The sequence below is a fragment of the Chryseotalea sp. WA131a genome (assembly GCA_025370075.1).
In the GTDB taxonomy this organism is placed as follows: Bacteria; Bacteroidota; Bacteroidia; order Cytophagales; family Cyclobacteriaceae; genus ELB16-189.
In genome coordinates, this window is the sequence record CP073016.1 from 4670535 (window position 1) to 4720360 (window position 49826).

General features: G+C 42.6%; 44 protein-coding genes and 1 pseudogene (1 of these 45 only partly in view). 14 read left to right on the top strand and 31 right to left on the bottom strand.

Features of this window, described 5'->3' with window-relative positions:
* Both KA713_21570 and KA713_21575 read right to left on the bottom strand, forming a co-directional pair.
* On the bottom strand, positions 1 to 2174 hold the 5' portion of the coding sequence (locus KA713_21570; GenBank protein UXE66984.1) for a fibronectin type III domain-containing protein. It extends 13 nt beyond the left edge of the window; the window shows 2174 of its 2187 coding nt (coding positions 1-2174); the start codon lies at positions 2172 to 2174; its stop codon lies off the left edge, out of view.
* A gap of 52 nt (positions 2175 to 2226) precedes the next feature.
* Positions 2227 to 6015 carry a hypothetical protein gene (locus tag KA713_21575; GenBank protein UXE66985.1) on the bottom strand — a complete coding sequence of 1263 codons (3789 nt, stop codon included), beginning with the start codon at positions 6013 to 6015 and terminating at the stop codon, positions 2227 to 2229.
* A 75-nt stretch (positions 6016 to 6090) separates the two neighbouring features.
* Here KA713_21575 and KA713_21580 point away from each other — a divergent pair, with 75 nt between their 5' ends.
* Both KA713_21580 and KA713_21585 read left to right on the top strand, forming a co-directional pair.
* Positions 6091 to 6270, top strand: a complete 180-nt coding sequence (locus KA713_21580) for a hypothetical protein (protein ID UXE66986.1) — start codon at positions 6091 to 6093, stop codon at positions 6268 to 6270.
* Positions 6260 to 6631: a PIN domain-containing protein gene (locus KA713_21585; GenBank protein ID UXE66987.1), complete on the top strand. Its 372-nt coding sequence runs from the start codon at positions 6260 to 6262 to the stop codon at positions 6629 to 6631. Before KA713_21580 ends, KA713_21585 begins: the two co-directional genes overlap by 11 nt.
* 8 nt (positions 6632 to 6639) lie before the next feature.
* Here the strand turns inward: KA713_21585 and KA713_21590 are convergent, their stop codons facing one another.
* Positions 6640 to 7725: a hypothetical protein gene (locus KA713_21590; protein UXE66988.1), complete on the bottom strand. Its 1086-nt coding sequence runs from the start codon at positions 7723 to 7725 to the stop codon at positions 6640 to 6642.
* 155 nt (positions 7726 to 7880) lie between these two features.
* Between KA713_21590 and KA713_21595 the strand changes: the two genes are divergently transcribed.
* From KA713_21595 to KA713_21610, 4 genes are all read left to right on the top strand, one after another.
* Positions 7881 to 8111 (top strand): hypothetical protein, encoded by a 231-nt coding sequence (locus tag KA713_21595; protein ID UXE66989.1) that lies wholly within the window; start codon positions 7881 to 7883, stop codon positions 8109 to 8111.
* On the top strand, positions 8098 to 8511 hold the full coding sequence (locus KA713_21600) for a putative toxin-antitoxin system toxin component, PIN family (GenBank protein UXE66990.1): 414 nt from the start codon (positions 8098 to 8100) through the stop codon (positions 8509 to 8511). Before KA713_21595 ends, KA713_21600 begins: the two co-directional genes overlap by 14 nt.
* A 226-nt stretch (positions 8512 to 8737) precedes the next feature.
* Positions 8738 to 8962, top strand: coding sequence for a hypothetical protein (locus tag KA713_21605; protein UXE66991.1), 225 nt, complete (start codon positions 8738 to 8740; stop codon positions 8960 to 8962).
* Positions 8952 to 9362 carry a PIN domain-containing protein gene (locus tag KA713_21610; GenBank protein UXE66992.1) on the top strand — a complete coding sequence of 137 codons (411 nt, stop codon included), beginning with the start codon at positions 8952 to 8954 and terminating at the stop codon, positions 9360 to 9362. Before KA713_21605 ends, KA713_21610 begins: the two co-directional genes overlap by 11 nt.
* Here KA713_21610 and KA713_21615 read toward each other — a convergent pair whose 3' ends face one another.
* From KA713_21615 to KA713_21680, 14 genes are all read right to left on the bottom strand, one after another.
* Positions 9363 to 10157 (bottom strand): hypothetical protein, encoded by a 795-nt coding sequence (locus KA713_21615; GenBank protein UXE66993.1) that lies wholly within the window; start codon positions 10155 to 10157, stop codon positions 9363 to 9365.
* Positions 10158 to 10721: 564 nt separating this feature from the next.
* Entirely contained in the window at positions 10722 to 11498 is a 777-nt protein-coding gene (locus KA713_21620) for a PAS domain-containing protein (GenBank protein UXE66994.1), read from the bottom strand.
* 375 nt (positions 11499 to 11873) lie between these two features.
* Positions 11874 to 12269 carry a CPBP family intramembrane metalloprotease gene (locus tag KA713_21625; protein UXE69221.1) on the bottom strand — a complete coding sequence of 132 codons (396 nt, stop codon included), beginning with the start codon at positions 12267 to 12269 and terminating at the stop codon, positions 11874 to 11876.
* 29 nt (positions 12270 to 12298) lie between these two features.
* Entirely contained in the window at positions 12299 to 12700 is a 402-nt protein-coding gene (locus KA713_21630; GenBank protein UXE66995.1) for a hypothetical protein, read from the bottom strand.
* A 131-nt stretch (positions 12701 to 12831) separates the two neighbouring features.
* Complete coding sequence (locus KA713_21635) at positions 12832 to 13950, bottom strand: ABC transporter permease (GenBank protein ID UXE66996.1); 1119 nt, start codon at positions 13948 to 13950, stop codon at positions 12832 to 12834.
* A gap of 34 nt (positions 13951 to 13984) precedes the next feature.
* The gene (locus tag KA713_21640; protein UXE66997.1) at positions 13985 to 15091 is read right to left on the bottom strand and encodes an ABC transporter permease; all 1107 of its coding nucleotides are present in this window, start codon (positions 15089 to 15091) and stop codon (positions 13985 to 13987) included.
* Positions 15092 to 15170: 79 nt separating this feature from the next.
* On the bottom strand, positions 15171 to 15908 hold the full coding sequence (locus KA713_21645; GenBank protein UXE66998.1) for an ABC transporter ATP-binding protein: 738 nt from the start codon (positions 15906 to 15908) through the stop codon (positions 15171 to 15173).
* A 4-nt stretch (positions 15909 to 15912) separates the two neighbouring features.
* Positions 15913 to 16833 carry an ABC transporter ATP-binding protein gene (locus tag KA713_21650; GenBank protein UXE66999.1) on the bottom strand — a complete coding sequence of 307 codons (921 nt, stop codon included), beginning with the start codon at positions 16831 to 16833 and terminating at the stop codon, positions 15913 to 15915.
* A gap of 60 nt (positions 16834 to 16893) precedes the next feature.
* A complete protein-coding gene (locus tag KA713_21655; GenBank protein ID UXE67000.1) occupies positions 16894 to 17802 on the bottom strand; it encodes an efflux RND transporter periplasmic adaptor subunit in 909 nt (302 codons plus the stop codon).
* A 13-nt stretch (positions 17803 to 17815) separates the two neighbouring features.
* The gene (locus KA713_21660) at positions 17816 to 19075 is read right to left on the bottom strand and encodes a TolC family protein (protein ID UXE67001.1); all 1260 of its coding nucleotides are present in this window, start codon (positions 19073 to 19075) and stop codon (positions 17816 to 17818) included.
* Positions 19072 to 19704, bottom strand: coding sequence for a TetR/AcrR family transcriptional regulator (locus KA713_21665; GenBank protein ID UXE67002.1), 633 nt, complete (start codon positions 19702 to 19704; stop codon positions 19072 to 19074). The genes KA713_21660 and KA713_21665 overlap by 4 nt, the downstream gene beginning before the upstream one ends.
* Positions 19705 to 20998: 1294 nt before the next feature.
* Entirely contained in the window at positions 20999 to 21724 is a 726-nt protein-coding gene (rnc, locus tag KA713_21670) for a ribonuclease III (protein ID UXE67003.1), read from the bottom strand.
* A 5-nt stretch (positions 21725 to 21729) separates the two neighbouring features.
* On the bottom strand, positions 21730 to 22980 hold the full coding sequence (fabF, locus tag KA713_21675) for a beta-ketoacyl-ACP synthase II (protein UXE67004.1): 1251 nt from the start codon (positions 22978 to 22980) through the stop codon (positions 21730 to 21732).
* Positions 22981 to 23159: 179 nt separating this feature from the next.
* Complete coding sequence (locus KA713_21680; GenBank protein ID UXE67005.1) at positions 23160 to 23399, bottom strand: acyl carrier protein; 240 nt, start codon at positions 23397 to 23399, stop codon at positions 23160 to 23162.
* 109 nt (positions 23400 to 23508) lie between these two features.
* Here KA713_21680 and KA713_21685 point away from each other — a divergent pair, with 109 nt between their 5' ends.
* Positions 23509 to 23931 carry an IPExxxVDY family protein gene (locus tag KA713_21685; protein UXE67006.1) on the top strand — a complete coding sequence of 141 codons (423 nt, stop codon included), beginning with the start codon at positions 23509 to 23511 and terminating at the stop codon, positions 23929 to 23931.
* 5 nt (positions 23932 to 23936) lie between these two features.
* Complete coding sequence (gene pyk, locus KA713_21690; GenBank protein ID UXE67007.1) at positions 23937 to 25364, top strand: pyruvate kinase; 1428 nt, start codon at positions 23937 to 23939, stop codon at positions 25362 to 25364.
* Positions 25365 to 25515: 151 nt separating this feature from the next.
* Here the strand turns inward: pyk and KA713_21695 are convergent.
* The 3 genes and pseudogenes from KA713_21695 to KA713_21705 all read right to left on the bottom strand — a co-directional run bounded on the left by KA713_21695 (position 25516) and on the right by KA713_21705 (position 30834).
* A pseudogene (locus KA713_21695) lies at positions 25516 to 26376 on the bottom strand (EamA family transporter).
* 97 nt (positions 26377 to 26473) lie between these two features.
* Entirely contained in the window at positions 26474 to 28582 is a 2109-nt protein-coding gene (metG, locus tag KA713_21700) for a methionine--tRNA ligase (GenBank protein UXE67008.1), read from the bottom strand.
* 68 nt (positions 28583 to 28650) lie between these two features.
* Entirely contained in the window at positions 28651 to 30834 is a 2184-nt protein-coding gene (locus tag KA713_21705) for a tetratricopeptide repeat-containing sensor histidine kinase (protein UXE67009.1), read from the bottom strand.
* Positions 30835 to 31823: 989 nt separating this feature from the next.
* Here KA713_21705 and KA713_21710 point away from each other — a divergent pair.
* Complete coding sequence (locus KA713_21710) at positions 31824 to 31970, top strand: hypothetical protein (GenBank protein ID UXE67010.1); 147 nt, start codon at positions 31824 to 31826, stop codon at positions 31968 to 31970.
* A 578-nt stretch (positions 31971 to 32548) separates the two neighbouring features.
* Here the strand turns inward: KA713_21710 and KA713_21715 are convergent.
* Positions 32549 to 32737, bottom strand: a complete 189-nt coding sequence (locus KA713_21715) for a hypothetical protein (GenBank protein UXE69222.1) — start codon at positions 32735 to 32737, stop codon at positions 32549 to 32551.
* Between the two features lie 56 nt (positions 32738 to 32793).
* Between KA713_21715 and KA713_21720 the strand changes: the two genes are divergently transcribed.
* Together KA713_21720 and KA713_21725 are read left to right on the top strand one after the other, a co-directional pair.
* Entirely contained in the window at positions 32794 to 33321 is a 528-nt protein-coding gene (locus KA713_21720; protein ID UXE67011.1) for a hypothetical protein, read from the top strand.
* Between the two features lies 1 nt (position 33322).
* Positions 33323 to 33496 (top strand): hypothetical protein, encoded by a 174-nt coding sequence (locus KA713_21725; GenBank protein UXE67012.1) that lies wholly within the window; start codon positions 33323 to 33325, stop codon positions 33494 to 33496.
* Positions 33497 to 33521: 25 nt separating this feature from the next.
* Here KA713_21725 and bioB read toward each other — a convergent pair whose 3' ends face one another.
* Both bioB and sppA read right to left on the bottom strand, forming a co-directional pair.
* Entirely contained in the window at positions 33522 to 34505 is a 984-nt protein-coding gene (gene bioB / locus KA713_21730; protein UXE67013.1) for a biotin synthase BioB, read from the bottom strand.
* A gap of 104 nt (positions 34506 to 34609) precedes the next feature.
* Positions 34610 to 36388 (bottom strand): signal peptide peptidase SppA, encoded by a 1779-nt coding sequence (gene sppA, locus KA713_21735; GenBank protein UXE67014.1) that lies wholly within the window; start codon positions 36386 to 36388, stop codon positions 34610 to 34612.
* An 82-nt stretch (positions 36389 to 36470) separates the two neighbouring features.
* On the opposite strand from sppA, the gene folK reads away from it, so the two are divergent.
* A complete protein-coding gene (gene folK, locus KA713_21740; protein ID UXE67015.1) occupies positions 36471 to 36956 on the top strand; it encodes a 2-amino-4-hydroxy-6-hydroxymethyldihydropteridine diphosphokinase in 486 nt (161 codons plus the stop codon).
* Between the two features lie 38 nt (positions 36957 to 36994).
* Here folK and KA713_21745 read toward each other — a convergent pair whose 3' ends face one another.
* The 4 genes from KA713_21745 to KA713_21760 all read right to left on the bottom strand — a co-directional run bounded on the left by KA713_21745 (position 36995) and on the right by KA713_21760 (position 39673).
* A complete protein-coding gene (locus tag KA713_21745) occupies positions 36995 to 37729 on the bottom strand; it encodes a 1-acyl-sn-glycerol-3-phosphate acyltransferase (protein UXE67016.1) in 735 nt (244 codons plus the stop codon).
* A gap of 14 nt (positions 37730 to 37743) precedes the next feature.
* On the bottom strand, positions 37744 to 38151 hold the full coding sequence (locus tag KA713_21750) for a putative toxin-antitoxin system toxin component, PIN family (GenBank protein UXE67017.1): 408 nt from the start codon (positions 38149 to 38151) through the stop codon (positions 37744 to 37746).
* Position 38152: 1 nt separating this feature from the next.
* Positions 38153 to 38359, bottom strand: a complete 207-nt coding sequence (locus KA713_21755; GenBank protein UXE67018.1) for a hypothetical protein — start codon at positions 38357 to 38359, stop codon at positions 38153 to 38155.
* Positions 38360 to 38476: 117 nt separating this feature from the next.
* Positions 38477 to 39673, bottom strand: a complete 1197-nt coding sequence (locus KA713_21760; GenBank protein ID UXE67019.1) for a methyltransferase domain-containing protein — start codon at positions 39671 to 39673, stop codon at positions 38477 to 38479.
* A gap of 151 nt (positions 39674 to 39824) precedes the next feature.
* Between KA713_21760 and KA713_21765 the strand changes: the two genes are divergently transcribed.
* Entirely contained in the window at positions 39825 to 40289 is a 465-nt protein-coding gene (locus tag KA713_21765; GenBank protein UXE67020.1) for a hypothetical protein, read from the top strand.
* 4 nt (positions 40290 to 40293) lie between these two features.
* On the opposite strand, the gene KA713_21770 is transcribed toward KA713_21765, so the two are convergent.
* The 3 genes from KA713_21770 to KA713_21780 all read right to left on the bottom strand — a co-directional run bounded on the left by KA713_21770 (position 40294) and on the right by KA713_21780 (position 45412).
* Positions 40294 to 40704 (bottom strand): Rieske (2Fe-2S) protein, encoded by a 411-nt coding sequence (locus KA713_21770; GenBank protein ID UXE67021.1) that lies wholly within the window; start codon positions 40702 to 40704, stop codon positions 40294 to 40296.
* Positions 40705 to 40762: 58 nt separating this feature from the next.
* Positions 40763 to 44962, bottom strand: coding sequence for a CHAT domain-containing protein (locus KA713_21775; protein ID UXE67022.1), 4200 nt, complete (start codon positions 44960 to 44962; stop codon positions 40763 to 40765).
* A 105-nt stretch (positions 44963 to 45067) separates the two neighbouring features.
* Positions 45068 to 45412 carry a helix-turn-helix transcriptional regulator gene (locus KA713_21780; GenBank protein UXE67023.1) on the bottom strand — a complete coding sequence of 115 codons (345 nt, stop codon included), beginning with the start codon at positions 45410 to 45412 and terminating at the stop codon, positions 45068 to 45070.
* A 166-nt stretch (positions 45413 to 45578) separates the two neighbouring features.
* On the opposite strand from KA713_21780, the gene KA713_21785 reads away from it, so the two are divergent.
* The gene (locus KA713_21785; GenBank protein UXE67024.1) at positions 45579 to 46289 is read left to right on the top strand and encodes a hypothetical protein; all 711 of its coding nucleotides are present in this window, start codon (positions 45579 to 45581) and stop codon (positions 46287 to 46289) included.
* Between the two features lie 39 nt (positions 46290 to 46328).
* Here KA713_21785 and scpA read toward each other — a convergent pair whose 3' ends face one another.
* Positions 46329 to 49295 carry a methylmalonyl-CoA mutase gene (gene scpA, locus KA713_21790; GenBank protein UXE69223.1) on the bottom strand — a complete coding sequence of 989 codons (2967 nt, stop codon included), beginning with the start codon at positions 49293 to 49295 and terminating at the stop codon, positions 46329 to 46331.
* Between the last annotated feature and the right edge of the window lie 531 nt (positions 49296 to 49826).

The following is a 49826-nucleotide window of genomic DNA, read 5'->3' on the forward strand; positions in this document are numbered from 1 at the left end:
ACTCTTGAAACCATAGAAAACCCATTGACTTGAAAACGCAACAAATAAACACCATTGGAAACGGGTTGATCGGAGGCATCATCTCCTTTCCAGTTTGTGGAATAAACACCAGACGCATAGTTTCCATTAACAATCGTCTTTATCACCCTCCCAGTTAAATCGAGTACCGAAATTAAGACCGCGCTCTCAGCATCTTTCACTACAAACGAGACGTTGGTTTCTTCAACAAACGGGTTGGGCCATGCTGAGGTGCCCGCAATTATATCGGGAGAAATGCTTCTTTCATCTTTTCCAAAAAATACTTTGAAAGATTGATTGGTAGTAGGTATAAACGAATATTGATCTACCGTCTTCATATCTACTAACACGCGGTTACTTTGGTCGAAAAGAAGAAGTTGCGCATCACTGTCTCCCCAATTTTTGTTGCCCCAACTCAGCTTGGTAGCACCCTGTAGGTTTGATTCAAACTTAAAATCCCAATTGTAAGCAGCGGCCGCTGGCACTACATCCTTTGAAAACCATGGCGCAAAGTAGTCGGTATGGGTGGTATAAAATTCCAGATAGTTTATAAACCGTGGCTCAATTACTTCATCGTATTTATCCTTAGAAAGCGAAGCCTCGCTGTGCATGCCCACACCTGTTGAATAGTTTGTAATTCCTTCTTGCGAAACAGCGATGGGAACAAACCAATTCTGTGAATCCAAACTAGAGGTGAGTATTTCATCTCTCCCTTTTCTACCACCTGCACTATTTTTCAACGTAACCGGAATCTTCAATTCAATTGCTTGGGTGCTTGAATTGAACACAAAGCCCCCCGACCAGCTTTTTAAACTATTCGATTCATCCGTTAAGGTGAATTGGGTGGGATTGAAAACTTTTAGCTTGCCAATCTGATCTTTACTGGCAGACAGATTCACTATATCGTCCCAATCTACATTGAAAGTAAAAGGGTTCCCGATTTGGTTCCAGCCGCTCTCCAACCGTAAAATAAAATCTGTGGACTGGTTATTTTGTGACACCGTGCCGCCAGAGAAATTAATGGAAACATTTTCTTTGCTATTAAACCAATAGCCTTTGCCCAGTTCTATTTTGGTGAGCCCATCGCCATAATCTACATTCTTTCCTCCTTGATAGCGCAGCAACCTATACTTGGCTTTATTGGGCGCACCAAGTTCTTCAAAAATATTGGCGATTGAATTATCGGCTAATTGATAGGGTATTGAAAAAAGTTCATACGATTCCTTTGTGCCGCCTGATTTGGTAAAAGGTATATTTTGGCCTGCTGTTGGTAACGCCAGGTACACAAAATTCTTCGTTGTTTCCCGGGTATCTCCAATCGCATCTGTAATTTTAAAATAGAACTCCAATCCTATCTCATCGAACATTGCAGCCTCTATAGTTGCTTTGTAATTTGTTCCAACAGACGTGATTGTTGTGGGGGTATAACTACTACTGGTTATTTTTCGGAAATAAAAGACCACTGTATATCCGGGGGTACCACCTGATGCATCAACGCTAATGTTCGCTGATGAGCTTGTGAATGTGTTCGGATACGTCACGTTAGAAAGTTGCAGTGGAATGCCAGAAGGTGGGGCAATTGTGGACACGGGAATAGGCACTGAGCTTGGTGAAGCACCAGAGGCATTTACAGCCCTTACTCTATATCGATATTCCGTGCTGGGTGAAAGGTTGCTAACAATGTCTGATGTGCCTAACGGGATAGGCTTATTCGTGTAGTTTGGTAATGAGGGAGAAAAATTTGTAGATGCCAACGAAACATCCAGCAGATAACTGGTGGCGCCTTGCGCTGCTTGCCAGTTTGCTTTGAATGAATTGGATTGTTGATTGGTTGCATCACTGCCAACGGGTGTTGCGGGGAGCAACAGTTGGTTTTGGCTAGTTGAATTGGGTGATGTGCCTCCATCATTTTTTGAGCGTAGTCGATAGAAATAAGTTTTGCCTGCATCCAACCCGGTGATCACTTCTGAACTTACATTAGTCATCTGCTTATTTTGATAGCCTGTTAGAAAAGTGGAGAAATCGTTCACTAGCGAAACGTCAATAAAGTAGTTGGTGGCACCTGTTACCAAGTTCCAATTGGCGGTAAAAGCAAACTGTTCAACGCTTGTTGCCGCGGTCAGCACAGGAGTGGCAGGGATAGTAAACTGTTGCACCTCATCCGAGTTTACTGAAGTGCCAGAGGTATTTACCGCACGTACCTTAAACTTATACGCGGTGCCTGGTTCCTAACCCCGATACCGGTTGAGTAAGTGCATTCACCGCAAGGTTATCAAAGCCACTAACTCGGGTAACAAAGTTATCTTTCGATATATCAAGGCGATAGTTATCAGCACCTGTGGTAGCAATCCAGTTTACTGTCAACTGATTTTGTCCGACCAAACTAGCAGTAGGTGTCTCCGGTTTTCCTGGTACTGTGATTTTCGATCCCGAGTTGGAGGCGTTTACGGTTGTAAGGTAATTAGTTAATATGCCCGCTCCATTGAAAGAGAATACTTGATAGAAATAAGTTGTGCCAGCCAGCAATCCGTTATCGACAAAAGAGGTTGCTGTACCAATATAGGCCACCACTCCATCGCCAATCACATCTAACAAAGCATACGATTGGCCATCACTAGGTAAACCCGTAGCTGCAATGCCTGCTTTTCTAATTATCAAGTAACCTGCTGGGGCTGGACTCGCTGCCGTAAAGTTGATCGCTAATGAATTCATGGTGGGATTTGAAAATACTAACGCACTCGCTTGCGTGGTCGGCTCGGCTGTAAAAGTGAATTTACTTCCCGCCAACGGAGAAATAATATTATAACTTATCTGCGCACCGTTCTGATTATAAGAGAAGACTCGATAGAAATATTCAGTGCTCGCGGCAAGGCCACTGTTACTAATTCCGGAAGTACTCGTGCCAACAGAAACTATCTCTCCACCAGTTTGTGTGCCGATGGAATAGCTCACATTGTTTTGTGGAATAAACGTGGGACTTGCCCCGCTACTTCTAACCACCACATAACCAGAAACGCCTGCTGCGGCAGTGAACCCAACTGTCATAGCCGAAGAGGTTACGGCATTGAATGTGATATTAGTTGGTTGGACAGTAGGTGCTACCAGCAGTGTCAATTGATCTCCCGTTAAAGGCGATGTGCTTCGGTAGTTAATAGTTGCTCCACTTCCATTAAAAGCATAGATGGCATAGTAATAGCGCGTATTGGTGCTTAGCCCTGTTTCTGCAAATAAATTGCCCGCACCGATAAACGAAATGAATTCACTTCCCTGTATGCCTACAGAATAAGTTGTTCCATCAACTGGAACAAATACCGGAGTGACTGACGTAGACCGAACGGCTAGGTAACCCGAAGGTGAACCCGTGGCAGCGGTATATGAAACGGTGAATCCAGTAGCAGCGAGCGAAGAGAAAGTAATAGAAGTTGGTTGGGCAGCTGGCTCTGCTGCTAGCGTAGATCGGCTTCCTTCGAGCGGAGAAATAACATTATAACTGATCTGTGCACCATTCTGATTGTAAGCGTAAACGCGATAGAAATATTCAGTACTCGCGGCAAGGCCACTGTTACTAATTCCTGAAGTGCTCGTCCCAACAGAAACTATCTCTCCACCAGTTTGTGTGCCGATGGTGTAGCTCACATTATTTTGTGGAACAAACGTGGGACTTGCCCCGCTACTTCTAACCACCACATAACCAGAAACGCCTACTGCGGCAGTGAACCCAACGGACATAGCCGAAGAGGTTACTGCATTGAATGTGATATTAGTTGGTTGCACAGTAGGTGCTACGAGCAGTGTCAATTGATCGCCCGTTAAAGGAGATGTGCTTCGGTAGTTAATGGTGGCTCCGCTTCCATTAAAAGCATAGATGGCATAGTAGTAGCGCGTATTGGTGCTTAACCCTGTTTCTGCAAATAAATTGCCCGCACCGATAAACGAAATGAATTCACTTCCCTGTGTGCCTACAGAATAGGTTGTTCCATCAACTGGCACAAATACCGGAGTGACTGACGTAGACCGAACGGCTAGGTAACCTGAAGGTGAATCCGTGGCGGCCGTATATGAAACGGTAAACCCAGTGGCAGCGAGCGAAGAGAAAGTTATAGAAGTTGGTTGGGTAGCTGGCTCTGCTGCCAGCGTAGATCGGCTTCCCTCGAGCGGGGCGACCGACTGATAACTGATCTGCGAACCAAGTTGGTTGTAGGCAAACACATCGTAGAAGTAAGTAGTGTTTGCCAGTAATGAGTTATCAATGAAATTTAATGAAGAGCCAACATATGCAACCGTGCCATCCAAAAGAACTTGTCCTGTGGTGTAGAGGGTATTTGGCTGCGGAGCAAAAGTAGAGCTGAGACTGGGCTTTCTCACTACCAAATAACCCGAAGGAGACCCAGTTGCTGCGGTGAATGCTACCGAAATTGAACTTGCCGTTACGTTACTAAATAGCAACCCTGTAGGTGCCGATGCGGGCGGTGAGATTTGTGTTAGCTGACTTCCTTGCAGGGGAGTAGTCACCCGATAATTTAGTGAAGTACCACTGCCATTGTAGGCATACACGGCATAAAAGTAGGTGGTGTTTTGTGTAAGGCCTGTTTGCGGAAAAGTAGTGGCTGCGCCATTGTAAACAACCGCATCGGTACCAACTGTGGTGGTGTACGCAGTGCCGTCTACTGGTGTAGATGTAGGTGCAGAACCTACCTTGCGAAGCACCAGATAGCCAGTTGGGCTACCCGTTGCTGCTGTATAGCTCACCGTAAAACCAACATCCGTAACAGAAGCAAATTGCAAATTGGTGGGCTGCGCGGTTGGTTCTAGTGCTACTGTTCGCACATTGCTTTGTAGTGGCGAGGTGGTCAAATAAGAAATAGAAGTGCTCACCTGATTGTAGGCAAACACCCTATAAAAATACTGTGTGTCTGGCGTAAGGCCTGTTTCATTGAATAAAAACGTTGTGCCACTGTAGGCCACCACACCATCGCCTATATCTTGACCGAGTGTGTAACTGGTATTGTTGGTTGGGGTAAATGTAGATGCCGAACCAACCTTTCGAACTACCAAATACCCCGTGGGTGCAGTAGAAGGGGCTGTGAAAAAAGCCGTGAGCGAGGTGGATGTAACAGAACTAAACAAGAAGTTAGTTGGCTGTGCCGATGGTGGCGTTGCCAACGTGGTGAGGTTTTCTGTATTTGATTCCACAGAAGTGCAACTGGCAACGGCCCGCACGCGGTATTGATACGTGGTTGCTTGTGCCAGACCTGTGACTACTGAACTCAGTGCGGGTGCTGTAACCACTTTGCTATTGTAGCCACTCACAAACGTGTTAAAATTATCCGCACTTACATCCAATCTATAGCCGATGGAACCAGGCACATCGGCCCAACTGGCCGTAAAGCCAGAGGAAGTTACGCTGGCAGCGGCATTGATGGTGGTGGTAGGATGATTACACTTTGAAAAACTTTTAATGGCCACCACACTCCAATTGTTGTTGGCATCACGAGCGCGGAAGGTGATGGTGTGATTGCCTTCTGCAATAGCTGTTACCGGAACGGGCACACTCAGATCAGGAATCGAAACCCCGGGCGTTATGGCAACATTAGTACCCGCACCATAACCGGGATCAGCATCAATAAAGTATTCCAACTTATTGATGTTGGGCACAGGTGGCAACGGCAGTGAACTTAATTTGTAAAAAGGCCGTGAATAGGCTGCACTCCAATTGTTGTTGGCATCTTTTGCTCGTACAAAAAGCGTGTGAAAGCCATCACTTTGCGCGGCAATATTTATGGGAAAAGTAAAGTTGGTGATAGCCGTGGCGGGCGTAATGGCAACTGAAGTACCGCTTCCATAGCCAGGATCAGTATCAAAAAAGTATTCTACTACCGTTATGTTTTGGGCGGTAACAGTGAAAAAATTTAACATGAGTAGCAATAGCATGATATGCTTCGCAAGCCAGCGATAATCGGCAACCAAATTTTTGTTTATCTTTGAAAATAATTTCATATCAGTACTTTATGACCATTGTATTGAAAAGTGACGCTCCCTACCAAAGATGAATACCAAATAAACTTTAGCCCTATGTCCATTATCCTGAAGGTGAATAGCAAAACAAAATCTGAGGCTATTCAAAAGGCTCATCAAAAAGTGAACACCAAAAAGGCAAAAATCAATAAGACCATCGCTGACTTTTTTGGTGCTTTGCCTACCACATTTGAAGACGGACTGACTTACCAAAAGAAACAACGCAATGAATGGTAGGCAATACCTGGCCGATACGAATGCCTTTGTGTACTTGCTGCAAAAAAAGTCTTTTATATTGCCCTTGCTCGATAGCGAATGGTTCTTTTCATTTATTACCGAAATTGAATTATTGGGCAAGCCTCGCCTACAAGCCGAAGAGTTGAAAACCCTAAAGCAACTCCTTAAAGTGGCAAAAAAGTTGACGCACGTAGAAGAGATAAATGAGAAGGCAATAGCCCTGCGCCAACGATATGCAATTAAAACACCCGATGCCCTTATTGCAGCCACTGCATGGCAATACAAAGTACCCTTGCTAACTGCCGACACGGGCTTCGCCAAAATAAAGGAGATCAACTTGTTCTTATTAGAATTCAAGTAGCTAACCAGTTAATTATTGCTCTTCACACTTATAGTAACACTCAGTGGCACCGTATTACTTCCCGTTGCCGTGTTGTTCATGTTTACAATTGAAGGTATAGCAGGAATACCCGAAACAACATAGGGCGTTGGTCCACCATAGGCACCTACTTCTGTTCCACCACTACCAGCAGTCTTTAAAGGCGAGCCCGCTTTTATTTGGTAGGCTTCATCATCACTTATGCCTGTTCCAGCTCCGATAAGTTGAGCCAATACATTATAATTATTTTGATTTCCTACCCCACCTGTAAATGTGTTCCCTGGAGCAAAATTGTAGCTAAATGTTGTATTGCTAAACGTCACACCTGCAGATTGAGTAAAAATATTATTTTCAAATATTGAATTTGAAAGAACAGCTTGGGAGCTAGTAAACACGTTATTTCTTACAATCCAATTTTGGATTTCTGGACTGCTGCCAGCATCAATACCTGTCAGGATATTATTATTAACAAATACGGACGAAATTGTAAATCCAGAAACAAGCCATTTTTTTGCTTCTATAGTTCCGGGTTGGGATAGGTAATTACCGTTTATTGTGATGTTCGATACATTTGTTGAAAAGTCGTTTTCCCAATTTCTATTTGAAATAGATAAGGTATATTGAATTCTACACCGCTCTATTTTTATATTACTAACACCATAAATTGAAACTCCCCTATCGTCACCAAAATTATTGATTCTACCGATTAATTCTACGCCAGACAATATGCTTCCATCACTACCAGTAGAAAATATAATATATCCCATTGTAGAACTTCTTCTGTCTACTTTCAACTCTGTATTGGTATCTAGATAATATCCGTTACCGTAAATTTTTAAGGGTTTATCTACATAAAGGTCTCCATACGAAGTTACACTCGGCTCTATAATCATAATATCATTGGCTGCTGCGGCATCGTGTGCAGCTTGTGCGGTGGCGTAAACATTTACGCCTGTAACCCCAAGGTTATTGTTTACCCTGCGTATGGTTTGGGCGTACGTAGTATTAAGTAGCAAGACACAAGTAGTAAGACAAAAGAGGTGAGCTGTGAGATGTGAGATGCGGGTGGGTTTCATAATGTTTTGTTGTTAGTTGGTCGTTGTTGGTTTTAAAGTCGGGAAGACAGTAAAGTTGGGAAGCCGGGAGCTTTCGGTCTTTCAGACTTTCCAGACTTGTATTCTTGTATTGGCAAGTTTCCTATCTTTGCTATTGAACTATAAGAACAAAGATTATGGAACGGATAGTAATCGAAGTATCGCCCAATGTGGCCCGCGCTTGGCGCGATATGCCAGCGAACGAAAAAGAACAGGTGGGCAACGAATTGAGTGTGAGTATCGGGCAAAAGTATTTTAAAGAATCGAAAGGAGAGTTCCTTGCATTTATTGATGACCTGCAGAAGCGAATGGCCGCTCGAGGGCTTACGCAAGAAAAGCTGGACGAGATTTTGAATGATGAAGCGTAATTTTTTTGTTTTTGATACCAATGCCCTCATCAGCGCATTTTTGGTCAAAAACTCCACAAGTGACAAGGCGTTCCGAAAAGCTATCGAGCGAGGAGCGTTAGCTATTTCAGAGGCTGCTATTACCGAATTTCTAGAGGTACTTTGGCGACCAAAATTTGATGCGTATTTTACACCCGAAGAAAGAATTGAAATAATAAAGGAAGTCGAGCGATATGCAGTCACATTTTCTGCCTCTGAGCACATAAACGCCAGCACCGACCCAGACGATAACCTATTCTTAGAACTTGCCCTGGCTGCCAATGCCGATTGTATCATTTCGGGTGACCCGCATTTGCGCACGCTCCATCCGTTCAGGGGCATACCCATATACTCCGCGTCTGATTTTTTAAGGCTATTTTGAATTTGTTTCACTTTCCAATTTTTGATATTTGTTGCTCGTTGTTAGTTGTTCGTAACCGCGAGGCACGAAGCAGTCTGTGTCGTTGAGGAGTCCGAAAGTCGGAAAGTCGGGAAGACAGGATCTTCCGGTCTTTCCTGACTTTCTGACTTCCAAACTTTCCCAACTTGTATTCCTGTTTTCATATTGGAACGGGGTTTGTTATCTTTGAAATATAAAATTGACAATTATGTATCGCGCCATTATCACCCCAACAGAAACAAGCCTCACCATTGAGTTGCCTCAAGACCTTGTAGGGAAGCCCATTGAAGTGCTTGCCTTTGACATCCAAACAAGTGGAAAATTGGAGGCCAGAAAAAAGCCATCTGCCAAAGAAATAAATCAGTTTTATGCCGCATACCAGGTTGATATGAGTGGGTATAAGTTTAACCGCGATGAGGCCAATGAAAGATAAGCCCACGTTTCTCGATAGTAATGTTTGTTTGTATTTGCTTGGTGAAGATTCGCCCAAAAAATTTACTGCCGAAAAATTGTTGGCACTTCCCGAAATAGTAATAAGCACGCAGGTAATTAGTGAAAATATCAATGTAGGGATCAAAAAATTTAAATTCTCAGACGAGAAAATAGCTAACCACATCAACTTCTTGATTAGAAACTGTGATGTGGTAACTATTTCGGTTGAATTACAAATGAAAGCCATTGAGATACATTTTAGTTATCATTTTTCTTTTTATGATTCGCTAATCATAGCCGCTGCTTTACAGTCCAATTGCGCCACGTTATACTCAGAAGACTTGCAGCATGGCCAAGCGATAGAAGGCAAACTCAACATTGTCAATCCGTTTATCATCTAACTAATTTTCTTTTGGTGTTGGAGGGTCAATAATATCGTTGTTGGTAGTTGTGCCACCTAGTGTTGTGGCCACTGCTCCAATGCCCACTAGCGGTATTATTTTTATCAATAAGGGTGTTTTGCGTTTTATTCTAAATTTATCAGTCCAGAGAACATCGTCTTTGTTTTTGGCATCGCTCACTTTTAGTTTGTAGTTACTGCCCGGCCGCACATTGGCATCAAACTTTAGGGTGTATTGGCCTACATTGGCAATGTTGGGGAAGGTGGTAATCTTCTTTTCGCCTCTGTAAAGATCAAAATTGAGCACGCTGTTGCCGCGGCCACCCGTCCACGTAATTTTATAATCGCGCTGCCGTTTAAATTTCTTGTAGTCGTCAAAGCCATCCAACTTCACAAAGGGAATGTAGATTTTACCTCGCACTTCCAAACTTAAATCGCCTGTAAATTCAGCCCCAAGTTCTTCTTTAGCGCGCCACACTATTTTTCGGTTACCACCCGGTTTTACCTCAAGACCCAAATCGCCCGAGATTTTGGTGAGCGGGTTGATAAAGTTATCCAATGAGTTGTAGACGTTAATAGTATAAGTGCGGTTGGTAATAGAATCCAACAGATCGTAATAAACTATCAGATTGTCGCCTTGGCGTTCGGCTTTGGTAATGTTAAACAATTGGGCAAGAGCCGAAGAGCCTGTTAACAACGAAAAAATTAAAAGCAATGCTAAACCTCCAAGCTCGCGCTCGCTTTGCCTGATCGTTCTTGGAGGTTTTTCTTGAGTGTAATTGAGTTTTGTTTGCATTTCGTGATTCATAGTTGATCCTTGTTGCCGTGTATCGTCTCCCGCCTCGGGGGCGATACTTTTGTGTTTTTCAAGCGGTGCTGTCAATCTCATCTTCCCCCCGAGACGGTGGGAGGCGATGCGAGGAAAAAATTGAAATTTGTAATTCGCAATTGAATAAGTGTGTTTTTATACTGATTTGATGTTTTTGCTGTTACCACCGCTGCTGCTTGGCAGCCCCGCCATGACCAGTGGCTACCCACCGAGTTTTCGTGGCATGCCACCGATGGCGCGGGAATAGCCACCAGTGAACTGGAGTCATACCTTTTAAAAAAGTTAATGGAAAATTTTAGCCTTGTCGACAAATCCATACCCGACTCACAATTTTGTAAATCAAACCTCGGGTTATTAAAATGGAATGTCAATACCCACTTTTGGGTATTTTTTTGTTCAGGAGATGATTCAAGCTTTTAAAATGTTACTCAGAATTACTGTTGGCTTTCGATATTCTAGCAAGCCAAAAACCATAGTGTATCTAACTTAACCACCTGGTCATTTTGAAAAGCAAGAAATGTGCGTTTCATTTCACAACCACCCTTTTTTTACTGCCTGCGCAACTAGGTCGGCAGTACTTTTAGCGCCTGTCTTTCGAAGCATGTTTTTACGGTGCTGTTTTATGGTGTCTGCGCTTAACGAAAAGTATTCGGCAATCGATTTGCTAGTCATGCCAGCAATAAGTAGTTGAAGGATTTCTCTTTCTCGATCCGAAATCATAATGGATGTGGCCTCAAAAACATTGTCAACCGCTATATCAATGTAAGAAGGTTCGCCCTCCAAACCAATCAATGAAAACACGGGATTGCCATGCGCTTTTAGATGCAAAATATCGGTATGCACACCAAAGGTGCGCAGTATGCCACCGCTCTGCTCATTGAATTGCAGGGTAATTACTTGCTGCAAAATGCGGATATAGTCTCCATTTGCTTTCTTGATCCGATAGTCATAGCGGACTTTGTATTTGGGTATTTGGTCAGCCCGAAGGCCAGAAAAAAATTGCACCACTTTGTTTTCAAAATTTAAAAACCAAGGCACGTCCTCTGGATGGATATTGCTTAACAGAAAAGCGGGCGTGAGGGTGCTGGGTGCATACCCTAGTAGCGTTTCTACCTCCTCGCTCATAAAGTCAAATTGGGTAGTTCTTAAATTAAAGATATAGTAGTAATAATCTCCGACTTGAAAGATGCTCAACAGTTTTTTGTGGATTTCGAGTTCTAGTTTTAGATCCCGATCGGCTACATCATTGGCCAATTTCCGAATTATCTTTTTAAAATCTACAACAGGATTTTCTAAGGGGCCTTTCATCTTTTTGACTCTTTAGTGTTTCAACACCTCAATGCACGCCAAACAATACCTCTGGAAATATATCCTTTTTTATTGACTTACGGCCCGATACACGGAAAGTAATTTTGCAACCTTAAACGCGAAGCGGTTACTTCACAACAATTCTTTACCCTTATCATGATCGTTAACTTTACGCCCAGCCCTTTCTCACCTGGTGCAAGTATCCCGCAGGCGCGACTTGTCCACAGTTATTTCGTGTCCATTTGCAAAGAAGTTTTTTGATTTTTGTAAATTGATTGTTATTATTGAAATGAGTTTTTGAAAGGCCCGAGTGATGTTGAAATTCCTAAATTAGAACAAACCTAAATGTTCGTTCAAATTTGCGCTGCCGATGTTTTAAAAATGGCCAAATGAAACAATGCCATAATATACTGCAACGGAAAGGTTAAAAATATCAACCAAAAAGTGTGACACAATCGGGTACCATAGATTTTTTTGTTTGTGCATAAACCACATCCAAGCAACCCCCATTATAAAAGTTGAAATCAAAGTTGGGAATAAAATCATTGGAGATTTGAACCAATAGCCCCACAAAAAAAAGTGCGAAAAGCTAAATAGAGAGGCGGAATATGAAATGCGAAAGAAGTTATTGCCGGGCAGAAAAATGAGAAGCCCCCTCCAGAACATTTCTTCAAATATTGGATTAATGCAAGAGAAAATGATAATATAAATTATGAACTCGAATGGTACACTCTTTATTTGCGTAATAAAAGCTGAAGACTTGCGCCAGATGGATCAACTTTTCAATGACATTATCACCATCACTTGAAAACCAATTTCTTAAAACGCTTAGCTCGACAACTCAAATATAGATCGCCTTCGCTATCCGTAAATTTTAATCCTATAAAACCATAGTCATATGAAATTAAATATTCAGATAAGTGATATCCATCGCTGATCCATCTGGTAGATTCTAACTTGAATGCATATATTGAATCATTTAAAGCCCTTGAATAACTTTTGTTTAATAAATACAAAGATTTACCTTCCAATGGAGTTTTGTCAGGCATGCTCCATTTCATTCCGTTAAGAGATGCGTTAAAATCGAAAAGCACACTTTCTTTTAAGAGATATTGATCTTGGCCAAGAGCCGTGTTCACTACCAATACCTTAGCACCCTCAAGCGAAATATAAGTTTGTATTCGGAAGAGATTTGAATTCAATTATCTTATACTTTCCAAGCATTTTCTCTAATAGCCGCCATTAGAAATTTCTTACATGACTATTTTGGCTTTAATAGAAGAAGAACGCCAACGTTACTTTTGCAGGCATTGCCACACCAAATAAAACTGTCTCAGCTCCTCTTCCTATAATTCCACACGGCCAGTGAATTGAGCACAATGCCAAAGCCGAAGACAGTGAGTAGGTGAAAGCGGATGTCCCACAGGGTGCTGCCCTTGAGCACCACCATGCGCATGACATCGATGAAATAGGCCACTGGATTAACCTTCGTGAACGCCTGAGCCCACGCGGGCATGCTGTCGATGGAGGTGTAGAGGCCGCCCAGCAAAATGAAAATCGTCATCATGAAAAACGACAGTAACATCGCTTGCTGCTGTGTGGCCGACACTGTGGAGACAAGCAAGCCCAAGCCCAATATCGCTAGCAAGTACACACCCGCAAAAAAGTAGATGGTGAAAATATTGCCCATCGGAACAATGCCATACACGAGGTACGATATGGCTAGCCCGATGGTGAGGGTGAGGAGGCCCAACACCCAAAACGGAATGAGCTTGCCGAGGATAAATTGATATTTTTTAATCGGTGTCACGTTGATTTGCTCAATGGTGCCCACTTCCTTTTCTTTGACGATGTTGAGTGCGGATAGAAACGCACCTACCATGGTAACAAGTATCACCAAAATGCCCGGCACCATAAAGATGCGGTAGTTCATGTACGGATTAAACCAGTTGATGGACGTGACTTCGATGGCGGGCTGCGGATTGAAGCGCGGCAGTTGCAACCACTCGGTGCGTACTTCGCGGTTGTAGTCGCCAATAATGGTGCGCAAGTACGCGCTGCCAAGATTGGCCTTCACTCCATTGATGGCGTTGAGCGCCATGAAGAGCGTGGCATTGTCTTCTTCTACTAATTGTTTTTCAAACTTGGCGGGGATTTGCAACACCAAATCGGCCTGGTCGTTTTCTACATAAGTGAGGGCTTTGTTGTAGGAGTCGGTGTAGTCTACCAATTGAAAATAGGAGGTGGCCGTAATCTTGTTCACCAATTTGCGCGAATATGAAGAGCGGTCGAAGTCCACCACGCAAAGCTTTACGTTTTTCACTTCGTAATCAGCCGCCAGTGGCATAATGAGCAATTGGATAGCGGGCATCATAAAAATGAGGCGCAAAATGGACGAATTGCGAAACACTTGGCGAAACTCTTTCTCCAATAATATTTTTAGTACTCTCATATTCTTTACCCTCCGAAGCTTTAGCGAAGGAGCGTCATTCCAATCGCGTTTTAAATTTTCGGATGCTCACCACCATAAAGAAAACCGTCATTCCTGCAAGGATGAGCGTCTCCTTCCACACAAACTCAAAACCCAACCCCTTAATCATGACGTCTTCTACGATGTAGTAAAACCATTTGGCCGGCACCAGGTTGCTCAATACCTGCAAAGGCACGGGCATGTTTTCTACAGGAAAGAAAAATCCGCTGAGCATGACGGTAGGCAAAAAAAGTCCCATGAGTGAAATGAGCATAGCGGTTTGTTGTGAATCGGTCACGGATGAAATCAACAATCCCAAAGCTAGTACCGTGATGGCAAAAAATAAACACTCAGCTAAGAGCAACGCCAGGTTTCCCTGAATGGGCACCTCTAGCACATAAAAACTCAGCAACAAAATGCTGACAATGTTCACGGCTGATAGCAAAAAGTACGGCACCATCTTGGCAATCACCATGCGTATCGGCACAATGGGTGACACGAGTATCACTTCCATTGTGCCCATTTCTTTTTCACGCACAATGGAGATGCTTGTCATCATAGCGCACACGAGCATAAGCACCATGGCCATTACGCCTGGCACAAAGTTGTAGGAGCCTTTCATTTGCGGATTGTACAACATTCTCAACTGGGTGTTGATGGTGTAGGGCAAATTCTGATGACCTTTCATACTACTTTGATAATCCACGATGATAGCCGCGGCATAGTTGGCAAGTATGTTGGCCACGTTAGGGTCGGTAGCATCCATTACCAACTGCACAGCCGCTCTGTTGGTGTGCAGCAGCGAATACTGAAACTGCATGGGAAACACCACAGCCATTTTTATTTTTCCTTCTCGGAAGGCTGCCTCTAGCTCCCGGTCACTTTTGATGTTGCGCACAATGTCAAAGTAGCGACTGGCGTTGAGTTGACGAATAATGGTGCTGGTGGTTTCGTCTTTGGAATTGTCGAGTATAGCGATACGCGTGTTCTTCACTTCATTAGTGAGTGCAAAGCCAAAAATCAGGATCAGCACCAGAGGCATACCGAAAAGAATAAACAACGTCTTCTTGTCTCGCCAGAAGTGTAAGAATTCTTTTCGTATGAAGATTATGAATTGTTTCATTTTTGCTTCCTCAATTTTTAAGTTGACAAAACGCAGTTAACAACAATTTGCCAATTGCTATTTGCCTACTGTAAACTAGTTAATCATCTCCTCGTTTCGCACCTCTTGCCAATTTTAAAAACACGCCTGTCATATCGCTTGCTGAAAATTGATCTTTCAATTCCGTGGGTGTACCCAATGCATCAATGCGCCCGTCCACCATGATGCTCACGCGGTCGCAGTACTCGGCTTCATCCATATAGTGCGTGGTAACGAACACGGTAGTGCCCGTATGCGCTGCTTCGTAAATCATCGTCCAAAACTCACGCCTCGTCACAGGATCTACTCCGCTCGTGGGTTCATCAAGAAACACAATCTGCGGCTGGTGCACCATCGCCACTGAAAACGAAAGTTTTTGTCGCCACCCAAGCGGCAACGACTTCACCAGTGTGTTTGCCTTGTCGCTTAGCCCAAGTTGTTGCAACATAAAATCCGTTTTTGATTTTATCTGCATATCGGTAAGCCCATAAATACCACCATAGAAGCGGATGTTTTCATTGACGGTCAGGTCTTCGTACAGCGAAAATTTTTGACTCATGTAGCCGATGTTCTTCTTGATTTTCTCCGCCTCGCGAAACAAATCAAAGCCTGCTACCGTGGCCTCGCCCCGGGTGGGGAACGACAGCCCGCATAGCATGCGCATGACGGTGGTTTTGCCCGCACCATTCGCTCCAAGAAATCCAAAGATTTCTCCTTTCTTCACGTCAAACGAAATGTTATCCACCGCAGTGAAGCTGCCGAATTGCTTGGTCAAGTTTTGTACTGCTATTGAGTTCATTCTTTTACCTGTTCATCAATTTCATGAATGAATCCTCAATAGTTGGCTCCGCACGTTTCAATTGAACATCCACAATTCCTTTCTTCTTCAAAGCTGTTTCTATTTCCGCCATCGACTGCCCATCGTTGTAGAAAATCACATGATGCTCCTGCCCAAACGGGTAGCACGAAAACACTTCGTCCATCGATTTCAATTCTTTCATCAGCACATACATGTCGCTGGCTCGTGCGGCCCACAGTGGTTTGCCGAGCTTGTTCATGATGCCTTTGGGTGTATCAATCTCCAGCAAACTTCCCTGCTGAATCAATGCCACACGGTCGCACAAACTCGCCTCGTCCATGTAAGGCGTAGATACCAGGATGGTGATGTTTTGCTTTTGCAGTTGCCGCAGCAATTCCCAAAACTCTTGTCGCGATACTGCATCCACCCCTGTTGTCGGTTCATCTAAAAACAGCACTGATGGCTTGTGTATGAGTGCGCAGCACAAGGCCAACTTCTGTTTCATTCCCCCAGAGAGCGCACCAGCTCTGCGGTGTTTGAATTTTTCTATCTGGATGTAGATGTCTTTTACCAAATCATAATTTTCTTCGATGGTCGTATCAAACAGCGTAGCGAAGAACGAGAGGTTCTCCTCCACCGATAAATCTTGATACAACGAAAATCGCCCGGGCATATAACCCGCACGTTTCCGAATGGCTTTGAAATCCTTCACCACATCAAATCCATCCACGCTGGCGCTGCCGCTGTCGGCAATCATTAGCGTAGTGAGAATGCGGAATAGTGTTGTCTTACCCGCACCATCAGGCCCAATCAACCCAAACAATTCGCCTTGCTCCACGTCAAAAGAAATTTCCTTCAATGCCTGCACGGAAGTCTTGTCGCCTTTGAAGGACTTTGCTACGTTATTGACAATTACTGACTTCATCTTTTACAAAGTTGGTAGTTGACAAATTTCAATTGACCATTCGCAAGAGTTGTCAATTGCCTATTGCTTATTTAGTTTAACATCTCCATACATCCCCAACTTCAGATAGCCATCGTTCTTCACCGTAATCTTCACGGCATACACGAGGTTGGCACGTTCTTCTTTCGTTTGAATGGTTTTCGGTGTAAACTCTGCTTTGTCCGAAATCCAAGCTAAGGCTCCGGGGTAGCTTTTTGTTCCCTTGCCATCATCTACCCGCACCTCCACCGATTGGCCCAACTTAACTTGCGGCAACTGATTCCCCGTTATATAGGCGCGCAACGTCATTGTCTCGAGGTTGGCAATTTTGTACAGTGCCTTTCCAGGGGCAGTCACTTCATCTTTCTCCACATATTTGGTGAGTACCGTGCCGGAGAGAGGGTTAACCAAAATTGACTTTTTGATTTGGTCATTCAGTTGATCGACTTGCGCTTTAAGAGGCAGGGTTTCGCTTTGAAGCGCTAGCGATGTAATCGATAGCGAAGACTTGGTGGCATTGTACTGCTTTTGCAATAAGGCCAACTGAGCATTTAAGTCATCCAATTGCTTTTGTGTGGCTGCGGCTGACTTCAATAATTTTTCAATCCGCTTCTTTTCAAACTCAGCGGTGGCGATTTGTTCTTTGATAGTGGCCAGTTGAGATGACATGTCGGGTTGTTTCGCTAACACCGCACGCACGGAATAGGTCAGTTGTTTTTTTCGAAGGAATAGTTGAGTCGTGTCGATGTAGCCGATGACTTCATTTGCTTTTAGTTGTTGCCCCTCGGCAATGGTAAACTCAACAACTTTACCCGAGGCTTCGGATGACACGATGGTTTCTTCTGCCTCAAAATTTCCTGAGGCATCAAAATCATTGGATGAATTTTTACAAGCCGAAATTGTCAGCAGCAAAACAAACACTGGCGGTAGGAATTTGAATAAATGGTTCATCGTAATGGGGGAGTTAATTTCCTGAAATGTTTTGATACGAATACTGCGACAGCTGCAACTGAATCTGGTGCAGTAGCCGGTTTTGTATAGCTTGGTCTTCTGCGTTCAACTCACGAAGTAAGTCATTGGTGGAGATCACGCCATTTTCATGCTGTGCTTTTGCGGTATGGGTGATGTTCGACCGCAACGCTACAATTTTGTTGTCCACTTCGATCAGCTCTGCCAGCTTTTTAACTTCCTGGCTTTGTTGCTTCAATTGCAAATGGGTGTTGAATAGAAAAGTTTCTTTTTGATAATTTAATTGTTGCACATTTAGATTCAACAACTCCTTATCATGATTGGAATTATAGAACCCCGACAAATTCCAAATGAAGCGCAGTCCGCCAATGTAATACCCCGAGAAATCGTTGAGCAAAGCATTCAATCCTGGTCGGCCATAGCCACCTTGAAGAAATATATTGAACCTTGGCAAATTACGAGTGTGTGCCGATTTGTATTGTACATCCAACAATGATGCTTGAGAATTGTACAACAATAATTCCGGACGGTTGATGGAGGACGTTTCTTGAAACATAAGCACCGCTGGGTTTTCGAGTGTTGTATCTTCACTTAGTTTTTGATTGATGAAATAGCTGAGCATATCGAGATAAGCCGTTCTCAACGATTTAATCTCGATTGCCCGTTGGTCGGCTTTCAATAATTCAGCTTCCAAAATATCTGCATTCGATTTAAAGGACGTTCCGTTAAGAATGGCCGCTTCCGTTTTGTTTAAACTCGTTTGCAAATCCTTTTTAAGCAATCCAATTTGATTGAGTTGTGCATCGGCCAATAAAATACCGAAGTATAACTGGTTAATACGCTCCTTCACTTTATACAACTCTACCTCCACCCGCTCGTCTTCCACTTTTGCATTGGCCTCGGCAGTGGCCGATTGTTGTTTGATGGCGCCTCCATCATACAATGCTTGGCTTATCTCACCAAAAATGCGGTACTGATCTTTACTCAGCGGCTCGATATCCACACCCGGAAATGAAATGGGTATTTTGGTGACATCTGATTGATAGGTGACCTGACCTGATAGGCTTAGTTGCGGCAAAAAGCCGGAGTGTGCATTGGCTACGCTGTAGTCTTTACTTTTCACAAGCAACTCTTTCTGCTTTATCAACGGAAAATTTTGACGGGCTAGTTCGTGACATTTGTCAAGAGTGAGACCTTGTCCAAATGCGTGGAACGAATTCACGGCAATAAGTAGAAGAAATAAAACTTGCTTCATTTTGCAAAAGGTTTTAATGAGTGCATGACAAATTCGATTATCTCATCAATGCGCTGTTCCATCACTTTGTCGAATCCCTTGTCGTCTACTTCCAAAAAGGCTTTTATGACAGGTTTTGCAGCGAATGGATAGATGCAAAGCGACATAATATTTATAAGAAGTTGGCTTGCTTCGATTTCCCGGATTCTTTTTTCTGCGATGGCTTCTTTCACTAAGATTGAAAATCGTTTCATCACTATACTTGGCGACATGCCCGCTTTTTGTGCGTGATGCAAAAGCCGATCAGGTGATTGTTGCAGCTCTTGCAGGATGAAAAGTGGCAAGTAGGGATTGGCGGCAGTCAATTTAATCTCGTGTGTGATCATTCCCCTGATCACTTCTTCCAACTTTTTCTCCGAAAACAAAATTTTCTCGTGCCCCGAAAAAAATTCATTTACTTTTTGTTCGAAGATCAAATCGAACATTTTGTCTTTGCTGCGGAAGTAATAATGCAACAATGCACGGTTTATATTGGCTTCTTTTGCAATGTCGTTCATGCGAGCTGCCGCAAAGCCCTTGCGGGTAAAAACTTTTCGGGCAGCCTCCAAAATCGATTTTTCTGTCTGATTATCCCGCTTTTCTTTAATCACTTTATTTAACAATTTTATTAAACTATAACGCTAAATAATGAAAATAGATTTTGATTTCAAAATGTGTGGCTCGGTTTAAGTTTGATTGTCCAGTTAGGATAGTCGTCTCCTTAGAAAGCTGAATGGATAAAGATTACTGAAAATATGAAGTGATTTGGGATTATAAATCTGCAAGAAAGTGGGGTTTCGTATCAAGTATCTTGTAGATTTCATATGGCCCCAAAACAAGTTTCGCAGTCACAGCTGAGTTTTATCCCAGTCTAATGCATAATTTGGGATAAAAAGATCGTTTTCAGCTTTGTCATGAGTGTTTTCTTTGGAGTCCAATCGGTTATTGCGGGTACCTGCAGTGAGCCACAGGTCGAGCGTAGAACTGGACTGTAAATCATATCCATACTGAATAGGGATCATTGATTGACTGTGGCTAGGGTGCCACCTTTCGTTCACGCTGGTCGCCAGACGTCAGGCGTCCAATAACTATGACTAAAAATTACTTTTTGACCAACGACAACTAGGGGAGGCCGCACAAACTGAAACTAATGATATTGATTTAATCAATACGAAACCAAGTGCTAGCTGCGCAGCTAGAGTTGGCAATGTTGAAATTCCTAAATTAGGATAAACCTAAATGTTCGTTCAAATTTGCGCTGTCGATCTCTTTATTTGCGTAATAAAAGCTGTTATTGGCAAAAGGGCCGGAATTATTATCGTTACTAACAGCAGTCCATACGGTGGTATTGGCTTGAACGATGTTGGCAGAATTTGTCGGATGGGTAGTGAGAGGTACTTTTTTGAAATGTATATGGCCAGAAGTATTGAGGAATAGTATCCAATAAAACTTGGTATCCAAGATAGCTCGGACGGAAAATAGTTAATGCTTATCAAGACCGTTGCCTTCGTCAGTACTAGAACTAGAACGGGTAAAGTCGTTAACAAAAAATTTGCTTTAAATGAAACCATCATATTTTGTATCTGTCTGCCAGTGTAAATGCGTGCCTTTCTGCAAAGCATTGCCTAAAGGTAAGAATACCTAAAGGCTTGAATATATACAATCAAATTGAATGCAAAAACTGCCCTTTTTTTGTCCGTGCGCACAAATAACCTAAAATTATGCTGTCGTGCGAAAACAAGTTGGAAGGGTTTGTGAAAACAAGTTGGTCAGGCGACCAACAACTACGACTAATATTACTTTTTGACCAACCACAACTAGGGTCATAATATATTTAACTTATCACTAGTATCAACTATCGAAAATTGGGCAGCTTTTTTTCTTAAAGCAAAAAACCACCCCAACTCAAACCCCCAACATCCCGCACGTCTTCTCTGCTGCCGCTTGCTCTGCTTTTTTCTTGTTCGGGCCAATACCTAGGCCGAACGCCTCTTCGCCAATAAAAACCTGAATAGAAAATTCTTTGTAGTTGCGGCCGCTGCTTTTTATGTCCACCGTTTCAAAGCGGATTTCTTTGCCGGCCTTCTGGCTCCACTCAATCAATTTGCTTTTGTGATTGGCCGTAGAGTTTACAATCGTTTCTAAATTCAAATACGGCTGCACTAACTTGTCAATCACAAATTTTTTGGTTTTTAAATATCCTTTGTCAAGGTAAATGGCACCTACCAGTGCTTCCAGCGTGTTTCCTAAAATCACGTTTTGCAACATCACATTGCGGTTATCGAATTTGACAATCGCGCCAATGCCAATTTTGCGGGCAATATTGTTGAGTGACTCGCGGTTGACAATGCGCGAGCGGATTTCAGTCAAGAAGCCTTCGTCTTTAAACGGATATTTTTTGAACAAATAATCAGCAATAGCTGCGCCTAAAATAGCATCGCCCAAGTATTCCAATCGTTCATTTGATTCGCGAAAACCATCTGACTCTTTTGACTTTGAACTATGGAGTGTAGCTAATTTATAGAGCGATAAATTAGAAGGCGCAAACCCAGCAATCGTTTTGACTGCCGTAATAAGCTTTTTTTCTTCCTTAGAATTAGTTTTGGGTAAGGAGGGTAGTAAATTCCACACAGGATTTACTCCATTTTTTTGATAATGATCGAGAAATTATGACCGCCAAAGCCAAAAGTGTTGCTCAGCGCAATCTTCACTTCTTTTTTTTGTGCTTTGTTAAAGGTCATGTTCAACCGTGGGTCTAGGCCATCATCATCGGTAAAGTGATTGATGGTAGGCGGCACAATGCCCTCGTTGATGGCCAACAAACAGGCCAATGCTTCAATAGCACCCGCAGCACCCAACAAATGGCCGGTCATTGATTTGGTTGAGCTGATGTTCATTTTGTAGGCATCTTCGCCAAACACTTTTTGAATGGCTTTTATTTCGCCCAAGTCGCCCAAGGGGGTAGAGGTGCCGTGTGTGTTAATGTAATCTACTTCAGAAGTTCTAATACCCGCTTCTTCAAGCGCATACTCCATTACTTTGGTGATTCCTGCTCCTTCGGGGTGAGGTGCGGTAATGTGGTAGGCATCGGCAGACATGCCACCGCCAATAATTTCTCCGTAAATTTTCGCACCACGTCTTTTGGCATGTTCGTATTCTTCAATGATCAAGGCACCCGCTCCTTCGCCCAACACAAAGCCATCGCGGTCTTTATCGTAAGGTCGAGAAGCTGTTTCAGGCGAATCGTTTCTTTCGGATAATGCTTTTAACGCATTGAAACCACCAACACCAGCAATGCAAACGGCCGCTTCGGACCCCCCTGAAACAATCACATCTGCTTTGCCCAAGCGGATGTAGGTAAAGGCATCGTAAATGGCATTGGTAGAAGAGGCACAGGCCGAAACCGTAACAAAATTAGGGCCTCTAAATCCATACTTGATAGAAATATGTCCAGCGCTTAAGTCAGGAATCATTTTTGGGATGAAGAAGGGGTTGAAGCGTGGAGTGCCATCGCCACGGCCAAAGGCCAAAACCTCTTCTTGAAAGGTGAAAAGTCCACCAATGCCCGAACCCCAAATCACACCCACGCGATCTAAGTTTATTTTGGTTAGGTCAAGCTTTGAATCGATAACGGCTTCATCTGCCGCTACCATGGCATACTGCGAAAACGGATCCAACTTTCTGGCTTCTTTTTTATCCATAAAGTTGCCCGCGTCAAATCCTTTTACTTCACAAGCAAATTTTGTTTTGAATAAAGTGGTGTCAAACTTGGTGATAGGAGCTGCGCCACTTTTTCCTTGGCGAAGACCTTCCCAATATTCTGGAAGTGTGTTTCCGATGGGGGTGAGTGCACCCGCCCCTGTGATAACAACCCTTTTCAAATTCATGAGGTAATAATTGTTTTTTTTAGTGGTCACCTGAAATGGCCTTAATAACATTTCGTTCAATCAATGGCCATTTCGTAATAACTTACTTTTATAAAACATAGAAAGGGCGCAATAAACCTATTGACACCCTTTTTTGTGACTTTACTAAGCCAATATGGCTTGCCGTGGTAAAGTGTAAATTATTTCTTGGCGTTTTCTTCCAAATAAGAAATTGCCTGACCAACGGTTGCGATGTTTTCAGCCTGATCGTCTGGAATGGAAATATTGAACTCCTTTTCAAACTCCATGATAAGTTCTACGGTATCCAACGAATCGGCTCCCAAATCATTGGTAAAGCTTGCTTCTGGAGTCACCTCAGATTCCTCAACACCTAGTTTGTCGATGATGATTTGTTTTACTTTTTGTGCGATTTCAGACATGATTATAAAGTTTAAGATTCAAAAATCAGGTGCAAATAAAGAGATTTAGTGCAATATTGGCAAACTTTTACGCGTTCCATCCGCCTGAAGGTCTTCCAGAAACCGATTCATGAAGAAAAAACGCCTTGAAATTGATTATTCTTATGATTTTGAGCTTTTAGGAATAATTTCGACCATAAAGGGCTATAAGCTGGCGTGGGAAATCAACCAACTGTTTGAATTGCAATTGGTGCGGCAGCCTGATCTAAAATTTGTGGATAAGAAAAACAACAATTACCATTTGGCTAACTTCCTGCATCAGTCAGAGTCGCTCACCATCCGCTTGTTTAAGAACAAACCCTTGGAAGAGGAGGCACAAAGCGCCTATCTGGTACCCGAATTTCAGCATTACGACTACATAATGATGGTACAAACAGACAATGAAACCAAAAGCAAACGATTGCAGGAAGTCTTGCGTGGTATTCCTTCCGTTGAATGGGTTGCTTTCATACCTTTGGCGTCTTTGAAATCAAAAGACAACTTTATTTTTTAATTTACATGGAACGAATTTCGTACAACCGCACAAAAATTGTGGCCACTGTTGGCCCTGCCTCCAACAACAAAGAAATGCTACACGCGCTGATCAAAGAGGGCGTAGACGTATTTCGGTTAAATTTTTCGCACGGCAAACACGAAGATCACTTAAAGGTAATCAACTATGTGCGCGAGTTGAACAAAGAAATGGGCACCAATGTGGCTTTGCTGCAAGATTTGCAAGGCCCCAAAATCCGTGTAAACGAAATGCAGCCTGGCATTGAACTGGTGCCTGGGCAAGAATTAATTATTACTACCCGCGAGGTGTTGGGTAATAATGAATTGGTCAGCACCTCTTATGAAGGATTGCCCCGCGATGTAAAGAAGGGCGACATGATTTTGATTGATGATGGCAAAATTGAGTTGAAAGTGGTGGAGGTGCGTGATATTGATGTGGTATGCCGCGTAATTTATGGTGGACCACTAAAGCCGCGCAAGGGAATTAACCTTCCATTCTCAAAAGTTTCTGCACCTTCTCTTACCGAGAAAGATTATGAAGATTTGGAGTTTGGTCTGAAAAACAATATCGATTGGGTGGCCTTATCGTTTGTGCGCAAAGCAACCGATATTGAAATCTTGCGCGAAGTAATCAACCGACATAAATCGGCTACACGCATAGTTGCAAAAATTGAAAAGCCCGAAGCTCTTGAAAATATTGATTCCATCATTGCTGCAACCGATGCGGTAATGGTGGCCCGTGGCGATTTGGGGGTTGAGATTTGGATGGAAGAAGTGCCGATGGTGCAAAAAATGTTAGTAGAAAAATGCAACAAGGCCGCCAAACCTGTGATTGTAGCCACCCAAATGATGGAGAGCATGATCGAGAACCCGCGACCCACCCGCGCGGAAACCAATGACGTGGCCAATGCAGTGATGGACGGTGCCGATGCTCTGATGTTATCAGCCGAAACAGCCGCAGGTAAATATCCGATCGAAGTAATCCGAAGCATGGTTCGCACTATTGGTTCAGTAGAAAAGCAAGGAAAGATATTTTACAGATTTAGAGAACCAGAGAAAAATACCCCTACTTTTTTTGCTGACAGTTTGATCTTGACTGCTTGCAAACTGGCGAAAGATGTAAATGCCAAAGCCATTGTGGGTATGACCCAATTGGGTTACAGTGCCTACAAAGCTTCTTCGCACCGCCCCGATGCCAACATATTTGCCTTTACAAGCAACGCCTCCATTATCAACACTATGAATTTGGTTTGGGCAACCCGCGCTTATCATTACGACAAAGCCGCTTCTACCGATGCCACCATTGCCGATGTAGAGGAAATTTTAAAGCGCGATGGTCACGTCAAGAAAGGCGACATCTTCATTGTATTGGCGAGCATGCCCATTCAAGAACGCGGACGGACGAATACTATTAAAGTGCACGAGGTGCAATAATTTGGTTAGTAGTCCATTGGTAAGTGTCAACAAATCTCATTACTTCATTTCATAGAGATGAAAACAATCGAGGTTTTGGATTTTTTAAATCCGCTTGAGAAAGAAGATTTTGGGAAGGGGGTACTCATCTGAAAATAGGCTACCACCTCCGCTACTTCTTCACAAACTGCCCGATGTAAAGAGCAATCATTACCAACACAGCACCAACAGCAGTGTGGATGGTGAATGGTTCATGAAGCAAAAACGTGGCGTACGTAAACCCGAATACAGGGCAAAGAAAAAGCCACAAGGAGGCACGTACGGCATCGTCTTTTAAAAGACGTAGCCAAAGTTGAACAGCTAAAATAGAAACCGGTACAATCAACCAAAGCAATGCCAACCAAAAGCGCGTGTCAAACACATTGCCTTGGCGATGCAGAACAAATGCAAAAGGGAGTAACATCAGTCCGCCCATAAAAACCTGCCAGCCGTTAATCGTCATGCGCGGCAGTTGCCATTTTACGGAAGCGTAATAAACCGAGCCGATAGAATACATGAGCATGCAGAGCACGATCAGCAACACTCCGCCTACCGTACTATGCCCCGTTTGTAGCAATGGAAATGTGGCAATGCCCACACCCACCATACCCAGCAGAATACTCAGCCACTCGCGCATTGCTACATTGCGTTTCATGATGATGGCCGAAAGAATACTGATCATTAATGGATTGAGTGCGATTGCCATGGTAGTAATACCAGCCGCCACATACTTGAGTGCCAAAATAAAAATGCCAAGGTATAACGCTGTGTTGAATGCCCCGAAGACCGCTATTTGCCACCATTCTTTTCCACGTGGAAGGGAATGACGCAATACTACGTGTGCCGCAAAGAGCAATAGCGCACCCGCCATTAAAAATCGAATGGTAAAAAAAGTGAGCGGCTCCACCGACATCAATCCAAACTTGCCAGCTGTGGAAGCAGAAGCCCAAAGAAGCGCGAAGGCGATTCCCGCGAGGATGTATTTGAGTTGAAGGGTTTTCACGGAATAGAAGTTAGAAAATAGGATTTAGTAATTAGGAGATTGAATACCGATTGCTGGTTACCACTTATCAACCACCACTCACCACTTACTAACTAACTGTAGACCCCGCACTCACCACTTCATTTGGTTGCAGCAACCGAAGTTTACCATCTTTGTCAGCGGCCATCAAAATCATCCCTTGCGAATCCACACCCATAATTTTTCGAGGAGCGAGGTTGATCAAAATGGTTACTTGCTTGCCCACGATTTCTTCCGGTGAAAAATGTTCTGCAATGCCACTCATCACGGTGCGCTTATCAATGCCTGTATCGACTTGGAGCTTCAATAACTTTTTTGATTTCTCTACCCGTTCTGCTTTCAGAATGGTACCGATACGGATATCCATTTTTTGAAAATCGTCAAAACTGATTTCTGCTTTGGCAGGATCAGCTGGTTGATTGGCAAGTTCTATTGCTTTCTTTGAATCGTTTAATTTTTGAAGTTGCTTTGCAATTACATCATCCTCTATTTTTTCGAACAGCAATTCAGGTTCACCAAATCCATGCCCTACTTTTAGCAAATCGTATCGTCCCGCTTGTTGCCAATCCAATACTTCTGAAATGGCCAGCATCTTTTTCAACTTTGCAGAAGTAAATGGAAGAAACGGTTCGCACACGATGACCAAGCTAGCTGAAATCTGGATAGCAATATTTAAAATAGTGCCCACTTGCTGCATATCTGTTTTTGCCAGTTTCCATGGTTCGGTTTCTGCCAGATACTTGTTACCTAATCGAGCCAAGTCCATGAGGGTAGCCGTGGCTTCTCGAAGACGATATTGTTCGATGGACGATCCGATTTTGGCCGGGAATTCTTTTAAGTCGGCTAAAACTTTTTTGTCCAAGTCGGTCAACACCCCAAGTGATGGCACTTGGTTGTTAAAGTATTTTTGGGTGAGCACCAAGGCACGATTCACAAAGTTTCCAAAGATGGCCACCAACTCGTTGTTGTTCTTAGCCTGAAAATCTTTCCATGTAAACTCACTGTCTTTGGTTTCAGGCAAGTTGGTGAGCAACGCATAGCGCAGCACATCCGGCTTGTTGGGAAAGTCAGCCAGGTACTCATGCATTTCAATCGACCAGCCGCGGCTAGTGCTCATCTTGTCGCCCTCCAAGTTCATGAACTCGTTGGCCGGTACGTTATCTGGTACAATGTATTCGCCAGTGGCATGTAACATGATGGGGAAGATGATGCAGTGGAATACGATGTTGTCTTTACCCACAAAGTGCAACAGCTTCGTTTCTTTGTCTTGCCAATACTTTTTCCAGTCGGTTTTTTCGGTTTTCCCAAAATCGCGCTGTGGAGTAGCAAATTCCTTTTTGCCTGAACTTAATTCTTCAAACAATGCGCGGGTTGCTGAGATGTAACCAATGGGTGCATCAAACCATACATACAATACTTTCCCTTCCGCATCGGGCAATGGAACTTTAATTCCCCAATCCAAGTCGCGTGTCATGGCGCGAGGTTGCAACCCGGCATCGATCCACGATTTGCATTGGCCATACACGTTTGTTTTCCAATCGTCTTTGTGCGATTTCAAAATCCAATCGGTCAGCCACCCTTCATAGTTTTGCAAAGGCAAGTACCAATGCTTGGTAGCTTTTAGGATGGGCGGGTTGCCCGATAGGGTAGAGCGAGGGTTGATCAACTCGCGCGGACTTAGTGTAGAGCCACACTTCTCGCATTGATCACCATACGCGTTGGGGTTGCCGCATTTAGGGCATGTGCCCATGATGTAACGGTCTGCCAAAAAAGTATTGGCCGTAACATCAAAATATTGCTCCGATGTTTCTTCCGTCAGCAGCCCTTTGTCATACAAGGTTTTAAAAATCTTTTGCGAAGTCTGGTGGTGTAGCTGGTTGCTGGTGCGGTGGTAAATATCGAATGACATGCCCAACCTTTCAAAGCAATCGCGGATGAGCGTATGGTACTTGTCAATAATTGCTTGCGGAGTAGTTTTTTCTTTTAATGCTTGGTTGGGGATGGCCGTGCCGTGTTCATCGCTCCCACATACAAACACCACATCTTTTTTGATGGATCGCAAATAGCGCACGTACACATCAGATGGGATGTAAGCGCCTGCTAGGTGACCAATATGTTTGGGGCCATTGGCGTACGGCAAGGCGGCCGTTACCATGTATCGTTTTGGTGCTGCGTTCATCTTAGGAAAAAAACTGTGCAAAGATAAGGTTTAAACTACGAACTGCTAGCCGCACAAGCAGTGGCACCCTAGTTATTGGTCTCTTGGTCAAACTCAATAATGGGTGGTTCTTCTTTTCGCAACTGCGCCATCAAGGCCTCGTTTAGTTCCATTACTTGATCGGTGGCGTCTTGAGAAATCCGTATTGAAAAAGTTGTTCCTGCTTTAGATGTCTTCTCTAGTTTGATAGAGCCCTGCAATCGATCTGTGCAGATCTTGCAAAGATAAAGGCCCACCCCACCGGTCTCTGATTTTTCGGATCCGCGCATAAACATAGTGAAAACATCTTGGTTGGGCTTTACTTCAATGCCCACCCCATTATCTTTCACCACAATGATGGCATCGGAGCCAGCCGATTTTACGGATATCTTCACATAGGGTTCAATCCTTTTCGATTCGTTGAAAAACTTGAGCGAGTTGTCCACCATGTTTTCTAAGATCATGCGGATTAGGATTGGATCAGAAACGACTTTAAGATTTGGCTCCACTTCTATAGAAATCTTGATATACTTGAGCAGCCCGTTTTTCCTTTCGAAATCCTTAATTTCATCCATCATCTTCACGAAGTTGATCTCAACAGCCTGAAGGATGGTGTTGGTGATGTCCGCTACTACCGTGATACGGCTGAGGGTGCGGATCATCTTTTCAATTTGTGTGCTTTTCTTTTCCAGCAGCTCTTTGGAGAACACATGGTCGTTGATGTTGTCAAAGCCTAGGTTGTTAAGCCCTTTGAGGGTAGCCACCGGTCCGCGGATATCGTGCGAAGTCTTGTATAGAAAATTGCGGAGGTCGCCCTGGGCTCTATCTAGTTTTTCGTTGGTCTTCTTTAAGTCTTGCGTTCGCTCCAGCACTTTCTCTTCCAGTTTCAGGTTGACCTCTTTTAATTGCTTACTGTACTTGCGTTGAAAAATGATGAGTACAAAGGCGAACGTAAGCACGATCAAGGTAACGGCAACAATGACTGAAGATAACTCTCGTTGCTTCTTCAAAAGCTTGTCTTTCAAAACCAATACTTCGTTTTTTTCCTTTATGGTTTTAATGTTTTCGCGTTCTGCAAAGTTGGTTTGGACTTTGGCGAGATTTTTAATTAATTCTTCTGAATAGATGCTGTCCTTTAACTTGGTATATTTTCCGAGATAATATGCTGTCTTTTTAAAATCTAGCTCTTTACTATATATTTTAGATAGTTGATCGTATAACTGTATTAAAGATTCAGCGTAATCAGAAGTTTCTGCTAAACTAAGTGCTTCATTCAAATATTTTAACGCTTTCTGATCATTTCCCCGCGCGGTCTCTAACATACTTAATTGATGTAGATTATCAATTTGGTAAATTATATTGCTCTGTTTCCTCGAAATATCCAATGATTTAATCAAACAATCTTCTGCTTTATTTAAGTCCTTATTTCCGATATACGAAGTACCTAACCCAAGCAACCCCTCTCTTTTCATGTTGTCGGAACAATCGGCATTGCAAAGATTGAAACCCTGCTTAAACTGGTCTATCGCCATTTGGAATTCCTTTATCTGATTGTAGCATAAGCCAAGATTTATGATAATACGGTCAAGATCCCTTAAATCAGAAATTTCTTTTTTTATCTCAATGGCTTTTTGATAATACTCGATTGCCTTTTTATGATCTTTCAGATGATAAAACACTAAACCAATATTATTCAAAGCAGTAGCTATTGATTTTTTATCACCCTCCTCCTCGCGAATTAGCAAGGATTTAAAATAGTACTCCAGTGCCTTATCATAGTTCCCAAGATAATCATAAGCAAGTCCAGTGTTGTTAAGGATGAATTTGATTTGCTTTTTTGCCTCTGGAAGTCGGTCTTTGTTTCGACTCGCAACGCCTAATATATTTATTAAGATTTCAATAGCCTCATCATTTTTTCCTAGATCCATAAGTGAGTAAGCCACTTTGCGACCTCCTTCAACAATCTTTGTGCTATCGCCAAGTTGTTTTGCAAGTCGATCAAACTCCATTGCATACTTCAAAGCAATTTCGTATTCCACTTGGTTGTACTCTTTGAATAACTCATTCAATACATCCAGCTTTTCGTAGGATGCTGGGAGTTCAAGTTTTTTTTCAAGTGAGTCAACTCTTTTAATGTTCTGCGAAAATAAATTGATAGATAAGAATCCTATGAAACATATTGTTAAAGTGCTATGCTTCAAAATATTATACATGAGTAAGGAACCAAATGACATTCAAAATTATTTTAAAGCTTAGTTATCCACCTTTGCGATGTCAAAAATAAACAACCACTAAATCCTAAACTTAAACTTTTATATGATATGAAAAAAATGCTCTACATCGCTTGGGTTCTCGTCATTAGTTCAATGGTTTTTTCTTGCACCAAGGAAGAGGTTAAACCACAAGGAACAACCGCTCAACCCACTGGAACCGGATTTAAAGAATAATTTGGTCTTCATTGTAAATAAATTTTAAACTAATAAAACTATAAATAACTTAAAACGCTATGAAAAAAATACTCTACATCGCTTGTGTCTTGATGATTGGTTCGTTTGTTTCTTCTTGCACCAAGGAAGAGGTTAAACCACAAGGAACAACCGCTCAACCCACTGGAACCGGATTTAAAGAATAATTTGGTCTTCATTGTAAATAAATTTTAAACTAATAAAACTATAAATAACTTAAAACGCTATGAAAAAAATACTCTACATCGCTTGTGTCTTGATGATTGGTTCGTTTGTTTCTTCTTGCACCAAAGAAGAAGTTAAACCACAAGGAACAACCGCTCAACCCACTGGAACCGGATTTAAAGAATAATTTGGTCTTCATTGTAAATAAATTTTAAACTAATAAAACTATAAATAACTTAAAACGCTATGAAAAAAATACTCTACATCGCTTGTGTCTTGATGATTGGTTCGTTTGTTTCTTCTTGCACCAAGGAAGAGGTTAAACCACAAGGAACAACCGCTCAACCCACTGGAACCGGATTTAAAGAATAATTTGATTTTCATTGAAAATAAATTCTAAACTAATAATACTTTAAATAATTGATAACGCTATGAAAAAAATACTCTACATCGCTTGTGTCTTGATAATTGGTTCGTTTGTTTCTTCTTGCACCAAGGAAGAGGTTAAACCACAAGGAACAACAGTTCAACCTACTGGAACAGGATTTAAAGAATAGTATATTATATTATAAAAGCACAAAAACACTTTAATTATGAAAGCTAAATTAATCATTATTGCCATCGCAGCGGTTACCCTTTTGTCTTTCGCTTTTACAACAAGTAACAAGAAAGCCCCTGGTACTAAAAGTAATATTGAGGAGTCAAGCGGTTTTGCTTTACAAGATAGAGATCAGTTTTAATTTCATAAAAGAGATTAAACTTAATCTGATTTGATTTCAAATTTACTCCTTTTGAGACTGGAGTTTAGTGAATCTCCGAAAAGGGTTTCGGATAAATGCCAACTTTCTAGTCACGCATTGTAAAAGCTTAGTTTGATAGGAGTCAACTGAAATCCTTCAACCTTTCTTCAAAGAACGTACTTTAATTCGTTTTGTTTACGATTTGTAGCAAACGAATCATCTTAAAACGAGCCTATCGGTGGTTTCGTTTCCGAGAGCATGTTTTAATCAGAAGCCTATTTCAAAACATTATGAAAGTTCTTGGCTCAGGTGAACCTTTAGTATTGAGGTTTTATCTAAATCTTACCTTTCTATTCACACGTATTAAAAGCGTGATTTGATAGGATTCATTTTAAATCCGTCAATCTTTCTTCAAAGAACGTACTTTAGATACGTTTTTACAAGTACTATCAGAGTATTGAATTGTAATTTTGGACTTGTATTCTTAAGTTTTCGAATGCAACCTTACATGTCAAAACCCCTATTTTTTCGCTAAATGGATTTTTTAGTCGGTTGAAATAGCATTGAAATGATGGCCTCTACCTATTCAGAATTGATGCCTTTTCAAAATTTTTATATGCCTTTCTCGGTCTTAAATTCAGCACCTGAAACATCTGCTGGTCTTGAACTGTGCCGGGGTTGGGGGTAGTCAGTAGTTTATCACCGGCAAAGATGCTGTTGGCGCCTGCCAAAAAACAAAGTGCTTGTTCTTCCAGCGCAACTCTTATTTTTTTTGGTAGAAAAACGTTGTCCTCTCATCAATAATTTTTCTTAAATTGGATGTGTGAAAAGAAGGGAAAAAGGACTCGATTTTGAAGTAGATAAATTAACCAATTCGATTGAAAATGTTATCACTGGGGATAGTTTTCAAACGGATATCTCATTAGTGTCACGAGTTGATCTCAAATCAGCTACTAGAGCAAACGGTTGGGTTTTTAATTGGGTCGCTGAATTTAGAGAGCCTGTAAGAGACGTTTATAAACTTACCATAACAAACAACCCGTCTGTAATTCAGGGTCTCATTAGTTTAGAGGTTAAGGACACGCATGTTTATCTTCACTTGATTGAAAGTTCTCCATTCAATAAAAGCAAGACAAAAGTTTACGCAGGCGTTCCTGGAAATTTGGTCGCCTTTGCATGCAAATTGGCATTTCAACGCGGACATGAAGGTAACGTTTCTTTTATCTCAAAGACAAAGTTGATTGATCATTATGAAAGAACTTTGGGGGCTGTTCATTTTGGCGGTCGCTTAATGGTAATAGAAACAGGTGCTGCACTGAGGCTTATTAACAAATATTTCCCTAACAATTAGTATGAAAAAGAGACTAGAATTAGATGTCGATTTTATTGGAGGCCAAGACCCATTATCAATTGAGGAAGAGAAAGCACTAAGAGACTTCTTTAGAAAACGGAAATTGGAAGCCACAAAGCGTAGTGCTGTAAGAAAGCAAACTCCCAATATCAAAAAAGCAAAAATTAAAGCCTGATTAACTTAAGTGGTTAAGTTGAATTCTATGCAGTCAAAATAGCTGCTTTCTCTAGGTTTTTATACGCCTTTCTCGGCTTTAAATTCAGCACCTGAAACATCTGCTGGTCTTGAACTGTGCCGGGGTTGGGGGTAGTCAGTAGTTTATCACCGGCAAAGATGCTGTTGGCGCCAGCCAAAAAACAAAGTGCTTGTTCTTCCAGCGTCATCCGCACTCTTCCTGCCGATAAGCGGACCATCGCCTTGGGCATGATGATGCGCGCTGTGGCGATCATTCGAACCATCTCCCAAACGGATACTCGTTCTTGTTCTTCTAATGGTGTGCCTTCTACTGGCACGAGTGCATTTACAGGAACCGACTCGGGATGCTCGGGCAGAGTGGCAAGGGTATGCAACATGCCGATGCGATCTTCTTCACCTTCACCCATGCCAATGATGCCGCCCGAACAAACGGAAATTTTCGCTCCACGCACATTCTCTAATGTTTCTAATCGATCTTGGTATGTGCGGGTAGTGATGATATCGCCATAAAACTCTTCGCTTGTATCTAAGTTATGATTGTAGGCATATAAGCCTGCCGCTTTTAGTTTGTCGGCTTGCTCGTGGGTGAGCATGCCCAACGTACAACAAACTTCCATGCCCATGGTGCTCACTCCTTTCACCATCTCTAGCACTTTATCAAAATCTTTGTTATCACGCACTTCGCGCCAAGCCGCACCCATGCAAAAGCGTGTGCTGCCAGCCTCTTTCGCCTCTAATGCTTTCCCGATTACTTCTTCTACCTCCATCAGTTTGTGCACTTTCACATCGGTGTGATAGCGTGCTGCTTGTGGGCAATACGCACAATCTTCCGGGCACCCGCCTGTCTTCACCGATAACAATGTACACACCTGGACTTCCTGCGCATCGTGGTGTTCTCGGTGCACGCTAGCTGCGCGATAAATCAAATCCAATACAGGGGTGTTGTAAATTTCGGCAATCTCTTCACGGGTCCAGTTGGTTCGAATCATATTTTAAGTATTAGATGTTGGGGCCTGGGGTCGTGGGCATTAGGGATTGGGCACTTGGGGATTAGTTACTAGCGAGTCCATTTTCAAAGTTTCAAATCAACGTGTTAACGAATTAGGACTTCGAAAGGCATTCTTGCTTGCGCACCTTGGTAGCTTTTCAATTTCTTGAGTTGTTCTACCGTATGGTAATGTTCACCTAATTCTTCGCGAAGCATTCTGGTTTTGGTATTCTCTTCCATGTCGCTCATCCATTGTTCGAAGAAAGACTTTTGCTTTGGATAAAATTTAATTTTGTAATCGTTGCTCACGCCTGCTTTTTCGGCCGCAATTTTCACAGCATCCTCAAATCCGCCAAGCTCGTCTACCAATCCCTTTTCTTTTCCCTGAGTGCCTGTCCATACTCGGCCCGAAGCTACCCTGCGCAGGTCGTCCACGTTCATCTTTCGGCCCTCGGCCGCTTTGGAGGTAAAGGTTTCGTAAATAGCATCTGTTCTTTTTTGCCAGATTCTTTTCTCTTGATCTGTCAATGGGCGTGTAACGGTGACCAATTCGCCTACCTCGCCTGTTTTTACTTCTTCAAAAGTGATCCCGATTTTATTGTTCAAAAAGCTACTCAAATCAAAAAGCACACTGAATACGCCAATGGACCCTGTGATGGTGTTCGGTTCGGCCACAATCGTGTTGCATCCCATTGCTAAATAATAACCACCCGATGCGGCATAGTCGCCCATGGAGGCGATCACTGGTTTTTCTTTCGCTGCCAATGTTACTTCGCGCCACATCACATCCGATGCCAATGCACTTCCACCGGGAGAGTTGATGCGCAGTACAATTGCTTTTACTTTTTTACTGTTGCGGGCTTTGCGGATTTCTTTCGCGAAGGTGGTAGAACCAATTGTTCCTTGTTGTGCTTTGCCCGGCATAATGTCTCCCTCGGCCACAATCACCGCAATTTCATTTTCAGAGGATTTATAGGTGCTCACTGATTTTTTATACTTGCTATACTTCACAAAATCAATATCCGTCTCGCTGGATACACCTAATCGAGCTTGTAGCACATCCAATACTTGATCGTAATATACGAGCGAGTCAATCAACTTTAATTCTTTGGCTTGGGCTAGGGTAGTGGCTTGCATTTTAGAAGAGATTTCTTTCAGCTTTATTTCTTCTATGTTTCGGCTGGCCGCTATTTCTTTGACCATTTCGTTGTTAATCCCGTTGATCAATTCATTTAATTGAAGTTTGTTGGCTTCGCTCATTTTATCGAGCATAAATGGTTCCACTGCACTTTTAAAATCACCTACCCTAAAAATTTCTGGTTTGATTTCGAGCTTATCGAACATCTTTTTGAAAAATGAAACTTCAATGGCCAAGCCGTTAAACTCTAAGTCCCCTTCTGGGTTTAGGTATATTTTGTCGGCAGCCGAAGCAATGTAGTAGGCTTGCTCGGTCATCACTTCGCTATAGGCAATCACCCATTTGCCTGATTTTCTAAACTCCAATAGTGATTCGCGTATCTCTTGGGCGGTGGCATAGCCACTCATAAACATCGATACATCTAAGTAAATACCTGAAATCTTAGCATCCTTGGCGGCAGTTTTAATGACGTGCTTGAAGTGGAGCAAGCCAATGGTGGGGTCGTTTGCACCGGGCAACGGCAATCCCTCAAACGGGTTCTCTATTTCTCCCTCCGAAATGGGCACATCGAGTTTCAAATGGAGCACTGAATTTTCGTTAATGGCCACCTCGGTGTTTCCATTGGTAGCATCCGAAAAGGCTGTGCCAATCATGCCAGCTAGTAGAAAAAACAATAGAAAAAATGCGATGATAAACGCTACTAGCGAACCCAAACAGGAGGCCAAAAAGGATTTAAAGAAGTTCATAGTCGATGATTAGGAGGCAAAAGTACAGAAAAGGAAATAAGATTTTAGATTGTTGAAATTAGATTTTAGATTGTAACGATAAATGGAAGAACAAGTTTTTTTATTGTTGGGTACGAATGATGGTAACCGAATGGCCAATCTAAATTCGGCCAAAGATGAAATCAAAAAATCAGTCGGATTGGTAGTGGAAGAAAGTGCTATTTATCAGACTGCTGCTTGGGGCAAGACAGACCAACCGGATTTTTACAATCAGGTGCTACTGTTGCAAACGACCATGTCGCCAGAAGCTTTATTGCTGCATCTGCAACAAATTGAAAAAAAACTTGGTCGGGAAAGAAAAGAAAAATGGGGCGCCCGTATCATTGATATTGATATCCTCTATTTTGGAAAGACGGTTCTAAATACTCCAGACTTGTTGATCCCACACCCAGCCATTGCCCTCAGGCGGTTTACGCTAGTACCACTGGTTGAAATTGCTCCGCATTTTGTTCACCCTGTGCTGAAAAAAACCAACTTGGTTTTGCTCCAAGAGTGTGTGGATGTTTTAGCGGTGAAGAGAGTGGATTGAGGTGTTGATGATATTGAATACTGAACACGGACTACCGTTTACCGACTGCCTTCCGTCAACATTCCTTTAATTTGTTGCAAAGCTTTTTCTTTTAATGCTGAAATATCGGACTCCGCAGTTACTTTGATTTCTTCGCCCACAACAATTTTAATTTTTCCGGGCTTCATATTAACAGTGCCAGGCGGCATGAGGGGACCCGCTCCGATAACAGCCAACGGCAGAATGGACTGTTGAGTATCTACCGCCACGCGAAAGGCGCCATCTTTAAATGGTTGCAACAATTCGGCAGTGCGGTTTTGTGTACCTTCTGGAAAGATGAGTATTGAAATATTGTAGCCCAATATCTTTTTTAGAAAATTGATACTTTTTTTTCGGCTGGCCGAATCGCCTCGATCTACCACTACACAAGTAGCTTTTGTAACCCATCCAAACACAGGGATTTTTAAAAGTTCCTTCTTCGCCAACGGCCTAAACTGGCCGCGAATCATCATGGCAATGCCGGGCAAATCTAGAAATGAGGTATGGTTGCTCACGTAAATAAACGCCCTTCCTTGCGGAATGCGCTCTCTGCCCACCATTTCATATCGAATAAAAGTGAGTTGACTAAACACCCACGACCACAACTTCATAAAAAAATAAGTGATGGCCACTGCTCGTGCCCCAAAAAAAGCCGGGATCAAAATCCCCGGAAGGAAAAGCAGCATGAAGAAGGTAAATACGAATAAGACCCAGGCTTTGTAGGGAAAGAGTAGAATTGATTTTACTGTTTTCAAGTGTTTGTGTTTAACTAGCTAAGATGAGAATCTAAAAAATCTTGCAATGTAATTGCTCGGATGGAGGGAAATTCATTTTTGTTTAGCGCGAGCAGAGCCTTATCGTGTGTTACCAGCAAATCTGCCGAGGACGCTAAATAGGTATCGGAAAATTTATTATCATCAGCATCTGACGATACAAGGTTAAAATTATAGTAAACAGACTGAAGTTGAGTATTGTCAGCAGTAAGTAAGACACCCATTAAATTATGCGTTACCTCATCTCCCCAGAACTTATTGAATTTTTCTTCGTACTCAAAAAGTATTTCAGGGGAAACACATAGAACAAACTTGTTTTCTAAAAACCCGTCAAACACTTTTCTGTAGATGGAAGTTTTTCCAATCATGCTGAGAAAGCAGTTGGTATCGATTACTACTTTCAATTTATTGTTGCTTCAACCATTCTTTGTAAATCTCGGAAGTATAATTTCTTCGTTTTTCTTCCGATTCAATTGAGGCTTCCAGCTTGTCTCGGAAATACATATTTAATAGCGACTTAATTTCCTTAATCTCTCTCTCGTTTGTTACATGCTTAAAACTCTTTAGAAGCTCAAGTTGCAGGTCGGTTATTTTGTTCGATTGGGTAACCATATCAATTTTTTTTTGTAAAATTAGCGACTGATGCTACGTGAAACAAGTTGGATATTCTACGTATCGACTACCGATCACCGAATGCGAACCACCCACTGACCAATTACTAGTTGCTCATTACCCAATTCGCTTCAACCTTGCCATATAAAACCCATCGTAGCCCTGCGAAGGTAAAAACGTTTTTTGTTCTACCAATTCAAATTGTGAAGAGTGGCTTGCTAAAAACCGTTTTACTTGTTCTTCATTTTCAGAAGGCAGAATGCTGCACGTGGAATACACGAGCATGCCGCCCGGTTTTACCAAGGTGCAGTAGTCGGTAAGGATGTGCTGTTGAAGGTCTTTTACACGAGCGATAAAATCCAAATTCAATTTCCACTTCGCATCGGGATTGCGCTTTAATACGCCCAAGCCTGAACACGGTACGTCCAGCAACAATCGGTCGCACGAATTTTCTAATCGCTTGATGGTTTTGGAACTTTCAATCACACGGGTTTCAATGTTGCTGGCACCCGCTCTTCGCGCTCGTTTTTTTAATTCTTCCAGTTTCCATTCTTCGGTGTCGAGTGCAATGATTCTTCCTTTGCTTTGCATGAGCGATGCCAAGTGCAACGTCTTGCCTCCCGCGCCAGCACATGCATCGATCACGCGCATGCCGGGCGATACTTGCAAAAAGGGAGCAATCAATTGCGAACCACCATCTTGTACTTCAAACAATCCATCTTTGAATTGCTGACGCGTAAAAATATTTTGTCTTTGCTCAAGTAAAAGTGCATCAGGAAAATCGACAGGTGCTTCCGTGTGAATGTCTTCTGCTTCTGCTAATTGTTTTTGCAATTCGGCACGGGTAATTTTTAATGTGTTTACGCGCAGCACTACTTTCGCTTCCTCATTTAACGCTTCCAGTTCTTTTTCCCAAGCGGTACCCAATTCTTGTTGGCCAAGTTCATCCAACCAATTGGGTATGGATTCCCTTAGCTTGCGATTGCTCTTTAATTCTTCATATAAGGCGCGTACACGCTTTGGCTTGACTTCCGCCAGTTCTTCCCAATCCGGAAATTCTGTTCTGTTCCAAATGCACCAAACACCCAGTAGTTTCCAATAGTCTTCATCACCTGCTTGCGCCAATTCTTTGAATAAACGATACCAGCGCACTATATCATAAGTGGTTTCGGCAATGAAGCGCCTGTCGCGGCCGCCCCACTTGGGGTTGCTCTTCAAAATTTTTTCAATCACTTTGTCGGCATATTTCTCTTCTTTAAAAATTTGCTGAAGCCCCTCGACCACTGCCACACATAAATTACGGTATAGTTTCACCTTTGCTTTTTTTGTGGAAATTTAGGCATCTCTTAAACAGAAAACTACATTCAATTTACTGGATCACTCTTTATGAAGAAGATGTTGCTATTTGGTGTTAGAATAATCCCAAAATTACTTGTATTTTTGAACAGACTATAGTTAAAATTATATGAGAAAAATTGTTTTGCTTTTAGTTCTTTGCCTGGCCGCTTATTTCTGCCAAGCCCAACAACAGGAAAAATTAACAATCGGTAAAGATTTTTGGGGATACAAATACTACGAAGGTACTGCTAAGATTTCTAAGCAAGAGGCCATGCGGAGATTAGAGGCCAACCCTGAAGCGTTAAAACTATTTAAGCAAGGGAATGCAAATCTTGCGCCTGCAGGTATATTCAGTTTTGCGGGTGGCTTTATGATCGGTTGGCCAATCGGACAAGCCATTGCCGGGAAGCAAGATCCGCAATGGGCATTGGCGGCTGGCGGTTTAGCTTTATCAATTGTTGGGTATTCGTTTGATAAGTCATTTCACAACAAAGCCAACAAAGCATTTGATTTATACAATACAGGAAGAACCGCTACATCATTTCACTTCAATATAAATAGTAGTGGTCTAAGCCTTGCTTATCGATTTTAGGTTTTCAAGAGAAAACACGAAGACTTGTTCCAGTCAGCGAGGTATTAAACTTTCTTAGTGGTGAAGGGGCTGGTCCTTTTGTAACAGTTCCATTTAAGCTGAAGGTGCTACCATGATTGGAACAAAGAAAATTGTTGGAGGCTGCTTGAAAATCTACCGGGGTCCCTTGGTGGGTGCAAGCTCGGCTAAGGGCAACAAAGTTCCCTGCCGAAACACGAACAATGATAATGCCCTGCGAAGTAACCGAGCCTCCATCTGAATTAAGTGGGGCATTGGCCGACAATGATAAGTCAAGAGTAAAATCAACATTCGAGGGTGTGGGATCCGTGCTATTGCTGCTGCAGGAAACCAATTGACCACAGGCACAAGCAACTGTGCTTAATCCGATTGTTTTAACAAATATTCTTCGCTTCATGAATTACAGCAGTTTTTTATTAAACAATCTTGTTTGAAAAAGGTTTAGCGTGAATGTTTTATTCAATACCAATCATCATAAATGCACCCCAGTATATTGGATCAGGATATTCTACGCGTAATTCTTTTTTGGCATCTACAAAGCTTTGGCGCATGTTGTTAGTGGTGAGCCATTTTTTGTAAAAAGTAAGAACGAGTTTTTGCGTGGCGGCATCATCCACTTTAAACATACTCATAATTAATACTTTTGCGCCAGCCACTAAGAAAGCTCGCTGCAATCCATACACCCCTTCTCCGTTCGAGATATCGCCCAATCCTGTTTCGCAAGCACTTAGTACAACTAAATCGGTTTTATCTAGGTTGAGGCTCATGGCCTCGTAGGCTGTTAAAATTCCACTTTCAATGTTATAGTTGAAATTTGTTTTGTCCAACACATCACCTGCTCCGCGCAAAAGCAACCCACATTTCATCAGCGGGCTTTCCGATAACTGGGCTTCGCTTCTGGTCAATTTTTTGGCATCGTCTTCGTCCACCGTTGGAGAATAAAATCCATGTGTGGCAATGTGAAAAATTTTAGGGCTCTCTTGTTCTTTCACCCGCTCTTCGCTAGCCGATTTATCCATGTACTCAAAAGTCTTCCATCCTTTTTGGTTCAATAAATCTTGAAGCTCGTTAACCTCTTTCTCGGTACCTGGCAAAGCGGCCACCCGATTGCTGTTGGAGGCTGTCATGTAAAAACTGGGGTTTCCAAACATGGTAGCGGTATTGCTGGGCAAACCGCCTTTTGATTTTACTTTTCGGATGTATAGATCTTTGCTATTACTGATGATCACAATGTTGGCATTATCGATAATGTATTTTCCATCAGGCGTAGGGATCGCCTCTAAGTTTAATTGATTGTACACGCCATCGGGTGAAATAAAAATAGTAGTGTTGATGCCAATGGCTTTTGCGATGGGCTCCCAAAACACTTTGTACGAATAAGCATCGGGAACTTGTCCTGTGATACAGTTTCGGTAGTACTTAAAGAACCGGTTCTCCATTCGGTGTCCTTCGGGTAGTTCCACTACTTTGGGTCGGGCGTCATCATTTTTTACATACAAGGCTACATAAATGACCGAATCCGTAAAGTTATGGTCGAAATGACGGTAGCGTACCATTTCAATGGCCACTTCATTTTTGGCGATTGATTTTTGTACATTTTCGTAGGTGATTTTTTTGTTTTCAAAACTTTGCCCAAACAATTCCGATTTTTCGCTCAACGTAGCTTCTAGCTTTTCAACTTCATTGTTCAGTGAAGGTAGATCAATCGCATTGAGTGTCAATTGCTCTGTACTCATGGACAAAGCGTTGGTCAAAAATTCTTTCTTGGTTAACCATTCGCTATAGATTTTTTTTAAATTTTCGTCTGAGCTATTTAATATGCGCTCGCGTATTTTGATGGAGGAACTTAAGAGCAAGGCTTTGGTCAACAACTGGTAATTATAAACTTTGCCAGTTAAATCTTTAAAGTCATCCAAGTTTCCAAATGCGAGCGTATTGTAAAACTCAAAGTCAGACTTGATCGTATTCCAGAACTTTGTTTTTTCACGTTCGCTTAGTGCTGGGAAATATTTTTTAATGAAGTTTTCGTAGTCATTCAATGCTTCCTCAATATTCTTTTTTGCCTTCTTAAAGTCTTTTTGCATGTAATAAACTTTTGCTTGTTTGGAAAGAATCTTTACATACTCAGGGTGGGTGCGGTTAAAATATTTTTCGTAGATGTCGCGGGCTTGATTGTAGAACTCTTCTGATTTTTTGTAATTCTTGATCTGATAGAACACGTCTCCGGTTAGTGTATAAATAGCGGCCGAGTTGACATTCCCCTTCGAGCCTGTCTTTGCCCGCCAAATGCCTTCTGCTTGAGTGAGTGATGTAAAAGCAGTGTTGTATTTTTTAGCACCGATGTTGATGATGGCCACATTTTTAAGAATATCGGCATACTGTGGATTGTCCAGCCCCAACCGCTCGCCCATTATTTTTTGTGCCTCCTGCATCATTTTCTCCACCGCAGAAAAATCTTCGCCTTTGTAAAACTTAATTAAGGAAAGTTGCGCCAACAATTTGGCTACCTCCACGTGGTTGCGACCAAATTGCCGCTGTTGGTTGGCCAAGGCTTTTTCAATGTTTTCTTCTGCTTTGTCATAATCGCCAATGGCATAGTCGATATCGCCCAGCAGCTTCAATGGCACTGCAGTTTTAGACGACTTTTCACCGTATACGTTCAGTGCTATTTGATACGCCCGATGCGCCACTTTATCGGCCTCGGTGTAGTCTCCTTTAGCTAATATCAGCCGGCCTTTATTCACCAGCGGCTCCACCAAACGAAGGGAACTTACCCCGTAGAGTTTTTCGTATTCGGGTATCAGTTTATTCAACAACTTTTCTGCCCGGTTGTAATCGCCCAGTAAAATCAATAAAGAAGTAAGCTCTTTGGCGGTGGCAAGTTCATCAATGCCCACATTGTTGTCCGATTTGGCGATCATCCGACTGGTTTGTGCCAGGCTTTCTTTCGCATCATCAAACAACCCGCGCAGGCCTTGCAAAATGGCACGCGTTTCCAATACTTCAATCCAATGCAATTCGCGGTTTTCGCCCGGGCTATCTTTGTCCCTTACTATTTTTAGTGCCTCTTCTACTTTCTTCGAAGCCTTTTCAAATTCTCCCAGTTTAATTTGAATTCTTGCTACGTTGTTGAGTTGTGTGGCATACGCCACATCTTTGTTGTCGTATTTTACACGCGCTACTTGGATGGATTTTTCCAACACCGAATCGGCCTTGGCGTATTGATCTGTAAGTTCGTAAAGGCTGCCAATATGATTTAGAATCTCGAGAATATCTTGGTGTTGACTGCCAATTTGTGGTGCCACTATTTTTACAAAACTCTGCTCGTAAATCTCTAGTGCTTCAGGAATTTTGTTGGTGTAATCCAGGTAATGGTTCGCCAATTTTATTTTTGCTAAATGTGATTCAGGCGCTTCTTCGCCATACAGGTTGTTTTTAATTTCAATGATGGATTTCAAATAACTTTCTGCATTTGAATAGCGCTTTTCGTACAGTGCCAGTTGGGATAAGAATTCAAGTGTATTCACCATTACCGCGCCTGGCAGTAACTTGGAGTTAGCAAGCAAGGCATCCGCATCTTTCTTCAAACTTTTAACTTTGTCGTCCGTCAGTTTTGCCTCCAGCTCAATGGCATCAAACCGCAAGGGGTAAAAACTTCCTTTACTGAAGTGTTTGTTGATTACCTTGAGGTATTCTACTTTTGTCTTCACATAGTTGGCGCCTCCTTCTTTGATCAGCTCTTTCAGGTGTTCCTCATAAATATCCACCGCTAAATAGTGCGAAAGTTTGTATTGGCTGACTAGGTTGTTGACAATGCGGCTAAAGTCGAGGCTTTTTGGTAGCGACACGTTTCCATTTTCCTTCAGCATTTTTGCATTGTAAAATTGGTTGCGAACGTACGCCACGCTCGACTGGCCTAAATTTTTAGTTGCCCACGAAGCCACAAAGGCAAAAGCAGAATCGGCACTTCTTAATTTACCTTGGCGAGCATAACAACGGCCCAGTAGTGTAACTACACGGCAATAGTCGTCATAGCGCTTGGCCAATTCTTCCTCTGGCAATTTGCGGCTTTTCAAATTTCCTTTATCATCTACATACGTTTCTTGCTTTACCGCACGGCCAGCAAAATAAACGGAGTTATCGATGAGCAGCTCAGAGGCTTGCACATAAAAACCCTGGCCCTGCAACACTTCAGCTTGGGCTACCTCCCACTGGGCTTTTATGTCTTCGTTAAAAAAATCACCTTTGGTAAAAATATCTTTGGCCTCGGCTAAATGCTGTTTGGCCACCACGAAGGAACCATAGCGCGTATAAAGCGCTGCTGCTTCTAGCAGTACCATACCGTGATTTTTGCTGCTTTCTGAATTTACTGCAATGCTGGTGGCAATAGCTGTTTTTAGATCTTTTTCAAAATCATACATGCCGGATGCTAGGTCGCACTTGGCGATCATCAGGTGATAGGCAACCAGATAAGGGTTATTATTCCCCAGCTTTTTAAACGATTTATTCTTGAACTTCTCTAAAGACGATAGTGCCTTTTTATAGGCGCCCACTTGGTAAGCGGCCTCAATAGCGGCCATGGTTTTATCGTATTTTGGCTGGGCTTGCACCGAAAGTGAAAAAACCAAGATGACGGGCAGAATGATTTTTTTCATAAACCAGAGTTTGGTGAATTAAAAGTAATGATTTTTACCAATACAAGTCAGTACACAAGTAGACCAGCTATTTTTAGAACTTGTTTACATGGCGATAAACGCTGCTTAACGTTCAATCTTCCTCACCCGCTCAGTCAAAGATTCTACCATTTTGTTCAGCCTGTTAATTTCATTTTTGATATGTTCCAGTTCACTGTAGTTTTTAGCTAAACTATTAGCGTTGGTTTTGTAAATTAAATCAGCTTGATTTATTAATTCTGATGCGCTCAAATCGAAGACATTGGCAATTGCCTCAATTCGAGAAATACTAATGTCGCTCTCTCCACGCTCAATTTTGGCAAATGCCGAAGCGGTGATTTTTATTTCGCTTGCAACATTCGACTGCGTCAGTCCCTTCGCAGCTCTCAAAATCCTTATTTGTGTGCCTAAATTCTTCAAAAATGTCTTCATGCTACAAATTTAGTAATCCAAGGTGCAAATTCTGTTTTTAAAATGACAGAACACACAAGAAGAAACTTCGTTGACCGAACAGGCAAATTGAATAAACCTAAGCGATAAGTAACAGACTTAAAAAAAACTGGAGTAGAAGAGCGGTAATAGTTAAGTAAATCAATTTATGAAACAGATACTATTCTTTGTTTGCCTTTTACTTGCCGCACACTGCCAAGCGCAAGAGCCAAACCGGCAGCAAAATCAGGAAATCAGGAAGAGTATCACTTTTTACGGTATCGTGCCAAGCTTTCAATTTTCACAAAGCAGTGGCTTAAATCAGTCGCTATCTGGCACTGGTTACCCTTCCATCCCAAACTCCCAGTTTTTCTGGGGGTTTGGTTTTACTTACACTGCCAAACGATTTTTTTTTGGTTGCGATTTGTCGCTCAACTTACAGACCAGATCAAATGATGCTTTCAGTTTAAAACGGCAATCAAACATTACAAACTTGCAGTTCGGTTACCGGATAATAGAGTGGGGTAATACCTCTTTAGCGCCTTTTGTTGGGATAGGTCTTACCGACAGCCGTGTGATCCTGTCGCGCAACACAACCTCCAATACCCTGAGTAATTTTTTGACACAGGGCGGTAATGCCACTGACATTAACCACACACAAGAGGGGCTGATTTTTGGTCTAAGTTTAGATTCTAATCGTCTTTACAAAAACGAAAGCCCATTAATAGCCTCGTTCCGTGTGGGGTACATGTGGGCCATGTATCCGTACGAATGGCAAGCACCGTTTGGCCAATTGCAAAATGCACCAGTAGACAAGCTAAGTCATTTTTTCATCCAAATGAGGATTGGAGCGATGCTAAACTGGGACGATTGGGATTGAAATTTGTGAGGGCAACGCTGCACTTTTGGTTTTTTAAAATTATCCCAGAAGTTTTTCCAATATCTCCTTCGCAGCTTGTGTTACGGGCGTGCCCGGGCCAAAGATGCCACTCACACCACACTGAAGTAAAAAGTCGTAATCTTTTTCGGGGATCACACCGCCTGCCACCACCAAAATATCGGGCCGGCCAATTTCTTTGAGCGCGTTTATCAACTCGGGCACTAATGTTTTATGCCCCGCGGCCAAGCTGCTGGCACCCACCACGTGCACATCATTTTCGGCCGCTTGTTTGGCTACTTCTTCAGGCGTTTGAAACAACGGCCCAATGTCCACATCAAAACCCAAGTCTGCAAAGCCTGTGGCGATTACTTTCGCACCACGGTCGTGGCCATCTTGCCCCATTTTGGCAACCAATATTCGCGGACGTCTACCATCCAGTTCTGCAAATTTATCGGAGAGCTGCCGCACTGCGTTTAATTCATCTTGGTCTTTCATCTCACTTGAATATACACCAGAAATAGATTGAATGTTTGCTTTGTAACGTCCAAAAGACTTTTCCATCGCCATCGAAATTTCACCCAAGGTGGCACGTGCGCGCCCCGCCACTACTGCCAACTCCAACAAATTTCCCTCTCCACTGGCGGCTGCTTTTTCAATCGCTTGCAATGCTGCGGTTACTTCTGCTGCGTTGCGGTCGCGTTTCACTTGTTCGAGGCGTGCAATTTGTTCTGAGCGTACGGCTGTGTTGTCAATATCCAAAATGTCGAAATCTGGTTTTTCATCGGTGCGGTACTGATTCACACCTACAATCACATCTTTGCCCGAATCAATCCGCGCTTGCTTGGCAGCTGCGGCTTCTTCAATGCGCAACTTGGGCAATCCACTTTCAATGGCTTTGGTCATACCGCCCAATTTTTCTACCTCCTCAATCAATGCCCATGCTTTTTCAATCAATTGCTCGGTAAGGTGCTCTATATAGTAAGAGCCGCCAAGTGGATCCACCACTTTGGTGATGCCTGTATCTTTTTGCAAATACAATTGTGTGTTGCGTGCAATCCTTGCGGAGAAATCAGTCGGAAGGGCAATCGCCTCATCGAGCGAATTGGTGTGCAGGGATTGTGTGCCACCCAAAGCTGCCGCCAAGGCTTCAATGCTAGTGCGTGCTACATTGTTGTAAGGGTCTTGTTCGGTGAGGCTCCAGCCAGAAGTTTGGCAATGTGTGCGCAACGCCAACGACTTTGGATTTTTGGGAGCGAATTTACTCACCATTTTTGACCACAGAAATCTGCCGGCTCGCATTTTCGCCACCTCCATAAAAAAATTCATGCCGATGCCCCAGAAGAAAGACAGGCGCGGAGCAAAATCGTCAATGGCAATGCCGGCTTGAATGCCAGCACGAATGTATTCCAATCCATCCGCCAAGGTGTAAGCCAACTCGATGTGTGCTGGCGCACCTGCTTCGTGCATATGGTAGCCACTGATGCTGATGCTGTTGAACTTGGGCATGTGGCTAGAGCAGTACTCAAAAATATCGGCCACGATGCGCATGGATTGGGCAGGTGGATAGATATACGTGTTGCGCACCATGAACTCTTTTAAAATATCATTTTGAATGGTGCCACTTAATTGCTTTGGCGTTACCCCTTGTTCTTCAGCAGCCACAATATAAAATGCCATGATAGGGATCACTGCCCCGTTCATCGTCATTGATACTGACATTTTATCGAGCGGTATTTGATCGAACAGAATTTTCATGTCGAGCACTGAATCGATGGCCACACCGGCTTTGCCTACATCACCCATTACGCGTGGATGATCGGAGTCATAACCCCGGTGCGTAGCTAAATCAAAAGCAACCGACAAGCCTTTTTGTCCTGCTTCTAAATTTCTTCTATAAAATGCGTTTGATTCTTTTGCGGTTGAAAACCCAGCGTACTGGCGAATCGTCCACGGGCGCACGGTGTACATGGTAGCGTATGGTCCCCGCAGAAAAGGCGGAACGCCCGCTTGCGAATTTTCCGTGATGGGGGAGGATATGTCGCTTGGGGAGAATGACGGTTTTACTTTGATTTTTTCTGCCGTCAGCCATTCATTTGACAATTGCTCACTGCCAACTGCCAACCACCTACGCTGAATGTCAGCGTCCTGACCCAAAGCGTCAGGACTGCTTACTTTTTCAATTTGAATTCCCAACTTCTCAATGATCTGCTCCACCAACGAATCAATAAAATAAGACCCTGCCAACGGATCTGCTACTTTCGATAAATAAGATTCTTCGCGCAAAATAGATGAAACGTTTCTTGCCATCCGCACCATGGTTAACTGCGAAGCGTGCTCTGGAATAACCGTTAACTGATCGCATCCGCCCAAAACCCCCGCCATGGCAGCATAGGTTTCGTAAATCAAATTGCCGTGTGGCTGATACGTTTCTTTCGAAAATGGCACAGACTGCGCGTGAATACAAACCGCTTGGGTGCCAGCCATGTCCGCCCATAAGGCGCGCAACGCTTTTAACTTGGCTATGGAAGTAAAGAAATTAGCTGAAACAGAAACCGAAAAGCAAATTTTTTGCGAAGCTTGCGAAACCGAACAACCCTGCGCCATTAAAAGACGTTGGGCTTCGTTTGCTATTGAAAGAGCTTTCCTAATTTCTTCAATGATGTTTTCGTTTGATTCTACTTTAATTCCGCAGGAATGAAAGAGTGGCCAATTTAACTTTGCCGCCACTGTGTAGTCGATAGCACCTTTCCAAAAAAAACATCCGGATAATTCTTTTACATCGTATCCTTTTTCGGTTTGCTTAATAAATTCATCAACAAACGAAACACAATCAATACCAAGCAAAAAACTCACTCGACAATAGTTCAGTTGAATCCCTGACAAAAGTTCTGCGGCCGATGTTTGCGGATGAATAATTTCGAACAGGATTCCATCGGCACCGTTTTGCAAGTGTAGCAAAGCTTGCTGGTTGGCGGCTTTGGCGTTTTCTACTAAAACTTTTGGCATGTTATGCCAAGTTCTTGCACCTAAGTACGGATTATTGGAAACTGGAAGAGTAGGTGCTGAGCTTTTTTGGTCAGCACGAGTATAATAGGGCTTAATCGCAAGACCATTCTCAGAAAAAGAAAGTTTCTCAAACGGATTTTCGCCATTCAACTCTTGTTTGGCGGCTTCCACCCAGCTTTCGATCGATTGTTTCGAGAAAACTTCTGACCAGTTATCGATTTTTTCCATAGGGAGATGCAAACGGTTTCAAGTTGGACTTTAGTTGCGAAGAATGCAATAGAAAATTTTGAACTTTAAGTAAAAGAGCCTCGGGTGTTGCCTTGCCCCGCCCTTTTCGAAAATAAAAAAAATAAATTCAAAAAATTAGTTTACGGTTTCCCTGATTTTTGCGATAAAAACCAAATAATTTTTTCACTATAAAATAAATTAAAAAGTCAAGGGCAAAATTTATTTTTCTTCTCTTTTCTTATTCAAAAATTTTTACACCTTTGTCTCCCCGCGAGAAAAAAAAAGTAAAAAAACGGCCCAACC

Coding starts and splice junctions, on each gene's coding strand:
- KA713_21575 (UXE66985.1), bottom strand. CDS start 6,015: ATGAAATTATTTTCAAAGATAAACAAAAATTTGGTTGCCGATTATCGC.
- KA713_21580 (UXE66986.1), top strand. CDS start 6,091: ATGTCCATTATCCTGAAGGTGAATAGCAAAACAAAATCTGAGGCTATT.
- KA713_21585 (UXE66987.1), top strand. CDS start 6,260: ATGAATGGTAGGCAATACCTGGCCGATACGAATGCCTTTGTGTACTTG.
- KA713_21590 (UXE66988.1), bottom strand. CDS start 7,725: ATGAAACCCACCCGCATCTCACATCTCACAGCTCACCTCTTTTGTCTT.
- KA713_21595 (UXE66989.1), top strand. CDS start 7,881: ATGGAACGGATAGTAATCGAAGTATCGCCCAATGTGGCCCGCGCTTGG.
- KA713_21600 (UXE66990.1), top strand. CDS start 8,098: ATGATGAAGCGTAATTTTTTTGTTTTTGATACCAATGCCCTCATCAGC.
- KA713_21605 (UXE66991.1), top strand. CDS start 8,738: ATGTATCGCGCCATTATCACCCCAACAGAAACAAGCCTCACCATTGAG.
- KA713_21610 (UXE66992.1), top strand. CDS start 8,952: ATGAAAGATAAGCCCACGTTTCTCGATAGTAATGTTTGTTTGTATTTG.
- KA713_21615 (UXE66993.1), bottom strand. CDS start 10,157: ATGCAAACAAAACTCAATTACACTCAAGAAAAACCTCCAAGAACGATC.
- KA713_21620 (UXE66994.1), bottom strand. CDS start 11,498: ATGAAAGGCCCCTTAGAAAATCCTGTTGTAGATTTTAAAAAGATAATT.
- KA713_21635 (UXE66996.1), bottom strand. CDS start 13,950: ATGAGAGTACTAAAAATATTATTGGAGAAAGAGTTTCGCCAAGTGTTT.
- KA713_21640 (UXE66997.1), bottom strand. CDS start 15,091: ATGAAACAATTCATAATCTTCATACGAAAAGAATTCTTACACTTCTGG.
- KA713_21645 (UXE66998.1), bottom strand. CDS start 15,908: ATGAACTCAATAGCAGTACAAAACTTGACCAAGCAATTCGGCAGCTTC.
- KA713_21650 (UXE66999.1), bottom strand. CDS start 16,833: ATGAAGTCAGTAATTGTCAATAACGTAGCAAAGTCCTTCAAAGGCGAC.
- KA713_21655 (UXE67000.1), bottom strand. CDS start 17,802: ATGAACCATTTATTCAAATTCCTACCGCCAGTGTTTGTTTTGCTGCTG.
- KA713_21660 (UXE67001.1), bottom strand. CDS start 19,075: ATGAAGCAAGTTTTATTTCTTCTACTTATTGCCGTGAATTCGTTCCAC.
- fabF (UXE67004.1), bottom strand. CDS start 22,980: ATGAATTTGAAAAGGGTTGTTATCACAGGGGCGGGTGCACTCACCCCC.
- KA713_21680 (UXE67005.1), bottom strand. CDS start 23,399: ATGTCTGAAATCGCACAAAAAGTAAAACAAATCATCATCGACAAACTA.
- KA713_21685 (UXE67006.1), top strand. CDS start 23,509: ATGAAGAAAAAACGCCTTGAAATTGATTATTCTTATGATTTTGAGCTT.
- pyk (UXE67007.1), top strand. CDS start 23,937: ATGGAACGAATTTCGTACAACCGCACAAAAATTGTGGCCACTGTTGGC.
- metG (UXE67008.1), bottom strand. CDS start 28,582: ATGAACGCAGCACCAAAACGATACATGGTAACGGCCGCCTTGCCGTAC.
- KA713_21705 (UXE67009.1), bottom strand. CDS start 30,834: ATGTCATTTGGTTCCTTACTCATGTATAATATTTTGAAGCATAGCACT.
- KA713_21710 (UXE67010.1), top strand. CDS start 31,824: ATGAAAGCTAAATTAATCATTATTGCCATCGCAGCGGTTACCCTTTTG.
- KA713_21725 (UXE67012.1), top strand. CDS start 33,323: ATGAAAAAGAGACTAGAATTAGATGTCGATTTTATTGGAGGCCAAGAC.
- bioB (UXE67013.1), bottom strand. CDS start 34,505: ATGATTCGAACCAACTGGACCCGTGAAGAGATTGCCGAAATTTACAAC.
- sppA (UXE67014.1), bottom strand. CDS start 36,388: ATGAACTTCTTTAAATCCTTTTTGGCCTCCTGTTTGGGTTCGCTAGTA.
- folK (UXE67015.1), top strand. CDS start 36,471: ATGGAAGAACAAGTTTTTTTATTGTTGGGTACGAATGATGGTAACCGA.
- KA713_21755 (UXE67018.1), bottom strand. CDS start 38,359: ATGGTTACCCAATCGAACAAAATAACCGACCTGCAACTTGAGCTTCTA.
- KA713_21765 (UXE67020.1), top strand. CDS start 39,825: ATGAGAAAAATTGTTTTGCTTTTAGTTCTTTGCCTGGCCGCTTATTTC.
- KA713_21770 (UXE67021.1), bottom strand. CDS start 40,704: ATGAAGCGAAGAATATTTGTTAAAACAATCGGATTAAGCACAGTTGCT.
- KA713_21775 (UXE67022.1), bottom strand. CDS start 44,962: ATGAAAAAAATCATTCTGCCCGTCATCTTGGTTTTTTCACTTTCGGTG.
- KA713_21780 (UXE67023.1), bottom strand. CDS start 45,412: ATGAAGACATTTTTGAAGAATTTAGGCACACAAATAAGGATTTTGAGA.
- KA713_21785 (UXE67024.1), top strand. CDS start 45,579: ATGAAACAGATACTATTCTTTGTTTGCCTTTTACTTGCCGCACACTGC.
- scpA (UXE69223.1), bottom strand. CDS start 49,295: ATGCCAAAAGTTTTAGTAGAAAACGCCAAAGCCGCCAACCAGCAAGCT.